The following is a 57027-nucleotide window of genomic DNA, read 5'->3' on the forward strand; positions in this document are numbered from 1 at the left end:
ACCCCCCCCCAACGCACGGCCCCCCCCGGGGGGGGATGTGGTTCCGCCAAACCCCCCCCTGGGGCCCCCCCGGGACGGGGGGTGTTACGGGGTTTTGGGGGGGGGCGTTGTGGTTTTTTTTGCCCCGGGCCGTAGGGGGGGGTGCACGACGGGCAAACCCCCGCCACCGTACGGCCTTCGCGGTCCTGAAGGCTCGGACCTCGGGCGACGGGATCCCGCGCGGCGGTGAGTCGTCGGTGATCCTGCGATGATCCTGCGGGCCGGCGGAATCCGCGTGGCCGCGGGATCGGTGGGATCCGTACGGTCGCGGATCGATGACCGGCGGGATCCGCCGGGCCGGCGCGGGTCAGGAGCGGCGGTGGCCCGGCCGACGGGAGCGCAGGCCCGGTGAAACCCCGGCTCCGGCACGGATACCGGTGACAGCCTGGTTGAACGGCCCGGTCGAGTGGAAGTCCGGTCAGACATCCCATCAGTGATCAAGGCCCTGACCTCGGGACTCGAACATCGGTCCAGCGGATGAAGGTGCTCACTCACCGGCGGCTACCAGGCACCGATTCTGCCCAATCAGCTGACCCGGTGACTTCCATCAGCGGAAGAGAATGTCCCAGTGGTCCGCCTCGCGGGCGAAGAGGGGCCCCGAGGTCGCCGACTGGCCGTACAGGCGGGCTCCGTCACCTCGCACGCCCTGTAGTGGGTAGTTCTTCGTGATGTAGCGGTTGATGCATGCGTTGGGCTTTATGTCGAGCTTGTAGCCCTCGTAGTGGCTGTAGGGGCCGGGGGCGTGGCCCACCTCGGTGCCACCGGTGACGACGAGGGGGCAACCGCTGCGGCGCTTCAGTTCGATGGCGCTGGAGACGGTCGCGGATCGTACGGCCTCCAGCGAGGTGCAGTGCGGTCCGTTGCGGTTCGCGCACTTACCCGAGGAGAACCAGGTCAGGCCCGCTTCTCGCAGGAGCCGCTTGGCGTCCGTCTGCTGGAGCCGTATGGGATGCTGGGCCTTTTGCGCCTGTTGCCGCTGGGCGGGCCTCGCCTCGGACGGCTTTTCGAGGACGGCGGAGACCTGCTCCTCAGCAGCGGCCGCGACCGGTGCCCGCGCGTTTTCTTCGGCCTCCACCGCGGTCTTTCCTCCGCTCCGGAGGGTGGCTTCCTCGGTGCGGGGGGGCGTCTGTCTCTCGGCCGCGCCTGTCAGGGCGGCGGTGCGTGTTCGTGCGGTGGTTCCGGAGGGCCGGGGCGGTGCGTCCGCGGGAGCGGCCTCCTCGGGCCAGAGGGGGGCCGTGGGCTCCCGGCCGTGCTGAACGGCGATCGAATGACACAGTTCCCGGAGGTAGCGCCGGGAGGTTTCCAGGGTGGCGATGTCGTACACTCCGATGATCGTGGACCGGCGTACCTCCGCCGGGCCGGCCGCGACGGGCCGGCTCACGATCGCCGCGTCGGCCGACGCGTTCCCGCTCTCCGCGGTCGCGCTGTGGTGCGGGGCCGATGCGATGAAAGACAGCTGCAGAGCGAGCAGTGCTCCGGTGGTGAACCGGGCAGCCCGCTGCCTACAGGGACATGTCCCCATTTATGTATCCCTTGTCGCGGGAGCCCTTCCGCCAAAAGGATCAATCCCACCCCCGAACCCGGATGATCCCTCACGAAGAGTGATTTTTGCCCGGTAGTGGGAATGATCGGGCAGCTCGATGACCTGCTGAGACGGCGTTTTCGGCGATAAGTGACATATCCGTATTTGTCGTGCATGGCGCCACTATCACGTCCTTGGCGGGGAGCGCGCCGGACGGGGGCGGGGTGGCGCGACGGCGAGAGTGACGGAGCAATCACGGATATGAGTGGCGGGGGCAATGTGGCGCGCCTAAGGTCGTTCCCTGGGCTCATCCCCGGCGGTGCGGGACGGATGATCTAGGGTTCGTCCAGTGGAGAAAGACCGGATGAGCACGTTCTCCCAGCTCCAATCGATAGGTGACGAGCGCCCTATGACCGAGCCGACCCCGAGAACCCGTGGATCGGACAGGACCCGTGAGGTCATCGTGGAGACGGCCCTGCGGCTTTTTCGCGAACGTGGATACGAGGCGACCACCATGCGGGCCATCGCCGCCGAGGCCGGGGTCTCGGTGGGCAACGCCTACTACTACTTCGCCTCGAAGGAGATCCTGGTCCAGGCGTACTACGACCGGGCCCAGGCCGAGCACGAGGCCGCGTGCGAGAAACTGCTGGCCGCCGAGCACCGGTTCGCCGCGCGGCTGGCGGGGGTGTTGCGGGAGTGGGTACGGGTGTCCGAGCCGTACCACGAGTTCGCGGTGAAGTTCTTCAAGCACGCGGCCGAGCCGAACAACCCGCTCAACCCGTTCAGCGCCGAGTCCTCACCCTCCCGGGACGCGTCGATCGCGATCTATCGGCGGGTCGTGGAAGGGTCCTCCGACCGGATGGACAGCGAGCTGCGGGCCGAGCTTCCCGAGCTGCTCTGGCTGATGTCGATGGGCGTCGTCCTGTTCTGGGTGCACGACGAGTCGGAGGGGTGCCGACGGACACACCGGCTCATCGAGCTCACCGTCCCGCTGGTGGACCGCCTGGTGGGGCTCTCGCACCTGCCCGGACTGCGCGGGGTCGCCCGTGACTTCATCGCGGGGGTTCACGAACTTCGCGAATGAATCCCACGAAACTCCCTGAGGCTCCCTGGGACTTCACGAAACCGCGTTGAACTCCATAGAAACTCCACGGAACTCCACGGAACTCCATGGAACTCCATGAACAACGGTATCGATCTGATTACTCTGAGTAGCTTATTCGATGACTGCTTCAAGGGAGTCTCATGGGCTGGGTAGCCGTGCTGGTGGTGGTGTCCGTCGCGATCGCGCTGATCGCGTTCCGGGTCCTCAGGAGAAAGGGGTACGACGACGGCGAGCACGGCGCGTCGTCCGTCGACTTCTCCGCCAACCTCGCCCTCGCCGTCTACCTGCTGGTGCTGGCCTACGCCGCGGTCCTGTGCCGGGACGCGCTCTCGGTGTCGGAGGCCGACGTCCAGGCCGAGGCCGAGAGCCTCACCGAGATGTACTGGTCGGTGGCGCCCATCCCCGAGGCGGCCCCCGTCCGCTCCCAGATCCGGCAGTACACCGCGCAGAGCATCGCCCTCGACTGGCCGCTCATGGCCGACAGCGAGATGTCCCCGATCCCCGGGCAGACCCTCGCGGACATGCGGGCCACGGTGCTCAGGCTCCGCCCGATCGGCGACGAGAGCAAGAACCTCCAGCAGGACACGCTCGACCGGATCTCCGAGGTCTCCCACGCCCGCGTGATACGAGGTGACGACGCGAGTGCCAGTCTGGAGAGCATCTTCGTGATCTCGATGATCCTCTCCGGCCTCCTGGTGATCGCGCTGCCCTGGACCCTCGGGGTGCGGCCCACGGCCTCGTCGATCATCGCCGACCTGGTCCGGGTGGCCGTGGTCGTCATCGGCGTGTGCTTCATCATCCTGATCAGCCACCCGTTCAGCGGGCTCGGTGCCGTCGACCCCGACGCGTTCAAAAGCGCGCAGCGACAGTACGACCAGATCGACGGCCACTTCCCCGCGCAGCCGTAGCCCTTCTTTCCCGTCACCGGTCCGGCCGTGGGCCGTTGCCCGGTGCGAACGTGTCCGGTCCGGTCGCTGCTCGGCGCGGATCCGGCCTGGCGCGGATGCGGCGCTGACGACGGCGTGGAAGCCCGCCGGTGGATCTCTCGCCGGCGGGCTTCACGTACGTGCGGGCCCGCCTCGGGCGGGCGCCGGGGACACCGCGTGGATCTCCCACGCGGGCTTCACCGTGAGGGCGGTCCCTGCCTCGGGTAGGCGTCGGGGGTACCGTGTGGATCTCCCACGGTGGGCTGCATCGCCTGCGGGTCCGGCCACCGGCCGGGCTATCCGCGCCCCCTGCGGTTGAGCGCGGTGACCGCGCTGACCGAGATCACCCCGGTGGACATCACCAGGAGGACCAGCTTCCTGTCGGTCCCCTTGCGCCGCTCGGTGTAGCGATCGAGCACCAGTCGTTGCCGCAGGAGGGGAGGCGCACCGGAGGGCGTCGCCCTGAGCCGAGGGATGCGACTCGGCGTCGGTGTGACGACCGTCTCGGGGGCGGAAACGGGGAGAGGCCGGGGCCTTGGGGGTGGGGAGGGCTCGGAGATGGGTGAAGAGGACGCGGTGGGGGTCGGCCGCTCCGGCGTGGGCTCCGGTGTGGGCACTGGCGTCGGCTCGGGTTTCGGTTCGGGCTCCGGCTCGGGCGCTGGTTTCGGCTCCGGCTCGGGTTTCGGCTTGGCCGGTATGTCCGCCGGGTGATCCGGCTTCGGCTCCCACCAGTGCCACCAGTGCCACCAGGGGGGTTCCCTGACGTCGAGCCTCGGCGGTGGCGCGGTCGGATAGTCCGGTTCGGGCTTCGGCGCGGGGTGCGGAGCGGTCGAGCGCCCGGTTTCCGGCTGCGGTCGACGGCCAGGGCCGGGTGGAAGGCCGGACGGAGGGAGAGGCGAGGAGGACGGGCCTGGCTCGGGGAGCGGAGATCGGCCGGAGGTCGGGCTCAGGGCCGCGTGCGACATCCGGAGATGCGGGGCGTCTCGCGGGACGGGCGATCCCGTCCCGTCTTTCGCCCAACTGGGGTGCGTTCCGATCAGAACGGGAATCGTCATGCAGCTCATGAGGGCCGCCACACTGAGCAGGCCCCGTCGCCGGCTCATCCGCCGATGTTTCGTCACCCAAGGTTTCTAACATCATACGGAAAGTGATGGGGGGTTAAATGGCCGGTCGGTGTGGATCATTCTTTTGGTCACATACCGTCTGGTTGGTACGGTCGAGGCCATTGACGGCACCCGGATCGGGCCGGATTCTCCCTCGGAATATCGTTTCGAGGAAGGGTTCCCGGCTGCGATCGCAGAACACGGAGGCGGCACGATGACCACAGGCCCACGCTGGGGTATGACGATTCCCTTCTACGACCGTTCGCTCGCCGCCTCCAAGGACCTGATCGCCGAGCTTCCCGGACTCGGCTACACCGACGCCTGGTCCGCCGAGGTCAACGGTGTCGACGGCTTCGTACCCCTCGCGATGGCCTCGGAGTGGGCCCCGGGGATGCGGCTCGGCAGCGCGATCGTCCCGGTCTCCACCCGGGGGCCCGGCCTGCTCGCCATGTCCGCCGCCACGCTCGCCGACCTCGCCCCCGAACGCTTCGTCCTGGGCATCGGGGCCTCCTCGCCGGCCATCGTGGAACGCTGGAACGCCGGGGAGTTCGTCAAGCCGTTCGCCAGGACCAGAGACACCCTGCGCTTCCTGCGTGGAGCCCTCGCGGGCGAGAAGATCAGCGAGCGGTACGAGACGTTCGAGGTCAAGGGCTTCAAGCTGGAGCGCGCCCCCAAGATTCCGCCGAAGATCGTGCTCGCCGCGCTCCGCCCCCGCATGCTGCGTCTGGCCGCCGAGGAGGCCGACGGCGCGATCACCAACTGGCTCTCGCCCGAGGACGTGCGGAAGGTGCGGGCCGAGGTCGGCCCGGAGACCGAGCTGATCGCCCGGCTGTTCGTGTGCGTCGGTGAGGACGCGGAGAAGGCGCGCGAGCTCGGGCGCTGGATGCTCGCGAGCTATTTGACCGTCCCGGTCTACGCCGCCTTCCACGACTGGCTGGGGCGCGGCGAGGTGTTGCGGCCGATGCACGAGGCATGGGCGGCCGGAGACCGGCAGGCGGCGCTCAAGGCCATCCCCGACGAGGTCGTGGACGATCTCATCGTGCACGGCGACGCGGCCACGTGCCGGAGCCGGATCCGGGAGTATGTGCGCAACGGCCTGGACACCCCGATCCTCGCCCCCATTCCCGGGGGCGGGGTCCCGATCGCCCAGGCCGTACGAGATCTGGCCCCCGTCGAGGAGTGACCCTTTGTACGACCTGTTGAAGCTCGACGCCCTCGGGCAGGCGCAAGCCGTGCGGAAAGGGGAGATCTCCCCGAGGGAGCTCGCCGAGGCGGCGATCGCGCGGATCGAGGCGTGCGACGGCGCGATCAACGCCGTCGTCCACCGCAGGTTCGAACGGGCACTGGCCGAGGTGGGCGAGGTCGATCCCGAGGCCCCCTTCGCGGGCGTGCCGACGCTGCTGAAGGACCTGGGCTGGAGCATGGCCGGGGAGCCGTACCGCGCGGGATCGCGCACCCTCGACGGGATCTTCGCCGAGCGCGAGGGGTACGCGGTGACCAGGCTGCGCCAGGCGGGGTTCACGATCCTGGGACGGACCAACACCTCAGAGTTCGGCACCGCGATCACCACCGAGCCGGTGGCGTTCGGCCCCACCCGCAATCCGTACGACCTTCGTTACAGCAGCGGAGGATCGAGCGGCGGGTCCGCCGCGGCGGTGGCGTCGGGCATGGTCGCGGTCGCCACGGCGAGCGACGGCGGCGGGTCGATCCGGATCCCGGCGAGCATGTGCGGGCTGGTCGGGTTGAAACCCGGCAGGGGCAGGGTGAGCTCCGGCCCGTCCGCGGGTGAGCCCTGGGCCGGTTTCTCGTCCGCGGGCCTGCTCTGCCGTACGGTGCGGGACAGCGCGGCGACCCTCGACGTGATCGCCGGGACGATGCCGGGCGACCCGTACGGCGCGCCCGCCTGGAGACGTCCGCTCGCCGAGGAGGTCGGGGCGGATCCCGGGCGGCTGCGGATCGGTTTCCTCACCGAGCACCCGGACGGGGACGTCCCTTCGGAGCCGGACCTGGTGGCCGCGGTCACCGAGGCCGCCGGGTTGCTGGAGGCGCTGGGTCACGACGTCGAGCCGGGAGGACCCTCCGCGCTCGCCGAGGAAGGCTTCGCCACGCACTTCGGCACGATCGTCGCCGCCCACGTGGCCGCCGATCTGGAGGACATCGGGCGCTGGCGCGGCAGGCCCGTCGAGTTCGACGAACTGGAGGAGCGCAACCGGATCCTGGGGGCGGCGGGCAGGAAGCTCGACGCGGTCGGCTACGTGACCTCGCGCGACTGGATCGACGGGTTCAGGCGGCGGATGGCCGCCTGGTGGGAGTCGCACGACCTGCTGCTCATGCCCTCCCTGGGAGTGGCGCCCTTCCGCCTCGGCCGGCTGCCCGCCGACGACGTCAGCACCTCGCGGGGCCGCACCAACCGCGCGGTGTCGTTCACCTCGCCCGTCAACGCCACCGGGCAGCCCGCGATCTCCCTGCCGCTGCACCGCACGGCGGACGGCCTGCCGGTGGGGGTACAACTGGTCGCCGCCGCGGGGCGGGAGGACCTGCTCGTCCGGGTGGCCGCCCAGATCGAGGAGGAACGGCCCTTCCTGCACACGGCGATGCGCTGACCGTCCTGCCCGCCGTCCGGGAACCCAAAGGTGTCCGGGAAGCCAAGAGTGTCCGGGAACCCAAGGGGAAAATCACACGTTATATCGTGAGGCGGCGGGGTAGTACGCAGCCAGACGAACGTGGTTCCGAGGAGGATTCCATGGCGAAGGTGGCACGCGCGGCGCAGACGTGGCGGGCGTACAGAGAGGTGACGAAGCCGGGTTCGCCCGGTCTCGGCACCCGTCTCCGCGCCCTCCCCAGGATGATCGGCGCGGTCATGAACGGGCGGTATCCCGGCATGACCAAGGGCAAGCTGGCCATGATGGGTCTCGGCGTTCTCTACATCATCTCGCCGGTCGACCTCGTCCCCGACTTCCTGGTCCTCGTCGGGGTGGCCGACGACTTCGGCGTCTTCCTGTGGCTGATGGGCTCCCTGCTCGGTGAGGGCGGGCGCTACGTCGACTGGGAGCGCGAGGGGATCGCACGCGAGGGGATCAGATCTGTTCCATCCTGAGCCAGGCACGTGAGGGCAGCGGGTGGCCGAACAGGCGGGCGGCGTTGCCGTAGGCCACCCGGGCGATGTCGGCGGGCGGCAGGCTGCCCAGGTTCGTCGCGATGGCCTGCTGGGTGTCGGGCCAGGTGGAGTCGGAGTGCGGGTAGCCGCTCTCCAGCAGCACGTGCTCCAGCCCGACGGCGAGCCGAACCCCCGACAGGGCGTGGTCGTTGAGCGTGCCGAAGAAGAAGTTTCTCCGCAGCACCTCGCTGGGCTTCAGGCCGCCCTCCCAGGAGGCCTCCCCCGCCACGGGGTGGTCGAGCGCGTAGTCGGCCCGTTCGGCCAGCATCGGCAGCCAGCCCACGCCGCCCTCCACGATCAGGATCCGCAACGCGGGGAAGCGCAGCGGGACGCCCGACCAGAGCCAGTCGGCGCAGGCGAACATGGCGCTCGCGGGCATCAGGGTGGTGATCGCCTCGATCGGCGTGTCCGGAGAGGGGACCGGAGCCCAGGAACCGGCACCGGCGTGCAGGCAGACGACGGTGCCCGTCTCCTCGCACGCCTGGAAGAACGGGTCCCAGTGGTCGCTGTGGATGGACGGCAGGCGCAGCCGGGTGGGGAACTCGGGGAAGAGCACCGCCTTGAAACCGCGCGCGGCGTTGTCGCGGATCTCCTTGGCGGCCACCTCGGGGTCGGTCAGCCAGGGCAGCTGCAGGGCGATGATCCGTTCCGGGTAGGTGCCGGCCCAGACCTCCACGTGCCAGTCGTTCCACGCGCGCAGGACCGACAGGCCCAGCTCCTGGTCGCGGGTCTTGGCGAAGACCATGCCGGACTGCCCTGCCAGCATGCCGGGGAAGCACAGCGCGGCCCAGACACCGGCACGGTCCATGTCCTCGATCCGGGCCTCGACGTCGTGGCAGCCGGGACGCATGTGCTCGAACCGCACAGGATCGAGCGTCCACTGCTCGCGGGGCAGGCCGGCGCCCACGTCGAGCCCGGCGCAGGGGTAGGTGGCCCCGCCGTAACGCCAGACCTGGTGACCGGAGTCGGTCTCGACCACCTTGGGCGCCAGGTCGGCGTATTTCTCCGGCAGCCGGTCGTCGAACATGTCGGGCGGCTCGATCAGGTGGTCGTCGGCTGAAATGATCACATAGTCCCGCCGCCTTGGCTCGGGATCGGGGAGCAGCGGCGTAGTCACACGGTCAACCGTATTCCGCTGGAATAACACTCATCAAGCCGCAAGGTCTCCGCTTGGTATCTCTGTCTCTCGTGACGTCTTCTGCGATGTCCCCATCACGCCTTTTATGACGCTCCGTAACTGCCTTCCGCGACACTCGCCGAGACCGTTTTCACGGTGCCTCCCGACCGTCCCGCGCGGGGCCTCCCCAGTCGGCCCGCGCGGCCACCTCCCGCGGTGTCCTGTGTCGCGGCCCGGGACCACCCGAGGGGGGTGGAGGGCGGCCCCGGGACGGGCCCGCCGGAAGGGTGCCGCCCGTGGCGGGCCCGGGGGTGCGCCTACCCAGGGATCGCCCCAGTATCAGGATTTTTTATAAGTTGATACTTGAGGGAAAAGATGCTCTTTTTGTCCATATCCAAGGTTCGTGGGCGAGAACCCCGCACGTCCCCGGCGCATGGCGGGAGTCGTACACCCGCGCGAGCCCGACCCGCCGTTTAGTCTATGCAGCGGCGGGCCTCGCCTGATGGGGGCCGATGGGGGCGGGGATGCGAGTGGTGATTCCGGCACGGGACGACATCCCGTACGTCGCGCGGGTGGCGCTGCTGTTCGTGCTCGCGCTCTCCACGGTGATCGTCCACATCAACCAGGCCCCTCCCCTGCGACCCGCGGTCGAACTCCTGGCGGACCTGCGGGCGGGCGAGGTGACGAAGATCGTCTACGACGGCAACTGGCCCGCCTACGGCACGCTGACCTGGTCGCACGGGCCGCTCTCCTGGAGTCAGGCCCGTTTCGACCAGCCGGACGACGTCTGGGATCCCCAGACCACCCGCCTCGTCCCCGAGGCCCTGGAACGCCGCCAGGAGGCTTTCATGGCCCAGGTGCGCGCCGTCGCCGATCCCTCGGTGGAGATCGTGCGCACCGACGGCTTCAGGGCACTGGCGGGCTCGCCCGCCTACGGACGGTGGTGGGAGCCGTTCGCCCCGGTGGCGGTGGCGGCGGAGATCCTGGCCTGGCTGCTCATGCTGGCCCGGCCGAACCCCCGCTACGCCAGCCGCTGGGCGTGGTTCTGGATGTTTCTCACCGGCGGCTCGCTGCTCTACGTCCTGCTGGAGCCGAGACCCCTGTGGCGGGCTCCGTACGAGGCGCTGCCCGCGCCGGCCAGGATCGACGGGACACGCGGGTTCGTGATCGCGGTGGCGCTCCTTTTCGGCCTGTCGATGGTGAACGCGTGATCGTAAAGTAGAAACAAAGGTATGACCCGTGAAACGCCGCAGGTCCGTCGCGGCTGGCGGATCGCCGGGTTGGCCGTCCGTTCGGTCCTCCTGATCGTTCTGGCCCTCGGCGTCCTGATCACCGTGCTGAGCGTCACTCCCCTGCCGGGGACGCGGGCCGAACTCCGCGCCGCGGCCGCGGCCGACCGCGTCTCCCTCGTCGAGTACGACGGATACGCCATGGGAGACGGGCGGAGCGGCGTGATCTCCTACGTCCTGTGGGCCCAGGGCCCGCTGCTCTGGCGCGAGATCAGACTGGAGCCGCCCGCGGAGGGCTCGTCCGCCTACACGTGGGCGGAACTGAGGAAGGACCTGGGGTCGAGCCAGGCCATGGTGATCGAGCGGGTCCACTTCGGCGGGGCGGCATGGGTGCCCGGCTGGGTCATCGACATGCCGGGGCCCGTCGGCGGCCCGTGGCTGATGGGGAGCTGGATACTCGCGTTTCTGATCATGCTCGGCTCGACGCCCCGGCTGGGCAACCGATGGGCCTGGCTCTGGCTCTTCACCGTCGGGCAGGTGGGCGCGCTCCTGTTCCTGCTGCTCGAACCCCGCCCGCTCTGGTTCGCGGCCGGGCGACGTCCCGCGCCGCGCGAGCGGCTGGGCGGCGGCCGGGGCTTCCTGCTGGCGATCGGAGTCGGTCTGCTCTCCCTCGGCCTGGTGTCGGCCTTCGGCTATCTGCTGAACCTCGTCGGAAACTAGGCGCGGAGGTCGGCGGACTCGCCGGACGGGGAGGACACGGCGGACTCGGTGGATTCGCCGGAGGGGGAGGACGCAGCGGGCTCGGCGGACTCTGCGGAGTCGTCGGGCGAGGAGGGCTCGTCGGAGGAGTCGTCGGGCGCGGAGGACCTTCCTGAGGACCTTCCTGAGGACCCCGGAGACACCGAGGACACCGAGGGCGCTGCGGACCTGGAGGGTGCGTCCGGCCCGGGTTCTCCGTCTCCGGGCTCTCCGTCTCCAGGCTCGCCCGGCCCGGGTTCGCCGGATGCCGTCGCGGCCGTCTTGAGGTCGGCGGCCTCCCTGCGGATCAGCAGGACCCAGCCGCCGATCGCGACCCCGATGAACAACCACCACTGCACGCCGTAGGCCAGGTTGAGGCCGCCCCCCTCGCCGACGTCCGGCGCGGGGACGGGCGCGGGAGCGACGGCGGCCGCGGGCGACTGCTCGATCAGGTCGACGTAGCCGCCGAGGAGCCGGTACGGCAGGCCGCGTCCGATCGCCTCGGTGTTGATCAGCAGGACCTGCCCCACGGGCAGGCCCGCCCGGTCGCGGATGCCGGAGGTCTCCTCGGTCTCGGTGGGACGTAGCCTGCCGGTGACAGTCACCTCACCCGAGGAGGGTGCGGGGACCTCGGGGAGGGCGTCGGCGGTGCTGCCCGCCCTGACCCAGCCACGGTTCACCAGCACGCCGGTGCCGTCCGCCGTGACCAGCGGGGTCAGCACGTAGAAGCCGACCGCCTTGTCCTGGACGCGGCGCCGGACCAGGAGCTGGGCGCCGGCGTCGTACGTCCCCTTGGCCAGGACGGTGCGGTATTTGTCCTGCGTGGAGACGGTGCCGCCGGGTGAGGTGAGCTCTTCCACGGCGACGGGGGCGGCGGCGAGGTTGCCGGTGATCTGGTGGCTGCTGGTGGATCTCTCCTCGAAACGCCCGAACTGCCACTGGCCGAGCAGCACGAAAGCGGGGATGACCAGCAGCACCACCACGTGGAGAGCGAGCCATCGGGGAGTCAGCAGGAACCGGTACACGTCATCAAGAGTAGGCACCGGGGGCATCGCCCCGTCCTCCGAGTGGGCCTCCGGGGATGGCCGGATACGCCTTGGGGCGTAGTAAAGTTCCCGGGACCCCTGATCCTCGGATGTCAGGAAAGCTCACCGGACACTTCGGGCATCGCATACGGTCGTCTGAGTTTTCCCCTCGGGATGTTCCATCACCTCCGGAGCCCGCCCCTGATGACCGTGCTCATGCCCGCCCCTCCGGCTCCGCTCGTACTCCCCCGCATCGGGGTCCTGCTGCGGCACGCCGTCCCCAGGGTGTTCGAGAGCATGATCCTTCCCGTTCTTATCTTCTACGTCGCGTTGGTCTTCACCAACGCGAACGGTGCGCTGGCGGTGGCGGCGGCGTGGGTCTACGGCGGCGTCGCCTGGCGGCTGGTGAAGGGCGGTGAGGCCCCCGGCACGCTGCTGCTGGCGGCGGGCACGATCACCGTGAGGGTGGCGCTGACGCTGGCGACGGGCAATCCCATCGTGTTCTTCCTGCAGCCCTGCCTCGGAGTGTTCTGCGTGAGCATGGGTTTTCTGCTCACCGCGCCGCTGCGGAGGCCGCTGATCCGGCGGGTGGTGGCCGACCTCGTGCCGCTGCCCGACCAGGTGATGGAGCATCCTCGGATGCGCCGCTTCTTCGTGTCGCAGTCGGTGCTGTGGGGCTGCGCGCAACTGCTGAACGGTGCGCTGAGCCTGTGGCTGCTGCTCAGCCAGACCCTGGAGACCTATCTCCTGGTGCGCACCTCCGCGGTCGCGGTGCTGCTCGGCGGTGTGGCGCTGGTCTCGGTGCTCAGCTTCAGGCACTGCCTGCGGAGGCTGGAGACGACGCGGGGGACGTGGCCTGCGGAGGCTTCGGCACCGGGTCCGGAGACGCGGGGGCTGTAGCGCGAAGGCGCGCTCCGGGACCGGGCACCGGAGTGACCTCTCTCGGGCCGGACACCTCGTGCCCTTCCGCGCACCGGAAGTGCTGTTCGACCAGGGCGCCGCAGTCGCGGTGGGTGATGCGCAGCGGCGGTCCCGCGGCGTCGCTGAGATACCGGTCGCCCCACCACATCAGGGCCATCAAAGTCGGATAGAGGTCGAGCCCCATCTGGGTCAGCCGGTATTCGTCGCGCTGCCGCTGGCCGGGCTCGCGGTAGGGGACCTTGCGCAGCAGCCCTTCCTCCACCAGCCGGGTCAGCCGGGCGCTGAGCACCTGCCTGGGCGCTCCCGTGGCGGCCTGCATGTCGGCGAAGCGCCGAACGCCGCCGAACGCCTCACGCAGCACCAGGAACGTCCACTTCTCGCCGACGACGCCCAGGGCACGTTCGATGGAGCAGTTGTCCATCCGCAGGGGCAGGTCGCCGGGAGTCGCCGCATTCATGTGCGAATCGTAAGTCGCCATCGCACCACCTCCAACGTGGGTCTAAGTCTAGTTGACATACTCAGGTGTGCTGCGAGAGTCTGAGTTCATGATGCGAACTCAGCTGGTGTCGGCGGGTGGCGTACCGGGGGCCGCCGGCATCCCGGTCGTGTGCGGGAACGTCACCCAGGGGGCCGAGGGCATCCTCGCCGCATCCGGGCACGTCACACGGGAGGCCGGAGCGGGCACGGCCGTATCCGGGGACGTGTCCGGAAGTGTCGGGGAGACCTTGGGGGACGTCGCGGCGCTGTCGGAGGCCGCCGTGGAGATCCGGCCCGCGCGGCCGGGCGACGAGGAGGGGATCCGCCGCTTCCTCGGAGGGCTGTCGCCGCGCACGCGGGCGCTGAGGTTCTTCGCCGGGATGAGCCGCCCGAGTGCGAGCTTCGTCAGGACGCTGCTCGCGGTGGACGAGCGGCGCGACGCCCTGCTCGCCGTGCGGGGGAACGTGCTCGTCGGGCACGCGATGAGTTGTCGGGGTGAGGAGGTCGACGTCGAGATCGCCGTGGTGGTGAGCGACGAGTGGCAGGGGATGGGGATCGGCTCCCGGCTCATCCGGACCCTGATGCGCCGCGCGGAGGCGAGGGGTGCCGTGACGGTGGGGATGGACGTGCTCGGGGACAACCGCGAGGTCCTGTCCATGGTCCGCGGGATGTGGCCGGAGGCGACCATGCGTGCCTCCTCCGGCATGGTCGAGGTGACCGCACAGGTTCTCCGTTGAACGCCACCCCTGGCCGGTCCTCGCGCGGGTCGTCCCGGGGTTCGCCGAACGGGGTCTGCACCGAACCCGTCCGGCCGATTCCCGTGCGGGCCGTACCGGGATTCACCGGACGGAGGCTCCTGGCCGGAGGCGTGGGAACACCGCTTCGCGGCCGGGTGGCCGGGCGCCGGGACGACGACGCGGCCCCGAGGGCGGGCGGTATGATCGACATGGTCCAAGCCGGTTTCCGGGCAGTTTGCGGAACAAGGTTCTGTTGCCTCACCATGGATCCGTGAAGACCGCCAAGAACGGACGCGACGGCCGCACCAGGATCGTCGAGGGGGCTCTCCGCCGATTCAGCCAGGACGGTGTCTCGGCCACCACCCTGGCGAGCCTCCGCGAGGAGAGCGGCGTCAGCGTCGGCAGTTTCTACCACCACTTCGCCAGCAAGGAACACGTCTTCGGCGTCCTGTACGCGGAGACCCTGCACATGTACCAGGAGGCGTTCCTCGCCGAACTCCAGCGTCACGAGAGCGCTCGGGGAGGCATCGAGGCCATCGTCGCCATGCACATGTCCTGGAGCGGCGAGCACCGCGAGCGGGCGCACCTGCTCATCAGCGAGCGGCCGCCCAGGCGCGACGAGCCGGGCGGCACCGAGGTGTCGGAGTCGCGCAGGGCGTTCTTCAGGAAGGTCTCCGACTGGTGGCGTCCGCACATGAAGGACGGCCTGCTCCAGCCCGTTCACCCGACGATGTGCTACGTGCTCTGGCTGGGACCGGCCACCGAGATGTGCCGTCTGTGGTTCGCCGGCGCGCACCAGCCCACCCCCGACGAGATCAGCGGCCTCTGTGACGCGGCCTGGCAGAGCCTGAGGCAGCGAAACCCCTGAGGTCGTGGCGCCGCTGATACTCCGGCCCGGATCACGGGGGCTTTTCCGGGCCGGAGCGGTATCAGCGCGCCCCCACCAGTTGACGCGTCCGCGTCGACACCCGCCAGACGTCCTCGTCCAGTGAGATGTCCAGCCGAAGGTCCTGACGTCGGCGCCGCAGGCCGGGCACCAGCACCCGGTCGGACACGTCGAACCCGCCACGCCGGGCGTAGCCGAACCCCAGTTCTCCGGGAAAGACCCGTAACTCATCCCGATTGCCGCACCGCGGGCAGGTCCATGCGACCAGGTCCTTGCCACGGTGGTAGTCGTGGCAGGCGCGGAAGTATTCATCGGGGTGGAAACGGGTCTCGCAGGCGAAGCAGGGGATCAACATCAAGGATCCTTTGAAGCGTGTGGTGCGGCTACCAAGAAGTACCGCTTACCGCTTGAAGTCCGCTTGCAGAACGCTTACCTCGGTGGGTAACAGTCTCATCACCGGGAGCGTTCGGACGTGCCCGGTGCGAGGATTGCCCCGTGAACGATCTGCTTGGCCGGCTCCGAGGGCTGCTGCTCGACACCGGCTACACCATCGACGGCGTCCGCGAGCGTCTCGGCGACGTCGCCGCCACCGCGCTCTCCCGCGAGGAGACGGTGCCCGCCCTGCGCGCCACCGCGGACGGTGACCCGCTCGCCACCCTGATCCGGCTGTGGTGGCTCGGCGTCCCCGTGGAGGCGCGACGGGTGCCGGCGGCCCTTCCCGTGGAGGAACTGGTCGCCGCGGGCCTGGTGACCGTCGAGGACGGCCGGGTCACCTCTGCGGTCCACCTGCAGCCCTGGGACACCGACGGCGCCGCCGACGCCCCCGGCGGCTACGTCGTCTCCGACCGCAAGGTGCGGCCGGGAGACCCGGCCCTGCGCCCGGACCACGTCGTCGGCGCGGGTGGCGCCTCGGCGAACCTCGCCCAGCTCGCCTCCCGCCGTCCCGTCGGGCGCGCCCTGGACCTGGGGACCGGGTGCGGGGTGCAGGTCCTCCACCTGGCCGGCAGGGCGGAGGAGATCACGGCCACCGACGTCAATCCACGCGCGCTGGAGTTGGCCCGTATCAGCTGGGCGCTGTCCGGGATCACCGGTGTCGACGCCCGGCTCGGCTCCCTGTTCGACCCCGTCGAGGACGACCGCTTCGACCTGGTCGTCTCCAACCCGCCGTTCGTGATCTCCCCGGCCGGCCGGTTCACCTACCGTGAGTCCGGCTTCCACGCCGACGACTTCTGCCGTGACCTCGTCCGGCGGGCACCCCGTCACCTCGCGTCCGGCGGCACCTGTCACCTGCTGGCGAACTGGTTGCACGTCGACGGCGAGGACTGGCGTGACCGGGTGGGCGGCTGGCTCACCGGGACGGGCTGCGACGGCTGGGTGGTGCAACGCGACGTCCAGGATCCCGCCGAGTACGTCGAGCTGTGGCTGAGGGACGCCGCGGAGCAGGGCACCTCGCGTCATCGCGAACTCTACGACGACTGGCTCGGCTGGTTCGAGGCCGCGAACGTCACCGGGATCGGCTTCGGCTGGATCACCCTGAACGACTCGGGGAGCCTCGATCCGGTCGTGCGGGTGGAGGAGTACGGGGGGCCGGTGGAACTGCCGGTCGGTGGATATGTGGACGAGGTGCTCGGCGCGATCGCCACGGCGCACCGGCTGAGTGACGCCGAGTTGCTCGGCGCCAGGCTCGCGGTGGCCGAGGGGGTGCTGGAGGAGCGGATCGGCCCGCCGGGTGCGGAGGATCCGGCGCGGATCGTGCTCAGGCAGAGCGGGGGGCTGCGTCGCAGGGCCGTGGTCGGGACCGTGGAAGCCGCGCTCGCGGGGGTCTGCGACGGTGGTTATCCACTGGATCCGCTGCTCGCCGCGATCGCGGAACTGACCGGCGAGGACCACGATGACCTGCGGGCGAAGGCTCCCTCGGCGCTCCGCCCGCTGATCGCGGAAGGGTTTTTCCACATATCCACAGGGTGACTGTCCACAGCCTGTGGATATCGCCGCTATCGCTTGTCAATCGGATGGCAAACCCCGTGGGCGAAGCTCTGGCCGTGGGGCACGGACCCGGGGGGTGAGGGGTCCGTGCCATGTCCGGCCGGCCGTCACAGTGAGGCGGCCGACCCGCGGGCGACGCACCGGATGACCGGGCCCCCTACGCGTCGCCCGGGTCAGACGGCCGGCCGGACCTCCACACCCGCCCCGAAACACGGGGTCCGACTTCGAGGGGAACGCCGGTGATCAACCACGTCTGGATGACGCGTCTCGACGACGACCTGTACGACGGCCTGGGATCAGCTGTCGACCTGGTCGCGCTCCAGCAGAAGACGCAGATCCTCGGCCTCAGGTGCTCCGAGCCTGCCGAACAGGTCGTAGGCGCGTTCGAGGCAGCCCCGGCCACGCTCGACCTCGCCGAGCCCGTTGAGCGCGGTGCCTAACACCGACAGGGCCTGCGCCTCGCCGTACGGGTGACCGATCTCCCGGCTCACGGTGAGCGCCTGCTCCGCGTGACGGGCCGCGTCGGTGAAACGGCCCGCGTTGATGAACGTCTCGGCGAGCCGGGAGCAGACCCGCTGTTCCCAGACTCGTTGCCTGCTGGCCCTGAAGAAGGCGAGGCACTCGGCGTGGTGGTGGACCGCCTCGTTCAGCCGGCCGACCCGCGACAGGATCATCCCCAGGTGGTAGCGAGCCCTCGCGGTGCCCGCGCTGGAGCCCATCTCGATGAACAGGGCGAGCCCCTGCTCGGCGGCGGCGATCGCCTCCTTCGGCTGCTTCAGGAACAGGTGGTCGCGGGCGGAGTAGCTGAGCGTCAGCGCCTCCCCGCCCCGTGCCCCGACCTCTCTGAACGCCTCGCGCGCCGAGTCGAACCAGGCCAGGGCCTCCGCGTGGCGGCGCCGGCGCCCGGCCACGACGGCGAGCGCGTTGAGCGTCTCGCCGGTGACGATGCGATCGCCTCCGGCCGACAGCTCCAGCGCCGTACGGAATTCCTCCTCCGCCTCGGCGAGCCGGTTCGCGCCGAACAGCACCCGCCCGAGCACGTAGCGGCAGCGCAGCTCGCTGGAGACGGCGCCGAGCCGCCGCGCGACGGCCAGCATCTCCCTCGTCCGGCCCTCGAACTCGCGGGCGTGGCTCCCCGACTCCAGCAGCGGCTCCATCGCGAGCAGCAGGTCGGCCCCCGGCAGCAGCTCGTCGGCCTCGTCCGCGCAGGTCACCTGGGCGATCGACGCGAACAGCGACTCCGCCTCCACCGACAGCCAGGCCACCGCCTCGTCGGCGGAGGCGAAGACGTGACCGGTCCCCGTGACTCCCAGCAGGTCGGCCATCGTGCTGCCCTCGTAGGCGAGGCGGTGCGCCGAGCGCGCGGACGCCAGGTAGAAGTCGAGCAGCCGGCGCAGCGCCGCCTCGCTCTCCCCGCCGACGGTCACGCTCACACCGGTTCCGCGCCGCTCGCCCCGCCTCGTCTCGCCCGCGGCGCAGCTCTCCTCGGCCGCGTTCTCGGTCCGTTCCGCGACGCGGCGGGCGAAGAGTTTGAGCAGGTCGTGGAAGCGGTAGCGGCCGGGGGCCGGGGCTTCGAGCAGGCTGGCGTCCACCAGGGACTCAAGGAGGTCCTCGGTGTCCATCGGGTCCAGCGCGAGCAACCCGGCGGCGGCCCCGATCGAGATGTCCGGGCCTCCCGGCAGGGAGAGCAGCCGGAACGCGCGGGCCTGGGCGGGGGTGAGCTGGCCGTACCCGAGGGCGAAGGTCGACTCCACCGCGAGGTTGCCCACGCGCATCTCGTCCAGGCGGCGGCGCTCGTCGGCGAGCCGGGGCACCAGGGAGGCGACCGTCCAGGAGGGTCTGGCCGCGAGGCGCGCCGCCACGATCCGCACCGCGAGCGGCAGGAAGCCGCAGGCGGCGACCACGTCCATGGTGGCGGCGCGCTCGGCCTCCACCCTCTCCACGCCGGCGACGATGCCGAACAGCGCGAGGGCCTCCTCCGGCTCCATGACGTCCAGGTCGATCAGCCTGGCCGAGGCCAGATCGGCGAGCTTGCCCCGGCTGGTCACGATCGCCGCGCACCCGGCGGAGCCGGGAAGCAACTCGCTCACCTGGTCGGCGTCGCGGGCGTTGTCGAGCAGCACGAGCATCCGACGGTCGGCGAGGAGCGAGCGGAACAGCGCGGACCGCTCGGCCAAGCCGTCGGGGATGGCGTCGGCGGGCAGGCCGAGCCCGCGCAGGAAGGCCGCGAGCACCGACTCGGGCGCGGTCGGCTCCTCGCCGTATCCGCGCAGGTCGGCGTAGAGCTGACCGTCGGGAAACAGGTCGTGCATCGCGTGGGCGACGTGTACGGCGAGGGCCGTCTTGCCCACGCCGCCGATACCGGAGATGGCCGCCACCGGCACACCCTCGGAGCCGCCACCGGACGACAGCAGCGCGCGGAGCCGCGCGATGATCTGGCGGCGGCCGGTGAAGTCGTTCACGGCGGCAGGCAGCTGCGCCGGTCGCGGCAGCTCCGGGGGCGTCGCCGTCGCCCTCGCGGGCTCCGGATCCGGCTCGGGGGTTTCCTGCGCGGACGGTGCCGTGACCTCGTCGGCTCCGGCGGCTCCGGCGGGGACGGGCCGGGTCGGCGTGAGGGCCGGGTCACCGGTGAGGATGCGCTGGTGCATGCTCGTCAGGTCGGAGCCCGGCTCGATGCCCAGCTCCTCGATCAGCGTGGCGCGGGTGTCGGCGAAGGCCGCGAGCGCCTCCGCGCTGCGCCCGCACCGGTGGTAGGCGAGCATCAGCTGGGCTCGGAGCCGCTCGCGCAGCGGGTGGTCGGCGGTGAGCGCGATCAGCTCGGACAGCACGTCGGCGTGCCTGCCCAGTTCCAGGTCGAGGTCCATCAGGACCTCGAGCACGCTCATCCGGCGCTCGGCGAGCCGTCCGCGCTGGTGCTCGGCGTACGGGCCGACGGCTCCGGCGAGCGGATCGCCGGTGTACAGCGCCAGACTCGCACGCAGGCTCTCCGCGGCCCGGGCCAGGGCGCCCTCGCGGCGCGCCGCCTCGGCCTCCTGGACACCGCGTTCGAAGAGGAGCAGGTCGAAGGAGTTGTCGTTCAGCCGCAGCGCGTAGCCTCTGCCGACGGAGGTGAGCAGCTCGGGACGGGTGCGCGGGGACCTGCCGGGCTCCAGCACCGTGCGCAGCCGGGAGACGTAGGTGCGCAGGGCGCCGAGCGCGCGGGGCGGGGCGTCGTCTCCCCAGATCGCGTCGATCATCTCGGCCGGAGTGATCGCCCGACCCTCCCTGAGCAGGAGCATCGCCAGGATGGAACGTTGCAGTGGGGTGCCCAGATCGAGCTCGGAGCCGTCGCGCCATGCCTGGACAGGACCGAGCACGGCGAACCGCAGTCCGTCTCCGCTGCCCTGAACAGCCATTTCCCGAATCTCCGCCCAAAGGAAAGTTTTATGGCCAAATGATAGATCCTCCGTCGCTTCCCTCGTAGGCGGAGGGTTGGTTGTTCGCCGGGACGTTGATTGCACGTCAATCGGCCGTTGAGCCCCGCGGCGGATGCTTGGCGCTGTCGGGCATGGCCCCATACGGGGGCGGCCGTGCCCGACATGTCAGCGGATTGCAGGCATGGATAAAGGCTCTGTAAGTGCGATGCAGGCATGCGCGCCTATCAATGAGCCATGGCTCCTGAAGAAAGAAAGGAGCCGCACCCCTCAAGGAGAGAACCATCATGCGCCGCTCGATCAGCAAACTTCTCGGTCTCGCCGCCGCCACCGCCGTTGTCGCGATCGGCGTTCCCGCCCTCGCCTCCCCCGCCTCCGCCGCCGCCACTCTCACCGCCTCAAGCGGCTACGACGCGGAGCCCTGGGGCTACTACTACTCCAAGTACTACGACGACTCCCGCGCCAAGGCGAGGGGGAGCGTGTGGGTCGACGGGGCCGACCGCCTCCACGTCCAGGGCAGGCTCTACGACAAGTACTCGCCGAGCCGGCTCTGCGGCTACGCCCAGTTCAAGTTCGAGAACCACGACGGCGACGAGGATTACACCTGGGCGCGCAAGTGCGGCACCAGCGGCTACCAGAACTTCCACTACGTCGCGGACGAGGTCGACAACCTGCAGGTCAGGGTCTGCTACTGGGACAGGCACCAGGCCAAGAAGACGCTGTGCGGTAAGTGGAACTACATCTACGAGGTCGACTCCGACGACGAGGAGTGACCCAGAGGTCTTCGGCGAACCCATCCGGTAGCCCGTACCGGTGGTATCCATATACCAGTGTCCTCCCCCGCCCGCGATCTCCGCTCGACCCGGTGGTCATGTGAGCCGCGACTCGCTACGGCACCGGACGAACACCAGGCCCGCCCGAAAATTCGGGCGGGCCTTTTGTTCCTTTAAGTGATCAAAGTGCTATTTGAAATGTTTTGCTCTGGTTATATAACTATGGCCTTTTCGGTCAACCGTTCTCCTCGTATTCCCGCACCTGTCAGGCGTCCGTCTCACGCGGCCTGGGCGAGGCCCATCCGCGCGTGCATCCGTTCTCGGACGACCGGCCATTCCGCGCTCAAGATCGAGTAGTACGCGGTATCTCGGACCGTGTCGTCGGCGCCTCGGCTCTCCGCCCGCCGCACACCGTCGAGGTGTGCGCCGAGGGCTTCGATGGCGGCCCGGGAGCGTACGTTCCGTATGTCGGCCTTGAGGGTTATGCGGTGGACCTGCCAGGTCTCGAAGGCGAGGGAGAGCATCAGATACTTGCTCTCGCGGTTGATACCGGTTCCCTGCGCGGAGGCGGAGAGCCAGGTGTAACCGATGTCCGCCACGGACGGGACATCGCCCACCGCCCCACGAGCGCCCGGCGGCCAGGGCATGGGCCCCTGCCAGTACTCCAGGTGCATGAGACGGGTGGCACCGACCACGCGATCGGTGTGAAGCCACCGGATGGCGAAGGGCATCGTGCGGCCCTCCGCCTGCTCAGCCAGAGCGGCCTCCACATAGGAGACCATCTCGTCCCGGCCATTGGGGACACGAGTGAAGGCATAGGTGGAACGGTCTTCACTCGCCGCGGCGACGAGGTCGTCGACGACCGCGAGGCTGAGCGGTTCCAGGCGCACGAGGCGCCCGGACAGGGTGACGAAAGCGGGCATGAGCACATCATGGGGGCTCCTCACCACGCCTGATGTCAAACAGTGCGAGACATCTTGGTGAGCATCGGGGGACGTCCGTGACGGGTGGGCCTCTCCACGGAGAAATCGCAGGTGGGAGCCGCTGAAACCCCGTGGAGAACCTGTCGCGGGAACCCTCCCGCGACGGGGTGCGATCATCCCGTCGCGGGAGCCGTGACGAGCGGGAGACGCACGTGGGAGCGGGATGCCTGACGCGTCGCGCGCAGGGCGGTCAGCGCCTCGCTCAGATCATCCAGCGAAGCCGAGATCCAGGGCAACTCCAGGGGGTCCGCGGCGTCGAGCGCGGCGAGCCGCAGCGACGTCGTCTCGCCGTACAGGAGGCTCGTCGCCACCCGCACCCGCAGGGCTTCGGGGTCGTCACCGAAGGCGTGGCCGGGAAGCACGCCGACACCGTGCCGGTCGAGCAGGTACGCGGCCAGGTCGGCGGAGGAGGCGAAGTCGAGCCCGGTGAAGTCGGGGTAGAGGTAGAAACCGCCCTGAGGCGCGTCCACCCGCACCCCCGCGCGGACGAACCGCTCGTACACCGCCCGCGCCACCGCGCCGTGCAGCTCACGGCTCCGGTCCACCCGTTCGACGAGCTCCGGCGGCTCGGTGTAGGCGTACGCCGCCGCCTGCTGGACCGGCGCGGCGGGACTGGACCAGATCTCGCTCGCCACCGCGAGGAGCCGGTCGCGCAGCAGCGGCGACGGGAGGCGGGCCACGCCGATCCGCCAACCGCCCAGGGCGAGGCTCTTGCTGAGCCCACTGGTGATCACGGTCCGCTCGGGGGCGACGTCGGCCGGGCTGAGGAAAGCGGTGGCCGGGGAGTGGACCAGGTCGCGGTAGATCTCGTCGGAGACGATCGTCAGATCGAGCTCGCGGGCGACCTCGGCGATCCGCCGGATCGTGGACGCCCTGGCCAGCGTGCCGGCGGGGTTGTCGGGAAGTGTGACCAGCAGCGAGCGCACGTCGCGCCCCTGGGCGCGGGCGCGCCTCACCGCCGCGGCCACACGCTCGGGGTCCGGCACCCCACCCTCGCCGTGGGGCGTCGGAACGAGCAGGGAACGCGCTCCGACCAGCTCGGTCTGGGCGGCGTAGCTGACCCAGCTCGGCATCGGCAGCACGATGTCGCCGCCGATCGCCAGCAGCAGGCCGTACAGCAGGGGCTTGCTTCCCGGACCACAGACCACCAGGTCGGGATCGGTGGGCAGGTGACGCCGTGACCAGTAACCGGCGGCCGCCTCGCGCAGCGCGGGCGCGCCGGCGACCGGTCCGTACCCGTTGAGGCCGGACGCCGCGATCAGCCGCTCGCGCAGGGCCGGATGAACGGGCAGGCCCGCCTCACCGAAGGCCAGGTGCAGCACGCGCTCACCTGCGCGCCGTCTTCGTTCGATGTCCTCGTTGGCCGCCAGGGTGGCGGAAAGGGTGACGCTCATCGCGGGGTCCTTACCTCGTCGCGGAACACCACGAAAACGCTACGGAGCGCGACAGAGCGCGGCAGAACGCAGCGGTACGTCGTGGTCGTCTGTGGAACGTTGTGGAACGTCTTCAAGCCTGCTGGGATGGACGGCATCAGGACAAGCTTCGGTTGTCGTGGGTGGGCGTAAGGAAAACTGATGCTTGATTTACGCAGGCTCGCGCTGATCTGTGAGTTCGCCCGTCGTGGCAGCATCGCGGCCACCGCGGCCTCCCTGGGCTACAGTCCTTCGGCGGTCTCTCAGCAACTCGCGGCGCTGGAGCGCCAGGCGGGAGCCGTGCTCATCGACAGGACCGCGAGGAGCGCGGAGCTGACCGACGCGGGGCGCCGCCTGGTCGAGCACGCCGAGCGCATCCTGGCCATGGTGGAGAGCGCGGAGTCGGACCTGTCGGCACAGGCCGCGACCCCGTCGGGGCGGGTCACCGTGACCGCCTTCCCGACCGCCGCGGTGGCCTTCGCGCCCGCGCTCGCCAGGACGCTACGACGGCACGACGAGCTCACCCTGCGGATGGGACAGGCCCGCTCGGGACGCGGCATGCGCGAGGTGCAGTCGGGCGAGGTGGACATCGCCCTGGTCGACGACTGGTACGGCCGGATGCGCGAGCCCGACACGATGCGGGTCTTCCCGCTGCTGCGCGACCCGCTGGTGCTCGTGGTGCCGCGCAGGCACAGGCTCGCCTCCCCCGACGTCCCCGTCGACCTGTGGGATCTGCGCGACGAGCCCTGGATGGCCACTCCGGACGGTGAGCCCTCCCGGCTGGCGGTGGACAGGCTGATGGCCGGCGTCGGCGGGCACCGGCCGGTGACCTGGGAGTTCGAAGGGCTGGGAACGATCATCGGCCTCGTCGCCAAGGGCATCGGCATCGCGGCCGTCCCCGCCCTGGCGCTGGCCGCGGGGGTCCGCGGCATCGCCGTCCGCCGGTTTCCCGGTCCGTCGATCGGCCGGGTCGTGTACGCCGTGGCTCGATCGTCCAGCGTCCACCGCCCCGCGGTGTCCGTCACCCTCAGGGCCGTCCACGTCGCCGCGCGACTCCTCGCCGCCGACCTGGAGGGGGTCGAGCCGGCGTCCAGGGAGGGGCCGGACTCCGAAGGTCTGTCCGGTGTGAGGCTCGGAGGTGATGCCTGACCGGACTTCGAGGGCCCGGGCGGGTGTGAGGTTCGGAGGTGATGCTTGACCGGGCTCCGAGGGCCCGGGCGGTGTGACGCTCGAAGGTGAGTCCCGATCAGGACGGTGTCTGATCGGGATGGTGTTCGAGCGAGACGGCTCCCGGAGGCTCGCGTCCCGGTAACGTCGGCACGTGCCTCCCACCTACGCCCTTGAGCGGTTGCTGAACGACGGCGGTTCCAAACTGGTCGCCGGGGTGGACGAGGTCGGGCGCGGAGCCTGGGCCGGTCCGGTGGCGGTCTGCGCCGTGGTCACCGACCTGTCGGAACCGCCCGCCGGACTCACCGACTCGAAACTGCTCACCCCCGCCCGCCGCTCCGCCATGGTCTCCGAGATCACCGCCTGGGCGGCCGGTATCGGGTACGGCGAGGCGTCCCACGAGGAGATCGACGAACTCGGGATGACCGAGGCCCTGCGCAGGGCGGCGAGGAGGGCGCTGGCCGGGCTTCCCGTCCGTCCCGACGTGGTCGTTCTGGACGGGAAGCATGACTATCTGGGCGCGCCCTGGCCGGTCAGGTGCGAGGTCAAGGGCGACCTCTCCTGCGTCTCCGTGGCCGCGGCCTCCGTGATCGCCAAGGTCCGGCGGGACACCTACATGGCCTCACTCGGTTTCGAGGAGTACGGGTTCGCCGACAACGCGGGATACCCCTCACCGGTTCACCAGGCGGCGCTCGCCTCCCTCGGCCCGACGGAGCATCACCGCCTTTCCTGGTCCTATCTGGACGACCTTCCCCGGTGGCGCCACCTCAAGAGGCATCGCAACCCGCTGGCCGGAGAGGGCCAACTCGGGCTTTTCGGATAGACGCCCCTTTATCTGGGGGCCTCCGGCCCGCCCGGTGACGTCCGGCCAGGGCCGGCCGCGACGAGATCGGTCCGGAGGCCGGGGATGAGACCGGGGAAGGCGGTCCGCCTCGGAACGAGGCCGTCAGCAGTCGACGAGCTCGGGCGACTGGTTGAGGATCTGCGACCTGGCGGTGACGAACTCCGCGTGGGCGCCGGTGGCGGTCGGGTCGAAGACGGCGACCCGGTGGCAGTTCTGGAAGGCGAGTCTCACCCCGAAGTGGCGCTCCAGGGCGCCGCGCATGGCGTCGCTGGCGAGAGCGCGCAGGAGTTGGCCGCGAGCGGCCTCGTCCGGCGGGGGCACCGTGTTGTCGGCGAACTCGGCACCGGTGTCCTCGCGCTCCTTGACCAGGCCGCTGATGAGCGACCAGGCGTAAGGAAGGGAGTCTCTGACACAGGTGACGAATGCCGCGTCGTCCACCTCACCGGCCTTGGCCTGGTCGAGAAGATCGTTCGAAACGGTCAGCGACATGCTGCGTTCTCCTCACAGAAGGGGATTCATCAGACACTAGGTCGGGCCTACCGATCGCTCCACCTAGCGGGAGAGCGACACTCGTGTGGGCCCGAAGACGAAGCCGGGGTCGATCTGGGCCGCCAGATCCTCGCCTGTCGCCCTGTTCGCCCAGGCCGTCGCGTTGCGGAGGTGGAACTGCACCGCCTGGCGTCCGAAACGGAACCAGTCTTTCTCCTGGCTGTCGAGACGGTCGAGAAGCGTGCCCAGGGCTTGGGAGTTGGCCGGTTCGAGGTCTTGGAGAGTGAAGGGGCGGCCCTGCTCCATCGCGCGGATCGCCGGGGAGTGCTCCAGGCAGACCAGCAGGTCGTCGCCGACCTGATCGCGGAGGAACGCCACGTCCCCGGGGCCGTGGATCTTGTTGCCCACCACCGCGATCGGCACGCCGTAGTCGGCGGCGTAGTCGCGGTACTGCCGGTAGACGCTCACGCCCTGGCGGGTCGGCTCGGCCACCAGGAAGGTCATGTCGAAACGGGTGAAAAGCCCCGAGGCGAAGGAGTCGGCCCCGGCCGTCATGTCGACCACGACGTACTCGCCCGCACCGTCGAGCAGGTGGTTGAGGTAGAGCTCCACGGCGCCGACCTTGGAGTGGTAACACGCCACCCCCAGGTCGTCCTCGCTGAACGGCCCGGTGACCATCAGCCGGGGCCCCTCCGGCGTGACGACGGAGAATCCGGTGTGGATCGGGTCGTCCTCGTCGAGTCGGAGCAGCCGCGAGCCGGAGCCCGGCGGGGTGGTCTTGACCATCGCGGCGGCCGAGGAGATGCGGGGATTGTCGCCTCGCAGGTATTCCTTGATCTCGGTCAGGTGCGAGCCCATCGGCCTGGGCAGCGCACTCTCGGCCAGCCCCAGTGCCATGCCCAGGTGCTGGTTGATGTCGGCGTCGACGGCGACCACGGGACCGCCCCGGCTCGCCACGTATCTCGCGAACAGCGCCGACAGGGTCGTTTTGCCGCTGCCGCCCTTACCGACGAATGCCACCCTCACAACAACGATCCAATCTGATTATGAAAATCATTTCAAGACCTCGGAGGGCCCATCATGCCACGACGGGCGGGGGCGTGTGACGCGTATCGCGAGGGAGAGGGGGAGGCGTGCTCGCCCGGTAAATGCCAATAAAGGTGATATCTCATGACAAATATCGGCGAAAGGTGTGAGGGGAAACGTCTGCCATGTCATGACCGGTGCCAAAGATCCGCTGTTACCGCTTCGCGGTCTCCTGTATGGACTCGACAACCGGCTTGGGGATCGGCGGGGCGGATGTTTGCCATCGGCGCCGATGAGATCCGGCCAGTCCGGGTATCCCCTCCCGAGTTGGTTGATCTTGACCCCCCGGTGAGATCGTGGACAAGGATCAGCAAGGGGCTCTGGTGGCACGTACCGGTACCTGGTCGCGTCGCGTTTCCGAACGGCGGGTTCCTGAACGGCGGTTCTCCGAGCGGCGGTCTCCCCGCGGGAGGTCTTCCCCGCGGGGGATCGGTGGATTCGCCGCGTGGAGTGTCGCGCTCGCGGTGCTCGTGACGCCGTCGCTCACTCTCGCCGCATCCCGGACCGGGGCGGCGGAGGTGTCCTCGCCGTCCGTCCGGGCGGAGGCCCCGGTTCCCCGGACGACGATGGACGGGAAGTCCTCGGCCGTGCGGGTCGTGGAGAAGAACGTGCGGGTCGCGAGGAAGAAGAGGGAACCCTCGTCCGTATCCGCGGGGAAGGAGAACGGGGTGTCTTCGCCCGCGTCCGTGACGGGAAGGCGGGCTCCCGTGTTCACGACGGGGAGGCGGACTCCCGTGTTCGTGACCGGAAGGCGGGCTCCCGCGTCCGTGGCGGGGAGGCGAAGCGCGCGAGGGGCCTTTGGCGGCGAGAGTCGTACGGCGAGGGTGGGAAAGCCGGAGATTAAGATCACCAAGACGGCCTCGCCCGTCCTCGCGAAACCCGGCCAGAAGGTCACCTACACCGTCGAGGTGCGCAACACCGGTGACATCGCCTACCCGGGCCTCACCTTCACCGACGACCTGTCGGGGCTGCTCGACGACGCGAGCTTCGGCCACGACCAGTCGGCCACGTCGGGCACGGTCTCCTTCGCCGAGCCCAGGGTGGCCTGGACCGGTGACGTGGCCGCCGGGCAGACGGTGACGGTCACCTACGGCGTCACGGTGAACGACCCCCCGGCGGGGGACCTACGTCTCTCCGGCGAACTGGTCGGGCCCGAGGGCTCCAACTGCGAGGCCGGGTCGGCCGATCGCGCCTGCGGAAACCTCGGCGGGATCGGCCTGCCGCTGCTGTACGTCCTCATGACCGCAGACAGCGAGACCGCCGACCCCGGCCAGACGGTCGCCTATACGATCACCGTCGGCAACGTCGGCAACGCCACCTATCCCGGTGCCACACTCACCGGGGAACTCTCCAGGGTCCTCGACGACGCGGTCTACAACGGCGACGCGCGGGCCACGAGCGGCACCCTCTCGTACGGCGCGCCGAAGCTGAACTGGGCCGGGGACATCCGGGTGGGCGAGACGGTCACGGTCACCTACAGCGTGACCGTCGGTACTTCCGCCACCGGGGACGGGGTGCTGGACAGCGCCGTCCAGGCCCTCGGGGGTGGGACGAACTGCCCGGACCCGGTGCCGTGGTCCGCGAGGCGTGCCGCGCCCGTCCCCGGTACGGGGCTCGGCTGCGCGCAGCGGGTCGCCGTACAGAGGACGACGGGCACCGGAACGCTCGGGCCCGAGGATCGCGAGGCGGACTCGGTTCCGGCTCCCGGCTCGGCACCCGCGCCCGAGTCGGACTCCGGGCCGGTGCCGCTTTCCGGGGCGGATTCCGCGCCGACGCGGGTACCCGGGTCGGACTCCGCGTCGGTGCCGGTTCCCGAGTCGGACTCCGGGCCGGCGTCGGTTCCCGAGTCGGATTCCGTTCCGGGTTCCGTGTCCGCGCCGGTTCCGGTTCCCGGCCGGGATCGGAAACCGGCGCCCGCGCGGGTGCCGGAGCCGGTCTCCGACCCGTCGTGCGTGCCGGGCCGGGGGCGATCCTTCTCGGTCCCCTGTCTCGCCGGTGGGCCTCGCGAGGTGTCGGCCGGCCCCTCGTTGCCGTTCACGGGTCCGCCGCTCGGGCCGGCCCTGGTGGGACTCCTGCTCTCCGGCCTCGGGCTGGCCCTGCGGCTGCGTACCCGGCCGGGGAGAACCTAGCCGGGTACGGGCCGTGGTCGGCGTAGAGGCCGGCGCGGACCTTGGCCGGGCGCTCGTCGCGCCGGATCAGACCGGTCGGCCCCGGCGACCGCGGCGGAACAGGAGCGCGGCGGTCGCCAGCCCGGCGGCGACGGCGGCGGCCAGCGAGACGGGCAGGACCCAGGCGGCCGTCTCCTCCGGTGGGGCCACGGTGTTGATGTCCGTGGCACAGGCGAGTACGGGGCCGGTGGCGCTCCTGCGAGCGCAGGCCGTCGTCGCCAGGTTCTGCACCGTCGCGCCGACCACCGCGCCCACCCGGGCGCTCACGTGGACGATCGTGTCCTTCTCCGGCGGGACGTTCACCGTCCACGCCACCTTGCCCTGCTCCACATGCCCTCCGGCGTCGGCCTTCACGAAGGTCATCGACGGCGGCAGGGTCTGCACCAGGAGGACGCGCTTCAACCGGTCGCCTCCCTGGTTGCTGAGACGGAGTGTGTAGGTGTTCTCCGCGCCGGGCGTGGTCTCCCTCGCTCCGTCGTCGAGGGAGATGGAGACCGAGGGGACCGGATCGGCCCAGGCGAGTGGCCATCCGACAGCGGGTGCGGCGATCGCGGCGAGCAGGCTCACGCTCGCCAGGTGGTGTTTCATCCTCTAACCTCCGTTGTCACACTAAGTAATCGCTCCATAACAGCATTCCGGCCCTCGTGGGCGCTCTCAACGCGCCGGACACGGCGCCGGGCCGTCATCCGTGAGGCCGTCGGTGTATCAGTTCGTTGGCCCTCGGTTCGCGGCCCTCGGTTCGCGGCCCTCGGTCCGCGATCCGCGGGTCAGCCGGTTCTTTGGTTCGTCGCCCTGCCGGTCCTGTGCTCCACCGGAGCGTTCGGGCCCAACGAGTTCTCCGGTCTCGGCCGGTTCGTCAGTGGCAGGCGGAATCGAGGACGACGGCCTTTGTCTCGGCTGTCTCCGCGTATTCGCCCGCCTTCTCCTGGTCTCCGGCCTGTGCGGCGGATACGGAGCGGGGCGGAGCGGGCGGCGCCGCCAGGGTGGCGGTGACCTCGCGCCTGATCAGGTGGTAGTCGGGTGCACCCGAGTAGATGAGCGGGGGGACGAACTGGAGACTCCTGATCCTGGAGTTCTTCACCTTCTCCGCCAGTTCGACCAGATCGGGCAGCAACTGCCGAGGTATGTCGGTGGAGATGGTGTCGACGGCGGCGGCGGCCAGTTTCTCGAAGCTCCTGAAGACCGTCACCGGGTCGGCCTGTTTGGCGACGGCGTTCAGCAGGCACTTCTGGCGGCCCATCCGCACGTAGTCGTCACTGTAGGTGCGGGATCTGCCGTACCAGAGCGCCTCCTCGCCCGAGAGTTTCCGTTTTCCCGCCTCGATCAGGCCCTCGTTCTGTCTGCCGTACACGATGGGATCCTTGATGCGGACCCGTACACCGCCCATCGCGTTGACGATTTCCACGAAGCCCCTCATGTCGACCATCGCGTAGTAGGGAATGTCGAGGCCGAGGATGCCGCCGATCGTTCTTTTCAGAAGCGTCGGGCCGCGGTGCCGCCTGCTCTGCCGGGGAACCATCTCGGGATAGTCCTCGGCGTACTGGTAGATCTCGTTGAGCATGCCCGGTGTGTACGGTGGCTCGCCCTGGAAACCGTAGGGAAAGCGCTCGCGGGCCGGGCCCGGCGGCATCGGGACGTTCTCCAGGTTCCTGGGCAGGCCGAACAGCACCGTGTCTCCGGTCCTGGGGTCGATGCTGGCCACGGTCATGCTGTCGGTGCGCACGCCGATCCGGTTGGCCGCCGCGTCCGCGCCGACGAGCAGGATGTTGAGCCGGTCCACGTCCTTCCACGGGTCCACCGGGATCGGCACGACGCTTTCCGCGAACACCGAGGTCACGACGCCGTGCGAGATGTAGGCCAGTTTGGCCGCGTAGATCATCGGAGCGACCACCAGCGCGCATATCACCCCGACGGCCGCGGCGGAGAGGTAGCGGGCCGCAGGCGACACCGTCTTCGGTCGCACCAGCAGGTGGGAGCGGATGGTCACGGCGACCGTCACGCCGGCGACCAGCATCGCGGTGAGGGCGAAGACCCAGAGCCAGGAGGGTTGTACGGCGAGGGAGAGCAGGGAGGGGCCGGCGGTCAGCACGGCGGTCGCGGCGGCCGCGGCGAGGATCAACTCGATGCCCATCAGGATGGCACCGGTCAGGCGGCGGCCCGCCCAGACGTGGGCCAGACCCCACAGAACGGCTGAGCCCAGTGTCAGTGCCAGGCTCGATCCGACGCCTGTTCGCCCCGTATTGCCTGCCATAGCCGTGACATCTCCCGTCCGTCAGACCAATACGTCGCAGGTTAGTAACGGTTTTCGGGTGAATCGGCTATGTGGTTGTTCGACGCGCTGAGGGCGGCGGGTCAAGGTTTGTAAACCAGATTTCGCCGTCGGATGGCATTGATCTCCAAGTTCACGTCAAAAATAGGTCGTAACCGGTTTTGCCTGGCAAACGCGGGGATTTCCCGGTAATGCGGTTAGGGAAGTCCGTGCGTACGGTGATCGGCTCGATTTTGATCGTGCTCGGATGCCTCCTCGCCCCCTTCGCCCTCACCGCCTACTGGGCGGCGAACGAGATCGCCGACCCCGACCGCTACATCGAGAACGTGGCCCCGCTGGCCGCTCACCCGGACGTCAGGAACGCCGTCACGGATCGTGTCACCGACGAGGTCGTCGTGCGGCTGCGCGCGCTGGGCGTCTCGGTCGGTGGGGAGGTCGTCCGCGAGACGGTGAAGTCCGGCGTCGACAACGACTTCGCCGTCGCCTGGGTGGAGGTCAACCGGCAGACACACCGCAGGCTCCTCGCGATCCTGGGCCACGCCCCGAATCCCGGCATGGCGGACGACGGCGTCGGCTACGACCTCGCCCCGGTGTACGAACTGGTCAAGCGGAGGTTGAAGGTCGTCGGCGTGGGAGAGGCGTCCCGCCTGCCCAGCACGCACCCGGTCACCCTGCTGCTGCCCACCTCCGCCGTTTTCGTGATCGACAATTTCTACGACAGGCTGATCTCGCTGAGGTGGGTCCTGCTGGGGCTGTCACCGGCACTGATCGTCACGGGGGTGCTCCTGCCCCGCGACCGGTGCGCCGCTCTGATCGGCGCCGGACTCGGCCTGGCCACGAGCATGCTCGCGCTGGCCGTCGTCCTGTCCGTGATCCGCAACGTCTACCTGCCCGCCTCCGCCACCGGTGGCATGTCGTACTCCGCCGTGGCCGCGATATTCGACGCACTGACCGCCTTCCTGAGGGACGGCCTGCGCGTGCTCTTCACGCTGGGCCTGCTCGTGGCGGCGACCGCCTTCGTCGTCAAGGGAAAGCGCGTCCGTTCCAGGTTCGCGGCCGCGGTGCTCGAGGACCGTCGTCACCAGCCCGCGGACCCCTCGAAGGACGTCTCCGAGGGGTGATAGCCGAGCCGGGTGCGCGCGGCGGTGATGTCGAGGGTCCGCTCGACGGCCAGGTGGCCCGCGGCGTAGCGCGTGAGCCGGGGCGGGCGCGGGCGCCGGAGCAGCCGTGACACGGTCTCGGCGACGGCGGCGAGGGGATCCACCAGCGTGAGCGGCAGGTAGTGCGGTTCGGCGTCGATGCCGCGCTCCGCGAGGATCGCGCGCAGGGCGTCGTCGAGCACGACGGGCTCGGCGTCGGTCACGTTGAAGACGCCGTGGTCGACCGGGCCTTCCGCGGCGAGCAGGCAGGCCTGGACCAGGTTGTCCACCGAGGTCAGGCTGATCCGCTGGCGCCCGTCGCCCACCGCGAGCAGCCTGCGGCCGCTGACCGCGCGGAGGACCCGGGGAAGCAGCGTGGTGTCCCCCCTGCCGTAGATCGCGTGCGGTCGCAGGATGACCGCCCGTTCCAGGCATCTCTCCGCGGCGGCCTTCGAGGCGCCGTACGCGTTGGCGTACCGCCCGACCGGGGCGGTGTCCTCGACGGCCATCACGGTCGGCCGGAACGGGTCGTAGACGCTCGCCGTGCTGAGGTGCACGAACCTGGCGCCCGGGAAGGCCGCGGCGGCGTTGCGGGTGCCGTCCACGTTGGCGGCCCAGATGTCGCGTGGCGGCCCCCAGTCCGTGACGCTCCCGGCGCAGTGGATCACCACGTCCACCTCGTTCGGGGGTGTGGCGGGCCGGGGGGTGCGGAGGTCCCACGACGTGTACGGAGCGCCGCCGAGGTGCCCGGTGTCCACAGCGGGTCGCCTGCCGAAGGCCCGTACCGTCCAGCCCCGCGCCACGGCCGCCCGGCAGACCGCGCCGCCCACGAATCCGGAGGCGCCCGTCACCGCGATCCTCGGCCGCCCGCCCGGCCCGACGGGTCGCTCGGCCGCGGCGAGGTGCTCAGGTATGGCGGGTCGCTCAGGCAGGGTGGGGTGCTCAGGCACGGCGGGCGACCAGGTCTCGCAGGGCGGCCCGGTCGAGCTTGTCGGCCCGCCCCGAGCGGGGGAAGGCGTCGAGCGGCTCGATACGGTCGGGCAGGGCCGCGGCGTCCACGATCTCGGGAAGCGCCCTGCGCAGCAGGCCCTCGTCGTAGCCCTCCGAGGGAACAACGGCCAGCACGACCTCCTCGTCCCCGGTCTCGGGGTCGGAGAGTCCGACGATCGCGGCCTCGGCGACCCCGGGCAGCGCCGCGATGCCGGACTCGTACAGGCCCGGGTAGATGTTGACGCCGTCGCGGAGGATCATGTCCTTCTTCCGGCCGAGCAGCACCAGCCGGTCCCCTTCGAGCCTGACGAGGTCGCCGGTCGCGATCTCCCGCAGCGGCTCCTCGCCGAGATAGCGCCGCGCGAGGTGCGGGCCGGAGACGAACAACTCGCCGTCCTCGGCGACCCGGACCCCGACGCCGGGCAGGGGCTCCCCGAGCAGATCCCCCTCGGCCTGGGCCAGTTTCTCGTGGGCGGACGCGATCGCGATGGGGAGCGCCTCGGTCATCGCGTAGACCGAGAGGACCTCGGGCCCGGCCTCGATCGCGCGGCGGAGCACGCCCGGCGGGGCGGGAGCGGCGCCGAGCAGGAGGTAGCGGAGGGTCTCGGGGAGCCTGGGGGTCTCGCGCAGCAGCCGGTCCAGGTGCACCGGTACGGCGAAGGTGTGGGTGGCCCGCCGCGCGGCCAGTTCCGCGGCGAGGTCACCGCCCCCGGGCAGGGACCAGGTCGCCCCGGCCAGCAGCGCGGGGAGTCCGAGCATCAGCTGGTCGGTGTGCACGACGTCACCGGGACCCAGCGGGAACGCGCTCCTGAACATCTCCAGCCCGGCCGCGAGCGACCCCCGGGTGTGCACCACCCCTCGCGGACGCGCGGTGGTCCCCGAGGTGAAGATCACCGCCGCCGGTTGGTCCGGATCCGCCCCGTACACCTCCCGACCGGGGACGGCGGACGATCGTCGCAGGACGCGGGAGAGCCGCAGCGCTCCGCGGGGCACTCCCGGCAGCCACGGGCCCGTGTACAGGTGACGGACGGGGTGGCCGGGAAGCGGGTCCGCGAGGTCGGGCAGCAGCAGGCCCCGGCGGCGGGCGAGGCGCCTGAGCGGGCCGCTCAGGGTGTAGAGGAGGGACTCGCTGATCACCCAGGCGGGCCGGGTCGCGGCCATGCGGGCCGCGAGCACGTCGGGGGCCAGGCCGGGGTCGGCGAGGACGAGCGTCCCGCCCGCCGCCACCGCCCCCAGCGCCAGCGCCACCGCGTCCACCCCCGGCCGCACCGCGAACAGCACCCCGTCCCCCGGCCGGCCTCCGCCCATCGCGTCGCGGACCGCCGACACCCGACGGGCCAGCTCACCGTAGGTGATCTCGCGGCCCCGCCCGTCGACGATCGCGGTGCGCCCCGGCTCCCGCCCGGCGATTGTCATGATCCCGCTGACGATGTCGTTCACGTGGCTCCCGCCCGGCCGATCCACAGATGCTCGTACGTGGGAATGAGGACCCGTCTGGCCGCGCGTCGCCGCACGACGCGCACCCGGTGGGAGAGCAGGACGGAGGCCACCGCCCGGATCTCCGCGAGGGCGAGCGGGTAGCCGATGCAGAAGTGCGGGCCCGCGCCGAACCAGAGCCTGCGCAGCTCGGGCGGGTGGGCGCGGGAGGGGTCGAACGGGCCGTACGCCCTGGCGCAGTTGTGGGTGACGATCAGGATCCGGTCGCCGGGGCGTACCGCCGTGCCGCCGACGTGCGCGGCGGCGGCCACCGAGCGCAGCATCAGCGGGGTCGGCGTGGTGACCCGCATCGCCTCCTCGATCACCCTGTCCAGGTCGCCGACCTGGGTGCCGTGGTCGTGCAGGAGGGCGACGAGCCGGGGGACGAACGTGGCGACGGTCTCGGTACCGGTCAGGAAGAACGCCCCCGCCGCGCCCCGCGCCTCGGCCACGGACAGCCCCTGCGCCCGCATCCGGCCCATCACCGTGGACTCGTCCCCGGCCTCGTAGGCGGCCTGCGCGATGTCCCCGATCCGGTCCAGCACCCGCCTGGCGACGGCAACCTGCCGGTCGGACAGCCGCCGCGAACGCAGCGAGACCATCGAGACGACCCGCTCCCCGTCCGCGAAAAGTTCCCTCGCCCGCGCCTCGGAGACCTCGCCCAGCCCGATCACCCGGCAGATCACCGCCCCGGCCATCAGCCGCATGGCGTCCACCAGGTCGACCGTCTCGCCCTTTCCCAAGCGGGCGGAGAGATCGTCGAGCGGCCCGCGGAGCACGTCTTCCACCAGCGAGGACACGTACCCGGCGGTGAACAGCGGCATCAGTTTCCTGCGGAGCGCGAGATGGCCGGGGCCCTCCATGTTGAGCAGCACGGAAGGGCCGAGCACGGGCGTCCACAGGTCGCCGGGCGAACCCGGCCCGTCCTTGCGGAACCGCTCGTCCATCAGCACGGCCCGCGCGACGGCGGCGTCGTTGACCACCACTCCCAGCCCGGGGACGCGCACCACGGGCCCGAGCCGGGCCAGCAGCCGCATGAGCGGGTAGGCGAAGGGGTGGGCGGCCAGGTGGAGGCGGGTCTCGTGGTTCACCGGACGTCGATCACTTCCGGCCGGTAGTGGTGGTCGGCGTACCAGGCGAGGGTGCCCGCGAGGCCGTACGCCCGCAGCCTGCGTACGGAGCCGAAGACCACCACGTCACGGCGCGAGGCGTACGCGGGGGTGAGCGCGCGCACCCGGTTGACCAGGGCGCGGTCCTCGTGGACCTCCTCGATCGCGGTCCTGGGGAAGCCGCCCGCGCGCTCGTAGAGGTCCGCGGTGATGGCGAGGGTGGCGCCGGGCATCATCACGTACGGGCCCAGGTAGCGCGGGTCCCTGTTGCCGGGCCGGAAGCGTCCGAAGGTCGCCGCCACCTCCACCACGAACGGGATGAGGTGGCGCTCCCAGAACTTCAGCCGGAACTCGTCGGTCCTGGGCCTCAGCTGCCCGCCGACCATCTCCAGCCCGTCGCCGAAGGCCCGCCGGATGTTGCGCACCCAGTCGGGGCGGGGCAGGCAGTCCGCGTCGGTCCTGGCCAGGTGGGTCGCCCCGTGCGCGATGGCGTGGCGCATGCCGGTGTCGGAGGCGGCACCGGTGCCCTTCCGAGTCTCGACGACCACCTGGACACCGTGCCGCCGTACGACCTCGGCGGTGCCGTCGGTGCTCGCGTTGTCCACCACGAGCAGCGTGAAGTCCCGGTCGTCCTGCTCGGCCAGGGCCCGCAGTGTCGCCTCGATGCCGGGGGCCTCGTTGTAGGCGGGAACGATCACCCAGAGGTCCATCACATCTCCGCCAGCATCACACCGGTACTGATCCCGCCGCCCAGCCCGAGCAGCGCCACCCGGTCGCCGGGTCGCCAGTCGCCCAGGGCGAGCTGGAGCGGAAGCGTCGTCGAGGCGCAGTTGCCGTGCTCGGGCAGGCTGACCACGAGCCTGTCCTCGGGGATGTCGAGCACCTCGGCCAGGAAGCGCAGGTAGGGCAGCGCCACCTGGTGTACCGCGACGACGGCGAAGTCGTCCCAGGTCAGGCCGGTGCGCTTGAGGGCGTTGAGGAAGATGTCCGGGCCGATCGCCTCGAAGGCGTCCTTCAGCCTGCGCCCGTCGCCACGGAAGTAGGAGTACTCGAGGTCGCGGGGGTGCGCGGAACCGCCTCCGGGCAGGGTGCCGATCGCCCAGGCCGTGGAGTCGGCCGCGAAGTCGCGGTAGAAAATGCCACGTTCCAAATCGGCGGCGACCGTGACCGCGGCCCCGGTGTCCGACAGCGTGTAGCCCGCGAAGGAGTCGACGAACTGCGCGCGGTCCCTGACCCGCCATCGGATCGCCCGCGACGGGATCTCGCCCGAGCAGACCAGCACCTTGCGGTGCGCCCCGGTCAGGATGAGCGCCTCGGCGATCTGGATCCCGTTGAGCATGCTGTTGCAGGCGTTCTTGACGTCGAACACCGGGCACGAGAGTCCCAGTTTGGCCGCCACGATGTGCGCGGTGGCGGGCTCGATCATGTCCTGCGAGGCCGACGCGAAGACGAGCAGGTCGACGTCGGAGTGGTCGAGTTCGCGGGCCGCCTCCACGGCCAGGTCCGACGCCTGCTGGTCGTCCCTGGCCACGTGGCGGCGCCGGATTCCCGTCAGCCGTTCGACGACGCCCCTGTGGGGCGTGTAACCCTCGATCCGCCGTTCGACGTCCGCGCTGGACACGGTCCGCTCCGGCAGATACGTCGCGACGCCCGTGATCCGGGCTTTCATTGATCTCCCTTTATCCCTGAACAGTGTCGAGCCGAACAGCGTCGAGCCGAACAGCGTGAATCTCGACACGCTCGCGCAATGTATCTAAAACGCGGTGTTTTGTCCTGGTCATCCGAAAAAGACGGGCAAACATGGACGAGGAATCACATACCTATACAAGTCTGTCGTGAAGCGGACACCGTGCCGTCCTTCCGTACCGCCTTCTCGCGTCGCCCGTTCGCGCCGACATGAGTTTCATGATCGTCAAAGGGGTGGTGGATCTTTTCCCCGAGGTCAAGGACGAGGGCGGGGACAGGCGAAGACCGCCGGGCCGCCGAGCATCACCTCGAACCGGGAGCCGCGGCTCCGCCGGGTAGTTTGACGAACCCCTGTGGCGGCAGAGGACCCCATAAGATCTTTTTTCGTGATCGACCGGAATGACCGTGATCGACCTCGCCGGGCTGAACACCGTCACCCGCACCGTGATTCTGCTGGAGGTATGCCATGCGTGGTACAGCTCGTGCGTTCGCCGTGACCACCGCCGCCCTCGCCCTCGGACTGACCGGCTGCAGCGCGGGCGGGCCGGCCGACGGCAGGCCGGTGCAGCAGGCCGTCCCCAAGGCCGGTGAGGAGACCAAGAAGCCCGAGAAGCCGGCGGGACCCGTCACGCTGAAGTACTGGACCTTCACCCCGCCCGAGGCCGCGCTGAAGAAGGCGGTCGCCGCGTTCGAGCGGGCGAACCCCGGCATCAAGGTCGAGCTGCGCACCTTCGCCGAGGCCGACTACCGCAAGCGGCTCCCCAAGGCGCTCGCCGACGACGAGAAAATCGACGTCGTCGGCCTCCCGATCCCGACGATGACCCGCTCGGTCGCGAACCGGCTCCGCCCGGTCGACGACTGGAAGGACAAGGTCTCCGGCGGCTGGGTCGACGAGCTTGAGAAGAACGCGGTGAAGCAGACGGAGAAGGCCGCCAAGGGCGGCACGCTCTACTCCGTCCCGATGGGGTCCAACGGCGGCGCGGTCATGTACTACAACGCCGGCCTCCTGTCCGAGCTCGGACTCTCCTTCCCGAAGACGGCCGCCGATCTGGAGAGCGTCGTGAGACGGGTCAAGAAGGAGATCCCCGACCTCCGGCCGGTCGTCTTCTCCGGCGAGCCGCGCCGGCAGGAGGAGCTGCTGTTCACCATCGCGAGCCAGAGCCACCCCACCCTCTCCGACGAACTGCTGGCCGGCGGCAGGCCGTGGAACGGCCCCGAGGTGGTCTCGGCCCTGACCGCCTACAGGTCGCTGTTCGACAGGGGCGTACTGGCGAAGTCGGGACTCGCGCTCAAGGGCGACCGCCCGGCCGAGCTTTTCCGCTCGGGCAAGGCCCTGTTCCTGGTGGACGGCTCGGGCCGGAGCCCGATGCTGTCCGCGTCCTACCGCAAGACCGCGAAGATCTCCGTCAAGGAGATCGGCGCCGGACCTTTCCCGACCGTCCTGCAGGGCTCCAAGCCCGCCGTCCGCAGTACGGCCGAGGTGGGGCTCGCCATCCCCAAGAGCTCCAAGCACGTGGCCGAGGCGGCCACGCTGATCGAGTTCCTGACGGTGGGCGAGGGAGTCTCCGACTGGGCCGGAGACCTGGCGCTCGTCCCCGCGCGCGAGGACTTCCGGATCGACTCCTCCGTCTTCGCGGACTCGGAGGGCAAGGAGGGCTACGCCGCGATCCAGGAGCTCGTCAAGGACGGCGGCTCCCTGAACGTCCCCGACGAGTCCTTCCTGGAGCGGGTGGAGGGTGACGTCATCCTCGACGTCGCCCATGGCCGGATCACCCCGAAGAAGGCGGCCGACCGCCTGCAGGAGGAGTGGTCGCGCGGCGAGTGAGGGTCTTCCCCGGTTTCTCCGCCGTCCTGCGGATGAGCGCCCCCCTTCGGCTTCTCGTCGGCAGGACGGCGAGGTCATCTCGATGGCTTCCCGCCCGGGCCTCGACGGGGGTGTCCCGTTATCCGGCCGGTGAGCGCTCCCGGGGGCCCGGCGAGGTCAGGCGTTCACGTTCACCGGCCGGAAGGTGCGGCGGTAGGCCATCGGCGAGACGCCGATGGCCGCCTGCAGGTGCTGGCGGAGCGAGGCGGCGGTGCCGAACCCCGACCGCAGGGCGACGCCGTCCACCGGCAGGTCGCTGGTCTCCAGGAGCCGCCGGGCCAGTTCGACCCGCTGCAGGATGAGCCACTGGCCGGGGCTGAGCCCCATCTCGTCGCGGAAGCGCCGGGTGAAGGTACGGCGGCTCATCCGGGCGTGGGCGGCCAGTTCGCCGAGGGAGAGCGGCTCGTGCAGCCGCTCCAGCGCCCAGGCCCTGGTCGGGGCGGTCGTCGCCGCGGTCGGGGCGGGAATCGGGCGCTCGATGAACTGTGCCTGACCGCCGTCGCGCCACGGCGGGACGACGCACCGCCTGGCCACGCGGTTCGCCACCTCGGTGCCGTGGTCGCGCCGGACGATGTGCAGGCAGAGGTCGATCCCCGCGGCGACCCCTGCCGAGGTGAGCACGTCCCCGTCGTCCACGAACAGCACGTCCGGGTTGACCTTGACCTTGGGAAACAGCTTCTGGAAGTGGTCGGTGTGGTTCCAGTGGGTGGTCGCGGGACGGCCGTCGAGCAGTCCGGCCGCCGCGAGCACGTAGGCGGCGGTGCAGATCGAGACCAGGCGGGTGCCCGGCCGGATGCGCGCGATCGCGTCGGCCACGGGGGCGGGGAGTCGTCCCTCGGCGGAGATCGCTCCGAGGGCGTGGGTGGCCGGGATCACCACGGTGTCCGCGTCCGCCAGGACCTCGGCTCCGTGGTCCACCGCGATCGCGAAGTCGGCGTCGGTGCGTACGGGGGCGCCGTCGACGGTGCAGGTGAGCACCTCGTAGAGCGGTTCGCCGGCCGCGCCCCCGGCGATGCCGAAGATCCGCGGCGGGATGCCCAGCTCGAAGGGGATCACACCGTCCATGGCGAGCATGACGATCCTGTGCATGACCCGATTCTTGCATGGGTGAGGTACGGGCCATCCCCGCCGAGGGCCGCCGCTTCCCCTGCCAAAGGCCGCCTCTCGCGAAGCCCGTTTCCTTCGCCGAGGGTGGCACCGTCTGCCAAGCCCGTTCCCTTCATCGAGGGACGCCGTTTCCGCCGCGAGGCGTTAGGTGAAGCCCCGTCCCCGCCGCGAGGTGGGCTCAGGAGTCGGCCGCGGTCGACAACGGCAGGCGGAGGACGAGGCGGGCGCCGCGGCCGGCGGTGTCGGCGGCGTAGAGCCTGCCGTGGTGCGCCACGGCGATGTCCCTGGCGATGGGTAGGCCCAGGCCGGTTCCCCCGGCGTCGCGGCTGCGCGCCGAGTCCAGGCGGGTGAACCGCTGGAAGACCCGCTCCCGCTCCTCCTCGGGGATGCCGAGCCCGTCGTCGATGACCTCCAGCACGGCCTCGCCCGACCGGCTCCCGACCCGGACCCGCACCTCCTTCGTCGCGTGCCGGTCGGCGTTGGCCAGCAGGTTGGTGAGCAGTCGTCCCAGCTGGACCCTGTTGCCTCGCACCGTGACGCCGGGGTCGAGCCTCAGCAGTACCTCGTGCCGGGTCGGCCGGCGCCTCACCTCCGAGGTGACCAGGTCGGCGAGGTCGATCACCTCCGGTGCGACCCGCACGCCGGAGTCCAGGCAGGCGAGCAGCAGCAGGTCCTCGATGACGGCCTGGAGGCGGTCCGCGTCGGCCAGCGCCGAGCGCATCGTCGCGAGCGGGTCCTCCGCCTCGGGGTCGGAGATCGCCAGTTCGAGCTTGGTACGCAGCCCGGTCAGGGGGGTGCGCAGCTCATGGGAGGCGTCGGAGGCGAAGCGGCGCTGGTTCTCCACGGCCCGCTCCAGTCTTTCGAGGGTCGCGTTGATGGTCTGGGTGAGCTGCGCCATCTCGTTCCCCGAGGTGGGAACGGGCATCCGGCGGCTGAGGTCGGAGGCGGTGATCTCGGTCATCTCGGCGCGGATCCGTTCCACCGGGGCGAGCGTACGGCCGGCGAGCTGCCAGGCGCCCCAGCCGAGCAGCGTGAGAAGCCCCGAGGAGAAGAGCGCCAGCGTGATCACCAGGAAGCTGGAGCGGAGCAACGGGGGTTCCAGCGCCATCGCGTAGACCATCACGTCGCCGTAGGCGGAGCGTTCGACCCGCAGGCCCACGACGCCGTAACACGCCCGTTCTCCCGTCGGTGGCGAGGCCGTGCACACCGTCTCGTCCACCCGCATCTCGCCGGGCGGCGGGCGCGTCCGGGTCAGAGGCGGTTTTCCCTCCATGGCCGGGCTGGCGGCGACCACCCGGCCGTCGTTCGCGACGACCTGGATGCGGTTGACGCGGTTGAGCGGGAAGATGACGTTGTCCGCGGGGCCTTTCTCGACGGCCAGGGCCGCGTTGGCGGCCGCGCCGGCCGCCAGGTCGGAGAGGTCCGCCGAGAGCTTGGCCCTCACGGCCTGCCAGGTGGCGAACATGCCCATGCCCAGCACCAGGGCGAACGCGATGATCGCTATGAGGGTCACCTGCCCTCGGATTGACCGCGGACGTCGTACTATGGCTACCCCCCCAAAAAGCAGCTCTTCCTATTTAATGGCATCCTTTTATTCATTTATATGTGATTGGCATTAATTGCCCAGTAAAGCCCGAGCAAGCTCTCGTTGTTGTTCGGCGGGAAGGGTAATGGTTCCCACCTGCGGCGCGACCCGGAGGAGTGTCGGTCAAGCGGTGCCGGATGCGGGGTAAAGATGCCGGGTATAGGGGATCTGGCTGGCATGTCGTCGTGTGTGGGTGTGTGTCCTGTTAAGATCCGCCGATGATTATCCGTGACGGTCACCTTGGCGACGTACCGGCCGTTCTGGCGATGTTCGACGGCGCGGTGGCGTGGTTGACCTCCCTGGGCCGCACCGGCCAGTGGGGCAGCGAGCCGTTCTCCGTCGACGCGGCCCGTGTCGAGCGGATCACCTCGTGGGCGACATCCGGCGGGATGCGCGTCGCCGAACTCGACGGCCGGCCCGCGGGCTGCCTGGTCGTGGGGTCCGCCATGCCCTACGTCGCCCCCGCTCCCGAGCCGGAGCTCTACATCCAGGGGCTGGTCGTCGACCCGAGGTTCCACGGCCGGGGAGTCGGGGCCGCCCTGCTGGAGCGCGCCCGCGCGGAGGCCGCGGGGCTGGGGGTCGCGCTGGTGCGGGTCGACTGCTACGCCGGTGACGACGGCCGGCTGGTGGCGTACTACGAGAGCCAGGGCTTCACCAGGACGGAGAGCTTCAAGGTCGGCGACTGGCCCGGCCAGGTCCTGGAGTCGAGGCTCCCCGTGGCCGCGGGCTGAACCTGTGGGACGAGGGCGTTCCCAACCGGGCGGCACGAGGCTTCCCGTGGCCACGGGCTGACCGGCGGGCGGACAGGCCACCGCCTCGAAGAGGTTCGACGCTCCCTGAACGTCCGGCACCGAGAGGGCCGTGCCGAGAGGGCCAGCTGACGTCCCGCGCTGAGAGGGCCGTGCCGGATGAGCGGGAAGGCCGCGGACGCGAGAAGGGTGCGGGACCCGTCACGGGTCCCGCACCCTCCTGCGGTGCGGAGCGGGGTCAGCCCGCGGTTCCCGCCGAGGCCGGGTAGATGCGGAGCCAGTCCACTTCCATCCACGCCTCACCGGAGCTGCCCTGGCCGGGGAACCAGTCCAGCTGCAGGCAGACCGACATCGAACTACGGGTGGCGTTGCCGGAGCGGAACCACTCCTGCCCGTCGATGTAGCCGACGACGCTGCTGGGGGTGACCTCCACGGCGTAGGTGTGCCAGGCGGTCATGTCGATGTTGGCGTGGGCCTGCTCCTGCCCCTGAGGGGTGTGCAGGAAGAAGTTCGGCCGCTGCCGCTCGGGATCGTTGATGACCTCCAGGAAGTCGATCTCCTCACCGGTGGAACTCCGCACGTTGCCGCCGCCGTCCTTCGGCCACAGCAGGGCGACGGGGTGGTACGACCCGGCTCCCGGGTACAGGCGGACACGGGTCTCCCAGCGCCCGTACGCCTGGGCGTGACGGGCGGCCAGGCCGGCGGTGGTCCCGTCCTCGCGGCCGTACAGGTAGAGCGCCCCGTTTCCGAGGTAGAGCTGCTGGGGGGATCGGCGGCCGTTGCCGGCGTGCCCGGCCGAGTCGTAGAACACCCAGTCGGACTCGTCGAGGTAGTCGTCGAACTCCGCGCACCAGGCCGGTGCGCCCCAGTTGAGGGCTTGCGCGGCGCTGGCCTCGCCGGTGGCGGCGGGGGCGCAGGGGGCCGCGGAGACCACCTCTCCCTGGGCCGCGCTGAGGGTGCTCACCGTCAGCGCGGCCACCATGCTGAGTACGGCCACCCGCACGTGGGATCTGGTGATCATGATTACTCCTCCCAGGATCTTGCGCAGAGTGTGGAGGGACTGAAGCTCCAGCAGCCGGTGCTCGTCGGGCTCGGGCTGGGGATCGCCCACACGGCCGGGCCCGACGGCTGGGTGGGTGAGGCGGGCGGCGCGAACACCCAGCGCGGCGCGCCCGCCGGCTCGTGGTTCGCGATCAGCCGGACGCCGGGGGACACCGCGGTACGGCCACGCCAGGGTGCGAGGCTCCAGCACGAGGCGAGGTCCTCCGGCTTACAGAAGTCGGAGGTGGAGCGCTTGAGCGGGGGCAGAGGCAGGACGGTACGGATCGAGGGCGCCGGGGACGGGGCCGTCATCGGGGATCGGGTGCTCTGAACCGGCTCGAGCAGGAGGGAGGGGTCGCGGGCGTCGGTCCGCGCGGGCACGGGCCGGGGCGCGTGGGTCGCCCAGCGCGGCGCGCCGGGGCGCGACGAGGTGGCGGTGGGAGCCGGGGTGACGGGCGGGGTCGGGCTCGCCGAGGGCTTCGGAGTCTCCTTGGGCGAAGTGGTGGGCTTCCGAGTGGGCTTGGGGGTGCCGCTCGGCGCGGATTTGGTCGCCGTCGCCGTCGCGGTGGGTTTCGCCGTTGACGTCGCGGTCGCCGTCGCGGTGGGTGTGGGGGACGGCGCGGGCTGGGTGGTCGTACCGGAGGGGGACGGTGTCGTCGCCGGCGGCGGTGTCCCGGTCGACGTGGGTGAGGAGGTGGTGCTGGGCGACGGCGCCGGGGTGGCGGGGGCGGAGGTCGCCGTGGACGTCGCCGACGGTGCCGGGGTGGCGGTCGGCTTCGGCGGCGCCGAGGTAGGCTTCTTGGCCTCGGGGGACGGGTCGGTGGTGGGCCTGGTGTTCTCGGGCGGCGCCGAGGGGACCTTCCTGGCCCTCACGGGGGCGTCGGTGGGATTGGTGTTCCTCCTGGTCGTCGGCTTGGTCGTCGGCTCGGACCTCTTCGGCGAGCTCTCGGTGGACCTGGTGCTCACGGGCGGGTCCTCGGCGGGACGCGACCTGCTGGACGGCGAGCTCGTCGGCGCCGCGTTCCTGGACCGGGTGGCCTCCCGCGTCGTCGTCCCGTCGGGGGACGTGGAACGCCGCTCGACGGGAGCGTCCTCCTCCACGCGCGGTGCGGTGTTCCTCTCGCCGGAACGGTTACGGGACGTGGGAGGAGGGCTGTCGGTCTCGGTGAACGTCTCGGGGGACGAGGTCTCCTCCGAGGGGGCGCGACGCGTCCGCGTCTCGGCGGGCGGGCTCTCGTCCCTGGAGCGGGAGCCGCTGTCCGAGGGCGGGTTCCTGTCGGATGTCGAACGGGAGTCGTCCGAGGGGGCCGAGCGGGAGTCGCCCGACGGAGGAGTCCTGTCCTGCCGGGAGGAGTCCTCGACCTCGGAGGGGGGTTCCTGGCGTGCGGGGGGAGAACCGGCGAACTCCTGCGACGGTGAGCCGGAGCTCAGGCCGGGATCGGCCATGGCGGCCCACGGCTGGGCGATGACCGCGCTCGTCGTCGCGGATACCGCGGCCAGCAGAAGGCCGGAGAGTAAGGTGACACGCCGGGATGAGCTGCGTGGGGGCATTGATCGCTCTTCCTCGATCTATGGGGTGGGCTCTGGGCCGGAGATGGGTTTCCAGCCCGCGGCGGTGAATTCCGGGGTGCCCGGGAGGGCGACCGGCGGCACGGAGGTGGCGAGGGGGTCGGGGACGTTGACCCAGTCCCCCTGGTTCGCACCGCGCATGCCGGGCTGCCAGACCATGAGCAGGCTCATGGCGTATGGGCTCGAATAGGTCGGATCGGTGTCGCCGACGCCCTTGGTCGCGGTCACCTGGACCAGGACCGAGACCTGCACCTGATCCTGGGCGCGGGGTTTCCACTGGACGCCGATCGTCCGTGTCCTCATGGCGGCGCCCTCGGGGAGTGCCCCGTCCTTGGGCAGGCCGAGGATCTCCCTCCAGCCCGCGACGGCCTCGCGGGCACCGGCCCGCGCCGCGTCGTGCTCCTCGGGCCGCGCGTAGAGCACCGCGGCCTGCTCGGCCTGTTCGACGTCCAGGGTCCACGCCGCCTCCAACGCCGCGGCGGCGGCGGAGGCCGCGCCCAGCTCGGTGCGGGGGAACCCGACGGGGTAACCGGCCGCACCCTCGTAGGCGGAGGGTGGGGAGAGGAGAACGGTATCCCCGAGGGCCTTCGGCGCGGAGGCGTTCACGGGGGTGGCGGAGTCGGGTCGGAGGAGCTGCCATGCGCCGGCCGCCAGCAGGATCGTCCCCACGATCGAGACGACCACGATGAGCATCCGCCGCCGGGCGCTTGGCGGCGGGCCCAGATCCCAGTCCAGCGTGGGATCGTCGGCGACCGGTCGCACTAGTGGCTCCGGTCGGGGCGCTGCCCGAAGCTCTGCCCGGCCGCGGCGGCCAGGCGGAGGTACGCGCCCCGGGTCGTGGGTCGGAGGCGGACCAGGTCGACCTCCGCGCCCTCCTTGAGGTGCGGGTCGTAGGGGATGCGGATCACCGAGCGGCAGCGCGAGGAGAAGTGGCGCTCCAGCAGGTCCAGGTCCACGTCGGACTTGGGCTCCACGGCGTTCAGTACGACGATGGCGTTCCTGACGAGGTCGGCGTGGCCGTGGGCGGTCAGCCAGTCCAGCGTCGCGGCGGCCGAACTCGCCCCGTCCACCGCGACCAGGCTGACCAGCACGATCTGGTCGGCCAGTTCCAGCGTCGCGCCCATCGCCCCGTGCAGCAGGCCGGTCCCGCAGTCGGTGATGCAGATGGAGTAGTAGCGCTCGATGAGCCCGGCGACCGTGCGGTAGTCCTCGGCGTTGAACGCCTCGCTCACCGCCGGGTCGGTGTCGGAGGCGAGGACCTCGAGCCGGGCGGGTGACTGGGAGGTGAAGGCGCGCGCGTCGGCGTAGCGCAGGATGTGCGGGGCCTCGGCCAGCATCGTGCGGATGGTCGCGGCCGTCTCGGACTTGACCTTGAGACCGAGGGTCCCGCGGTCGGGGTTGGCGTCGATCGCGATCACCCGGTCACCGCGCAGCGAGGCCAGCGTGTTGCCGAGGGCGACGGTCGTCGTGGTCTTGCCGACCCCGCCCTTGAGGCTCATGACCGCGATCCGGTGGTGCCCGCTCGCGACGGGGGTCTGGGCATGCGCGATCAGCGTGCGCCGTTCCACCTCCGCCGCCGACTCCGCGGGGATGATGCGCTTGCCGGAGAGCTGCCAGACGAGGCGGCGCCACCCCCCGGCGGGTTCCGGGCGGCGGTTGGTGAGCAGGTGCTCCGCGGTGAGCGGGACCGTTTCGTGGAACTGGTCGGGCGGGAGCGGCGGATTGGGGGGTGATGCATGGATATGTGGAGAGGTATCCGTCATTTCCCTGGTCCTTTCTTGAAAAGTGATCGTGGGGGGATGGGGTCGGTCAGCAGGTCCGCCAGCGCACCGTCGTACTGATCGAGTCGTCGAGGGCGTGCACGGTCACCGGAGCGGTGGCCGACGCGGGGGCGCCACACCAGTTGCGGACCCGGTGGGCACGCAGGTTGATCACCTGGGTGACCCCCTCGCGCAGCGTGCCGCCGGAAGGGCTCACGGCCAGGCCGGGAGCCGAGATCCGCCATTTCAACGGCTCTCCGGAGGAGGTGATGACCATGCTTCCCAGGCCGAACTCGTCCAGCGTCACCACGGGCGGGACCCGCAGGCGGGAGGCGAGCCCGTCCTGCCGCGCCGGCGCGTCGGCGGCGGGAGGCGGAGATCGGGTGGCCTGGCTGGTGGACGCCTGCAGCGACCTCGCGGGCTCCTCGGGCCCGATCGCGGGGCCGAGGAAGTTCATTCCGGTCAGGGTGCCCGCCGCGCCCGCCACGACGATGATGACGATCTTGATCGTCGTGTTCCTGATCCGGGCACCCGCCCAGCTGAGCGCCTCCAGTACGCGGATCCCCATCTCGATCCGCTCCTCGTCGGGGCGGTCGTCGGGTTCGGTGTGGAAGCGCAGCGCGGGAACCTGGGTGTCGTCGAGTGTCCCGGTCTCGCGGGTTTTGGCCTCGCGGGTTTTGTTCTCGCGGGTTTTGTTGTCGCGCGCTCGGGTTTCGCGTGTCCCGGCATCCCGCATCTCGACGGACGCCTGCCCGGCGATGACGACGGGTTCGGCCTTGGCGACCGGTTGGGGAGCCGGCGGCTCCTGCCGGGGGATGGTGCCGGTGAGCTCCTCGCTCTGGGCGAGGACCTCGCGAGCCCACGCCTGGGTGAGCAGGGCGTCGTAGAGGGGGGTGTCGTGTCCGGGTACGGGAGGCGCGGACGGCGGGCGGGCCGGCCGGGTCCTGCGGGGCGGCAGGGCGGGCAGCGGGGGCAGGCCCGAGGAGGCGGCGGGAGCGCGGGAACCCGCCGCGGGCCCCTCTCCCGATGCCGTGACCGGTGACACCGCGCCCGACGTCGTACTCGGCGGCGTCGTGGCAGGTGGTGTCGCGGCGGGTGGCTTCGGCTTCGTGGGAGGTTTCGACGCCACCGGTGGGTAGGGGGGCGTGCCGACCCTGGGCGAGGGCGGTGCCGGGGTGGTGCCGCCCGCGGCCGGGGAGGCGGGTGGCGTGGAGGACCGTCGTCCGGGTGGGGAGGCGGGCGATGCGGAGGACCGTCGTCCGGGCGGGGCGGAGTGCCGGCTGCCGGGCGGGGCGGGAGTCCGGCCCCCGGGCGGGGGCGCGGGAAGGACCGGGGAGTGTCCACCCGCAGGAGGGGCGGACAGGACGGGAGACCCGCCACGGGCCGGTCGTGTGGGCGGGGCCGCCTCCGAGGCCGCCTCGCGGGCGGCCTCGGGAGGCAGTGAGTCCACGAGCCGCTGCCGCTCCTCGGCGGAGAGCGGCGCGACCGGGGGATAGGCGATCATCTGCGGCGCCGTGTAGCGGATGTTGATCGGCCGCGTGCACACGGAACACCTGATCATGTGGGAGAGCAGGCTCGCCTGGGCCTCCACCGGGTCCGCGGCGGAGTGCGCCGTCCGTCCGCCGGGCGGGCCGTCGGGAAAGACGTCGGGAAAGACGTTCTCCACCAGCGGGGCGAGCTCCGGGCAGGTACGCCGCCCGTGGGTGAGCGCGTCCAGCCCGCTCACCAGGGTCTCGATCAGATCCTGGGTACGGGTGGTGAGCCTGCTGACCTCGTTGACGGGCATCGCCAGCACGTGGGAGAGGTCCTCCATGCTGAGCGCGTGCCGGTACGTCAACCTGAGCGCCTCGGTGCCCAGGGGGTCGACGATCGTCCACACCCGCTCGATCAGCGAGGCGTCGGGCATGCCGGGCCCCGAACCCGGCACGTACCGCTCCCGGTAGGCGGCAGAGGTGCGGCAGTCACGTCGCAGTGCGGCCAGCAGCCGCCCCCGGGCCGTGACGCCCTCGGGAGCGGCCTCGGCCCGGCCGGCCGCCAGCGCGGAGACGACCGCCGCGTGCGCCCGGCCGGGTTCGAGATGGGAGGCGGCGTAGTCCATCAGGTGCGCGCCGTGCTCACGCACCCAGGCCGCCCCCTGGCCGGGGCCGGGCGTGGGACGCCCGGTTCCGGTAGGTGTGCTCATCGGCCCTCGTACTCGAACGGGTTCTGCTCGGTCTGGTCTCGGGGAGGCCGGCCCCGGTCGGACTGGGAAGGAGCGGTGTTCTCGCCCGGCCACTGTTCGGAGACGTCGCCTCCGGGGTCTCTGGGGGCCACCGCGTCATCGGGACCCGGCTGGGCGGGGTTCAGCCCGCCCGTGTCAGGCTGCCAGGGCTCCTCCTGGCCGGGGACGCCCTGTCGCCGGTCGCCCTGCCGTTGCTCGCCCTGTCGCCGGTCGGTCTGTCCCTGGTCAGGCTGCGGGAGGGTGCTCTCGCTGGGGATCGGGCTGGGAAGCGGGACGGGAGGAGGATCGGTCACCACGAGCTCCAGATTGCGCTGGGGCAGTCCGGTGAACTTGGTCCAGTTGCTGATCTGGCCGGGTGCGGGCTCCGCGTAGAGCCAGCGGATGAAGGCGGGCCACAGGCACGAGTCGCGGGGGATCGTGGCCTGGCCGCCCTGGGCCTGGTCCGGCCCCTGGGTCGCGCTGAGCGCCCGGAGTTCCTCGGCGGTGTAGTCACGGCACGGCGGGGTGCCCGGCGGGGCGATGTTGAGGTCCCACACGCCGTTCTCGTCCGTGTAGCGCATCCCCCTGTCCAGCCCGAGGGCCTCGTGGGCGCGCCGCATGAGCTCGGGGTTCTCGAAGATCGGCAGTGAGACACCGCCGTCCGGGCCACCGCCGGGAAGCTGCGGGGGGGCCGGCATGAGCACGGTCCCGTCGGGACCCTGCGACGCGTTCTCGGCGGGACCGAGGGAGGGCTGCGGCTGGGACGGCCCGGCCGAGGGGAGCTTCCGCGACGGGTCGGGCGCCTGGGAGCGAGTGCGGTCGCCGTCGCGCGGTGCCACCGAGGGCGTGCCGGCGTCACCGGTCGGCCTGGTCTCGGGAGACGCCGTGGACACGGGACCTTCACCCGAGGGCACGATCGGCCGGCCGGTGCCCGACCGGATCGCCGGCCTCAGGGTGCCCGTCGGCCGGGGGTTCCTCGCGTTGTCCCCGGGCTGCGGGTTCCTGGCGTCGCCGATGGGCCGAGGTTGCTGCTGCCCGTTTCCTCCGGTGGGCTGGGCCTGCGGGGGCTTGAGGCCACCGGTCGGCTGGGGCTGCTGCTGCCGGTTCCCCTCGCCGGGACGCTGTCCGTTCCTGTCCGGGGACTGCTGCCACTTCCCGTCGGGGGGCTGCTGTCCGTTCCTGCCGGTGGGCTGGGGCTGTGGCTGCCTGTTTCCGTTGTCGGCGGGGGGCTGCTGTCCGTTTCCGCCGGTGGGCCGGGGTTGCGGCTGCCTGTTTCCGTTGTCGGCGGGGGGCTGCTGCCCGTTCCCTCCGCTGGGCCGGGGCTGTGCCGACAGGGTGGGCGCCGAGGACCTCGTCGCGCCGGACTCGGGAGCCGGCTTGGGCGGCGAGACGACCTCGACCTGCTCCACGGGCCGCGGCTCGATGACGCTGCCGCTCTCGTTCTGGCTCTCCGAGATGTTGCCGCTGATCTTCTTCGTCGGGGTCGGAGCCGGTGGGGCGGGAGGGTTGACGGGCTGGTTGTTCACCTGGGCGGGAGGAGGCTGGGCGGGGGGTTGCGCCGGCCCGGGGTTGGGTGCGGGCTGGACCGGCGCCGGGTCGGGCTTGGCGGGCGGATCGGCCTTCTTGGGCGTCGTGGGTTTCGTCGACGTGGTCGCCTTGGGGGCTGCCGGCGGGGCCGGAGTGCTCTTGGGGTTTCCCGGCCGCTGGAGGGGGGCGGCCGCGGCGGCGGCCACGCCCAGGACGGGAAGGGCGACACAGCCTTCCGCGGTGCCGCCGACCGCGCGCCCGTCGGTGGTGGTGGTCAGGCAGACCCGCTGATCCCCGGCGGCGGAGGCCCGTTTGGTGCCCTTCGCGATCGTGCTGCCCGCGTCGGCGCCGGAGAGCGGGAGCGGTTGGTCACCGCCGGGTGCCGCGCCCGCCGACCAGGCTCCCGCCTGGTCGTCGAGGAGGTACGTTCCCGCGGCGAGTCGCATCACCTGCCCCTCGCCGGGGTCGGGGCGGATGGCGATGACGGTTCCCAACCCGGCGCCGGCGCCGAAGACACCGATCGCGACACTCGCAGTGATCACCGTCGCGCGCGATGGCTTACGTGAGGGTGTCATTAGAATGTTCCTTTTCTTCCGGTAAAAAACGTCAGTCGCCGTGGCTCTCCAGGACATCGCTCCACTCGCCCAGCACGCGAGCGGGTTCGTTCGAGCCGACGGGGGGGACATGGGTCACATACATGCGTCCGTATGTGGCGCTCACCGAGCGTGCGAAGGACTTGCCGCGGGTGCGGACGGCGGCCGAGCCCTTCAGCTTGACCTTCGCCCCTTCCCGCACCGCCTCGCGGAGCTCGGTGGATCGGGCTCCATACCAGACCAGGGCGCCCCCGTCACTGGTCCTGAGTGCGCGTACCGGTCCCTCAAGCCGGTACGACAGCGTGAGCTTCCAGTCGGCCTGCTCCAGCCGGACCCGCTCCTGATGCCAGAACAGCGAGGCCTCACTGGTCCACGGGCCTTCCTCGAACCGCGAGTCGATTTCCGCGTTCTCCAGACTCGCGAGGTGCGCACGGGCGATCTGCCGAGGGGTCGCGCTCAGGCCGGTGGCGTTCTCCGGCAGGCTCGTCGCGTACCCCTCGCCGTCGGTGGCTATCTTGGGGAACCGCGCCGGGGTGTCGCGCGTGTCGGCCGCCGAGGCGACGAGCCGCCAGCCTCCGGGGGCCGAGCTCATCACGTCGACGATCCTCGCGACACCCGGCTCGTGCGAGACCGCCACGAACCAGTCGGCGGTGCCCTCCACGTGGCGCGGGATCCACACCTGGGGGTTGGGCCATATCCCCGTCGCGAGTGAGGTCCCCTGCATCTCGGCGGTCTTGAAACTCGCCCGTGTCATCTCCAGCGCGAGCCCGTGCTCCAGCTTCGCCATGGCCGCCTGGTCCTTCCTGGCCTGGGCCGCCGACAACCCCCGCTGGTAACGGCCGTGGATGCCGTACGCCTCCTTGGCGGTGAGCTCGGGTGAGCGGGACCCGGCGGGCGGGTCGGCGGGTGGCGGGGTGGTCCTGGTCTCGGTCCGTGGCTTCCGGGTGGGAGTGGCCTCGGGGCGAGGGGACTTCTCCTTGCCGCTTTTGGTGGGCGTGGGCCTCGGTGTCGGTTCGGGGGTGGAGCCGGAGGACTCCGGCGTCGGTGAAGGCGAGGAGTCGGCCTTCTCCCAGCCGGTGTCGGAAGGGTCGGGCGTGGGGTTCGCCGCGAGGGACGAACCGGAGGTCGATCTGGTCACGAGCCAGATCACGGCGAAGGCGATGATCGCCAAAACCGCCGTGAACAGAATAACCTTCCGCCAATCGAATGACAGGAGGCGTTCGGGATGCCAGTCGGATGCGTGTTCGGAATCGTGCCGAGAGGAAGCACCGCCACGGCGAGAGGGCCCAGCCTGTCCATCTGGGAAATCTGATGCACGCCATGACATAGGTCCAAATATTAGACTGACCGTGATCTATTTGGAAGGTAAAGGGCTCAGTAATTGACACTTATGGTTATTGGGTTATAAATAACACCTAACTCGATATACGGACAGTCCGAAACGGCGAGTGCCCCCGCCTGCAGCCCTCCTGTGGTTGGATCGTGCCACTGGTTCTCTAGAGATGTGGGGACATCCGGAGGTTTCGGATGATCCCTCACGTTTCTTGGTGAACTGCCATTTCCCTGGGGAAGGCCGGTCGTTCACCTCCCGGTGGGCTTTCCGGCAGGGAGGCGGAGCTCTCGTCGCGTACGGGCGATCGCGCAAGCGTTTCCCACTCCGGATTGGTGCAAGCCGTCATAGCAACTTGATATGAATACGTTTCCTCTGTTTAGCTGTTCGGTTCCTGGCCGGCGTTCGGGTAATTGGAACCCTGCTTTTCCGAGACCGCTCGGAGGGCGGTGCCCCACCCCTCGGACGCCCGCAGAGCGAGGCGCGCGACGGCCGTACGGGGGCGCGTGCGTGCCACGCCCGGGGGCGCCGGGGCGAGCGAGGGTTCGCCGCTGTCCGAGGTTGCGCGCGGGGCCTTCTCGACCGGGAGATGGACCTCCCAAGGACAACCCCGGGGTATGGACCTCCCGAGGACGACCACGGCCCGGAGGCTGCCATGACCACCTACACCCTGTCGATCGTCGAAGGCGACACCGGCGACGACATCTTCTCGCCCGCCTCCCCGATCCACTTCAGTCAACTCGACGTGTACACCCTCCTGTGGCTGACCGAGCACGGATACGAGGAGGGAGGAAGGCGGGTCGTGGTCACCCCGGTGGGCCACGAACCCGAGGGGGTCCGCGTGGTCGCCTCCCGCGACGTGGATCTCTGAACCCCGCCCGCGACGTGGGTCCACCCGAGTCGGATACCGCTCGGGGGATCACTTTGGCCCTCGCCCGCCTGCGACGTGGTTCTCTCACCCCTGCCCGCCTGCGGCGAGTCGCCCACATCACGGCAAACGACGGCAATGTGGCGCGGTGTCCACGGCAAGGATGATTTCCGGCCGACAATCTAGGCGTGGACCGACATTCCCGGAGATCTTTCCTTTGGCTCGGTGGGGTCGTCGCGACCGGGGCGATGATCCCGGCGTACGCCGCGCACACCGGTAGGCGGCACGAGGAGACCGCGTCCCCGAAGAGCGCGTCGCACCCGCCGGCCGATCCCCTCACCGCGCTGCGTCACCGCTGGCGGGACGTGACGGCGGGGTCGGGGTTCGACGCGACGGCCGAGCCGTACCGGACCCGGCTGGCGAGGCTGGGGACGAGGGCGGCCGGATACCGGGACGCCATGGCACCGGCCGACGCGTCGCTCTGGCCCGGCCTGCCGTTCCCCTCGCTCGGCGCCACCACCGCCCGGCTGCGGACCATGGCCCGCGCGTACGCCCTGCCGGGGACCGGCCTGACCGGCGACGCGAACCTGGCCGCGGCCGTCGCGACCGGCGTCGACCACTACCGGCGGCGGGTGTACGCGGCGGGCGCCGACCAGGTCGGCAACTGGTGGCACTGGCAGATCGGCGCCCCCAGGAACCTCCTCGACGCGGCCCTGCTGATCGGCCCGCACCTGACCGGCCCGCAGGCCGCGGCGCTGCGGGAGGCGGTGGACCACTTCGTCCCCGAGTGCCGTCTGGACGACTACGAAGGGACCAGCACCGGGGCGAACCGGGTGGACCTGTGCGTGGTGACGCTGCTGCGGGCCGTCCTCGGCTCCGACCCGGCGAAGGTCGCGCTCGCCGTCTCCGCGCTCTCCCCGGTCTTCCCCTACGTCTCCGAGGGCGACGGGTTCTACCGGGACGGCTCCTTCGTCCAGCACACGACCGTCCCCTACCAGGGCACGTACGGAGCGTCGTTGCTGTCCGGCCTCGCGACGCTGTTCGCGGTGTTGCGCGGCTCGCCGTGGGAGGTCGTCGACCGGGAAAGGCAGGTCGTCTTCGACAGCGTCGAGAGGACGTTCGCGCCGGTCGTCCACGACGGCTCCTGCATGGACCTGGTCAGCGGCCGGGCGGTCGGCAGGCGGCCGTACGGCGACCACGACAGGGGGCGGGCGATCGCCTCCGCGATCCTGCTGCTGGGAGAGACGGCCTCCGCCGCCGAGCGGTCCCGCTGGCAGGGCATGGTGAAGGGGTGGGCGCTGCGGAACACCCACCGGCCCATGCTCGACGCGGCCGAGGAGGACGACCTGGGCTTCCACGCCCGCCTCGCCGCGATCCTGGACGACGACGCCGTTCCCGCGGCCGAGGAACCCGCCGGGCACCGGCTGCTCGCGATGAGCGCCCGCGCCGTCCACCGCGGGCCCGGCTGGTGCGCGGGCCTCAGCATGGCCTCCCACCGCATCGGCCACTACGAGCACGGCAACGGCGAGAACCTCCGCGGCTGGCACACCGGCTCGGGGATGCTCTACTGGTGGGCCGACGGCCACGGCGACCAGTACTCCGACTCCTTCTGGACCACCGTCGACCCCTACCGCCTGCCGGGCACGACCGTCTCCACCCGGCGGCTGGCCGACGGCGCCGGCGAGGCGTGGGGCGACACCTGCCCGCCGGGCCGCTGGGTGGGCGGCGCCACCGACGGTGCGTACGCGACGGTCGGCCAGCACCTGAACGGTTTCGAGAGCACCCTGGAGGCCTTCAAGTCGTGGTTCTTCCTCGACGACGCGGTGGTCTGCCTCGGCGCCGCGATCACCGCCACCGACGGCGTGCCGGTCGAGACCGTCGTGGACAACCGCAGGACCGGCGCGCCTCTCGTCGTGGACGACGGGAAGGGGTGGGCGCACCTGGAGGGGCACGGCGGTTACGTGCTGCCCTGCGGCACCCGCCTGCGCACGCTGCGCGAGGAGCGCACCGGCGGCCGGGAGCGGGCGACCCGGAGTTACGTGACGCTCTGGCTCGACCACGGTGTCGATCCCGTCTCGGCGGGTTACGTCTACCTCCTCCTGCCGGGCGCGAGCCTGGCGGAGACCCGCTCCCGCGCCGCCGACCCCGGCTGGGCGCGGGTGCTCGCCAACAGCGCCTGCTGCCAGGGTGTCCGGGTCCCGTCGCTCGGGATCACCGCCGTCAACTTCTGGAACGACGGGGCCGCCGGGGACCTCGCCGTCTCCGCCCCGTGCGCGGTGCTGGTCAGGGAGACCGGCGACGGTACGGCCACGCTGACCGTGTCGGACCCCCGGCGCGACCTGGACGAGCTCACCGTGACCTGGAACCGGCCGGTGACCGGGGTGTCGCGCGGACATCCCCTGCTGGCGGGCGCGACGACCGGCGCGCGGCTCACGCTCACCTTCGGGCGCCTTGCGGGCCGGGGCGGCGGCTCGAACACGGTCGTCGTACGCCTCGGTTGATGGGGGCCGAATCCGACGAACCCCCTCACTCCGCCGGAGGTGCCGGGTGGCCCGGGTCGGAGATCCAGGCGGGAGGTGCAGGCGGGCCAGGTCGGAGATCCAGGCCGGAGGTGCAGGCGGGCCGGGTCAGAGGTCCAGGCCGGAGCCGCCGAACCGGTCCCGCAGGAACCTGCCCTGGTCGCGCAGCGCCTGCTCGTCACCCCGGTAGACCGACTCGGCCACCTCGCGCAGCCGGGTGTCCAGCAGGTCGAGCTGGGCGAGCAGTTCCTCGTGCGCGCTGCGCTCCCGCTCGCCGCGCCGGGTGAGCGCGTAGGAGCGGGGCAGGTTCGCGTACGTCTCCAGGCTGGACGGCAGGTAGTCC

Annotated in this window: 48 protein-coding genes (1 of these 48 only partly in view); 22 read left to right on the plus strand and 26 right to left on the minus strand. The window is 70.9% G+C overall.

The features are described from left to right. Positions 1–586: 586 nt before the first annotated feature. Complete coding sequence (locus tag ACFY3D_RS37150) at positions 587–1561, minus strand: hypothetical protein (protein ID WP_389988912.1); 975 nt, start codon at positions 1559–1561, stop codon at positions 587–589. A gap of 409 nt (positions 1562–1970) precedes the next feature. Between ACFY3D_RS37150 and ACFY3D_RS37155 the strand changes: the two genes are divergently transcribed. Together ACFY3D_RS37155 and ACFY3D_RS37160 are read left to right on the plus strand one after the other, a co-directional pair. Beyond that, complete coding sequence (locus ACFY3D_RS37155) at positions 1971–2645, plus strand: TetR/AcrR family transcriptional regulator (RefSeq protein WP_389988914.1); 675 nt, start codon at positions 1971–1973, stop codon at positions 2643–2645. 161 nt (positions 2646–2806) lie between these two features. Beyond that, positions 2807–3574, plus strand: a complete 768-nt coding sequence (locus ACFY3D_RS37160) for a hypothetical protein (protein WP_362898282.1) — start codon at positions 2807–2809, stop codon at positions 3572–3574. Positions 3575–3888: 314 nt separating this feature from the next. Here ACFY3D_RS37160 and ACFY3D_RS37165 read toward each other — a convergent pair whose 3' ends face one another. Next, positions 3889–4011, minus strand: coding sequence for a hypothetical protein (locus ACFY3D_RS37165; protein WP_389988916.1), 123 nt, complete (start codon positions 4009–4011; stop codon positions 3889–3891). 898 nt (positions 4012–4909) lie between these two features. Between ACFY3D_RS37165 and ACFY3D_RS37170 the strand changes: the two genes are divergently transcribed. The 3 genes from ACFY3D_RS37170 (at position 4910) to ACFY3D_RS37180 (ending at position 7792) form a co-directional block, all read left to right on the plus strand. After that, positions 4910–5878: an LLM class F420-dependent oxidoreductase gene (locus ACFY3D_RS37170; RefSeq protein WP_350941777.1), complete on the plus strand. Its 969-nt coding sequence runs from the start codon at positions 4910–4912 to the stop codon at positions 5876–5878. 4 nt (positions 5879–5882) lie between these two features. Then, complete coding sequence (locus ACFY3D_RS37175; protein WP_389988918.1) at positions 5883–7298, plus strand: amidase; 1416 nt, start codon at positions 5883–5885, stop codon at positions 7296–7298. 140 nt (positions 7299–7438) lie between these two features. Then, positions 7439–7792, plus strand: a complete 354-nt coding sequence (locus tag ACFY3D_RS37180) for a YkvA family protein (RefSeq protein WP_389988920.1) — start codon at positions 7439–7441, stop codon at positions 7790–7792. Here the strand turns inward: ACFY3D_RS37180 and ACFY3D_RS37185 are convergent. Continuing rightward, complete coding sequence (locus ACFY3D_RS37185; protein WP_350941772.1) at positions 7773–8969, minus strand: amidohydrolase family protein; 1197 nt, start codon at positions 8967–8969, stop codon at positions 7773–7775. The two genes, ACFY3D_RS37180 and ACFY3D_RS37185, sit on opposite strands and share 20 nt — an antisense overlap. A gap of 524 nt (positions 8970–9493) precedes the next feature. Between ACFY3D_RS37185 and ACFY3D_RS37190 the strand changes: the two genes are divergently transcribed. Both ACFY3D_RS37190 and ACFY3D_RS37195 read left to right on the plus strand, forming a co-directional pair. After that, positions 9494–10180 carry a hypothetical protein gene (locus tag ACFY3D_RS37190; RefSeq protein WP_350941770.1) on the plus strand — a complete coding sequence of 229 codons (687 nt, stop codon included), beginning with the start codon at positions 9494–9496 and terminating at the stop codon, positions 10178–10180. A gap of 21 nt (positions 10181–10201) precedes the next feature. Continuing rightward, entirely contained in the window at positions 10202–10918 is a 717-nt protein-coding gene (locus ACFY3D_RS37195; RefSeq protein ID WP_389988923.1) for a hypothetical protein, read from the plus strand. Here the strand turns inward: ACFY3D_RS37195 and ACFY3D_RS37200 are convergent. Then, positions 10915–11979 (minus strand): SURF1 family cytochrome oxidase biogenesis protein, encoded by a 1065-nt coding sequence (locus tag ACFY3D_RS37200; protein ID WP_389988925.1) that lies wholly within the window; start codon positions 11977–11979, stop codon positions 10915–10917. The genes ACFY3D_RS37195 and ACFY3D_RS37200 overlap by 4 nt on opposite strands. Before the next feature lie 186 nt (positions 11980–12165). On the opposite strand from ACFY3D_RS37200, the gene ACFY3D_RS37205 reads away from it, so the two are divergent. Next, positions 12166–12861 carry a VC0807 family protein gene (locus ACFY3D_RS37205; protein WP_389988927.1) on the plus strand — a complete coding sequence of 232 codons (696 nt, stop codon included), beginning with the start codon at positions 12166–12168 and terminating at the stop codon, positions 12859–12861. On the opposite strand, the gene ACFY3D_RS37210 is transcribed toward ACFY3D_RS37205, so the two are convergent. Then, positions 12773–13339, minus strand: coding sequence for a winged helix-turn-helix transcriptional regulator (locus tag ACFY3D_RS37210; protein ID WP_389988929.1), 567 nt, complete (start codon positions 13337–13339; stop codon positions 12773–12775). The genes ACFY3D_RS37205 and ACFY3D_RS37210 overlap by 89 nt on opposite strands. An 88-nt stretch (positions 13340–13427) precedes the next feature. On the opposite strand from ACFY3D_RS37210, the gene ACFY3D_RS37215 reads away from it, so the two are divergent. Both ACFY3D_RS37215 and ACFY3D_RS37220 read left to right on the plus strand, forming a co-directional pair. Then, positions 13428–14096 (plus strand): GNAT family N-acetyltransferase, encoded by a 669-nt coding sequence (locus tag ACFY3D_RS37215; RefSeq protein WP_389988931.1) that lies wholly within the window; start codon positions 13428–13430, stop codon positions 14094–14096. A gap of 271 nt (positions 14097–14367) precedes the next feature. Continuing rightward, positions 14368–14964 carry a TetR/AcrR family transcriptional regulator gene (locus ACFY3D_RS37220; RefSeq protein WP_389988933.1) on the plus strand — a complete coding sequence of 199 codons (597 nt, stop codon included), beginning with the start codon at positions 14368–14370 and terminating at the stop codon, positions 14962–14964. A gap of 61 nt (positions 14965–15025) precedes the next feature. Here ACFY3D_RS37220 and ACFY3D_RS37225 read toward each other — a convergent pair whose 3' ends face one another. Continuing rightward, positions 15026–15337, minus strand: coding sequence for a hypothetical protein (locus tag ACFY3D_RS37225; protein WP_350941761.1), 312 nt, complete (start codon positions 15335–15337; stop codon positions 15026–15028). A gap of 140 nt (positions 15338–15477) precedes the next feature. Here ACFY3D_RS37225 and ACFY3D_RS37230 point away from each other — a divergent pair, with 140 nt between their 5' ends. Next, positions 15478–16950: a methyltransferase gene (locus ACFY3D_RS37230; protein ID WP_389988935.1), complete on the plus strand. Its 1473-nt coding sequence runs from the start codon at positions 15478–15480 to the stop codon at positions 16948–16950. Positions 16951–17264: 314 nt separating this feature from the next. Here the strand turns inward: ACFY3D_RS37230 and ACFY3D_RS37235 are convergent, their stop codons facing one another. Continuing rightward, positions 17265–20363 carry a BTAD domain-containing putative transcriptional regulator gene (locus ACFY3D_RS37235; protein WP_389988937.1) on the minus strand — a complete coding sequence of 1033 codons (3099 nt, stop codon included), beginning with the start codon at positions 20361–20363 and terminating at the stop codon, positions 17265–17267. Positions 20364–20668: 305 nt separating this feature from the next. Here ACFY3D_RS37235 and ACFY3D_RS37240 point away from each other — a divergent pair, with 305 nt between their 5' ends. Then, positions 20669–21154 carry a hypothetical protein gene (locus ACFY3D_RS37240; protein WP_389988939.1) on the plus strand — a complete coding sequence of 162 codons (486 nt, stop codon included), beginning with the start codon at positions 20669–20671 and terminating at the stop codon, positions 21152–21154. A 278-nt stretch (positions 21155–21432) separates the two neighbouring features. On the opposite strand, the gene ACFY3D_RS37245 is transcribed toward ACFY3D_RS37240, so the two are convergent. Both ACFY3D_RS37245 and ACFY3D_RS37250 read right to left on the minus strand, forming a co-directional pair. Further along, positions 21433–22077 (minus strand): GNAT family N-acetyltransferase, encoded by a 645-nt coding sequence (locus ACFY3D_RS37245; protein WP_389988941.1) that lies wholly within the window; start codon positions 22075–22077, stop codon positions 21433–21435. A gap of 173 nt (positions 22078–22250) precedes the next feature. Then, positions 22251–23531, minus strand: a complete 1281-nt coding sequence (locus ACFY3D_RS37250) for a pyridoxal phosphate-dependent aminotransferase (RefSeq protein WP_389988943.1) — start codon at positions 23529–23531, stop codon at positions 22251–22253. 180 nt (positions 23532–23711) lie between these two features. Here ACFY3D_RS37250 and ACFY3D_RS37255 point away from each other — a divergent pair, with 180 nt between their 5' ends. Next, on the plus strand, positions 23712–24698 hold the full coding sequence (locus ACFY3D_RS37255; protein ID WP_389988945.1) for a LysR family transcriptional regulator: 987 nt from the start codon (positions 23712–23714) through the stop codon (positions 24696–24698). A 172-nt stretch (positions 24699–24870) separates the two neighbouring features. Further along, positions 24871–25539: a ribonuclease HII gene (locus tag ACFY3D_RS37260; RefSeq protein ID WP_350941754.1), complete on the plus strand. Its 669-nt coding sequence runs from the start codon at positions 24871–24873 to the stop codon at positions 25537–25539. A 123-nt stretch (positions 25540–25662) separates the two neighbouring features. Here the strand turns inward: ACFY3D_RS37260 and ACFY3D_RS37265 are convergent, their stop codons facing one another. Together ACFY3D_RS37265 and ACFY3D_RS37270 are read right to left on the minus strand one after the other, a co-directional pair. Continuing rightward, on the minus strand, positions 25663–26049 hold the full coding sequence (locus ACFY3D_RS37265) for an SCO5389 family protein (RefSeq protein ID WP_350941753.1): 387 nt from the start codon (positions 26047–26049) through the stop codon (positions 25663–25665). 63 nt (positions 26050–26112) lie between these two features. Next, complete coding sequence (locus tag ACFY3D_RS37270) at positions 26113–27075, minus strand: ATP-binding protein (protein ID WP_389988947.1); 963 nt, start codon at positions 27073–27075, stop codon at positions 26113–26115. Positions 27076–27959: 884 nt separating this feature from the next. Here ACFY3D_RS37270 and ACFY3D_RS37275 point away from each other — a divergent pair. Further along, positions 27960–29264, plus strand: a complete 1305-nt coding sequence (locus ACFY3D_RS37275) for a hypothetical protein (protein WP_389988949.1) — start codon at positions 27960–27962, stop codon at positions 29262–29264. Between the two features lie 66 nt (positions 29265–29330). Here the strand turns inward: ACFY3D_RS37275 and ACFY3D_RS37280 are convergent, their stop codons facing one another. After that, positions 29331–29891: a hypothetical protein gene (locus ACFY3D_RS37280; RefSeq protein WP_389988951.1), complete on the minus strand. Its 561-nt coding sequence runs from the start codon at positions 29889–29891 to the stop codon at positions 29331–29333. 268 nt (positions 29892–30159) lie between these two features. After that, positions 30160–31554, minus strand: a complete 1395-nt coding sequence (locus tag ACFY3D_RS37285) for an LCP family protein (protein ID WP_389988953.1) — start codon at positions 31552–31554, stop codon at positions 30160–30162. A gap of 227 nt (positions 31555–31781) precedes the next feature. Between ACFY3D_RS37285 and ACFY3D_RS37290 the strand changes: the two genes are divergently transcribed. Continuing rightward, positions 31782–32693, plus strand: coding sequence for a hypothetical protein (locus ACFY3D_RS37290; RefSeq protein WP_389988955.1), 912 nt, complete (start codon positions 31782–31784; stop codon positions 32691–32693). On the opposite strand, the gene ACFY3D_RS37295 is transcribed toward ACFY3D_RS37290, so the two are convergent. From ACFY3D_RS37295 to ACFY3D_RS37315, 5 genes are read right to left on the minus strand one after another with little or no spacing between them, the layout of a single operon-like run. Then, positions 32651–33661, minus strand: coding sequence for an NAD-dependent epimerase/dehydratase family protein (locus tag ACFY3D_RS37295; protein WP_389988957.1), 1011 nt, complete (start codon positions 33659–33661; stop codon positions 32651–32653). The genes ACFY3D_RS37290 and ACFY3D_RS37295 overlap by 43 nt on opposite strands. Then, the gene (locus tag ACFY3D_RS37300; protein ID WP_389988959.1) at positions 33654–35141 is read right to left on the minus strand and encodes an AMP-binding protein; all 1488 of its coding nucleotides are present in this window, start codon (positions 35139–35141) and stop codon (positions 33654–33656) included. Before ACFY3D_RS37300 ends, ACFY3D_RS37295 begins: the two co-directional genes overlap by 8 nt. Next, positions 35138–36268 carry a cytochrome P450 gene (locus ACFY3D_RS37305; RefSeq protein ID WP_389988961.1) on the minus strand — a complete coding sequence of 377 codons (1131 nt, stop codon included), beginning with the start codon at positions 36266–36268 and terminating at the stop codon, positions 35138–35140. Before ACFY3D_RS37305 ends, ACFY3D_RS37300 begins: the two co-directional genes overlap by 4 nt. Next, entirely contained in the window at positions 36265–36996 is a 732-nt protein-coding gene (locus tag ACFY3D_RS37310; protein WP_362898235.1) for a glycosyltransferase, read from the minus strand. The genes ACFY3D_RS37305 and ACFY3D_RS37310 overlap by 4 nt, the downstream gene beginning before the upstream one ends. Beyond that, on the minus strand, positions 36996–37955 hold the full coding sequence (locus ACFY3D_RS37315; RefSeq protein WP_389988963.1) for a 3-oxoacyl-ACP synthase III family protein: 960 nt from the start codon (positions 37953–37955) through the stop codon (positions 36996–36998). Before ACFY3D_RS37315 ends, ACFY3D_RS37310 begins: the two co-directional genes overlap by 1 nt. Before the next feature lie 483 nt (positions 37956–38438). On the opposite strand from ACFY3D_RS37315, the gene ACFY3D_RS37320 reads away from it, so the two are divergent. Continuing rightward, complete coding sequence (locus tag ACFY3D_RS37320) at positions 38439–39797, plus strand: ABC transporter substrate-binding protein (protein WP_389988965.1); 1359 nt, start codon at positions 38439–38441, stop codon at positions 39795–39797. A 156-nt stretch (positions 39798–39953) separates the two neighbouring features. Here the strand turns inward: ACFY3D_RS37320 and ACFY3D_RS37325 are convergent, their stop codons facing one another. After that, positions 39954–40925 (minus strand): GlxA family transcriptional regulator, encoded by a 972-nt coding sequence (locus ACFY3D_RS37325; RefSeq protein ID WP_389988967.1) that lies wholly within the window; start codon positions 40923–40925, stop codon positions 39954–39956. Positions 40926–41121: 196 nt separating this feature from the next. After that, a complete protein-coding gene (locus tag ACFY3D_RS37330) occupies positions 41122–42456 on the minus strand; it encodes a sensor histidine kinase (protein ID WP_389988969.1) in 1335 nt (444 codons plus the stop codon). A gap of 290 nt (positions 42457–42746) precedes the next feature. Here ACFY3D_RS37330 and ACFY3D_RS37335 point away from each other — a divergent pair, with 290 nt between their 5' ends. Beyond that, positions 42747–43259 carry a GNAT family N-acetyltransferase gene (locus tag ACFY3D_RS37335; RefSeq protein ID WP_389988971.1) on the plus strand — a complete coding sequence of 171 codons (513 nt, stop codon included), beginning with the start codon at positions 42747–42749 and terminating at the stop codon, positions 43257–43259. A 256-nt stretch (positions 43260–43515) separates the two neighbouring features. On the opposite strand, the gene ACFY3D_RS37340 is transcribed toward ACFY3D_RS37335, so the two are convergent. Then, the gene (locus ACFY3D_RS37340) at positions 43516–44298 is read right to left on the minus strand and encodes a glycoside hydrolase family 16 protein (RefSeq protein WP_389775858.1); all 783 of its coding nucleotides are present in this window, start codon (positions 44296–44298) and stop codon (positions 43516–43518) included. Between the two features lie 30 nt (positions 44299–44328). On the opposite strand from ACFY3D_RS37340, the gene ACFY3D_RS37345 reads away from it, so the two are divergent. Both ACFY3D_RS37345 and ACFY3D_RS37350 read left to right on the plus strand, forming a co-directional pair. Further along, positions 44329–44649 (plus strand): hypothetical protein, encoded by a 321-nt coding sequence (locus tag ACFY3D_RS37345; protein ID WP_389988973.1) that lies wholly within the window; start codon positions 44329–44331, stop codon positions 44647–44649. Positions 44650–44766: 117 nt separating this feature from the next. Then, positions 44767–46077, plus strand: a complete 1311-nt coding sequence (locus ACFY3D_RS37350) for a hypothetical protein (RefSeq protein WP_389988975.1) — start codon at positions 44767–44769, stop codon at positions 46075–46077. Between the two features lie 571 nt (positions 46078–46648). Here the strand turns inward: ACFY3D_RS37350 and ACFY3D_RS37355 are convergent. The 4 genes from ACFY3D_RS37355 to ACFY3D_RS37370 are packed head-to-tail and all read right to left on the minus strand — an operon-like array spanning position 46649 to position 53138. After that, on the minus strand, positions 46649–47650 hold the full coding sequence (locus ACFY3D_RS37355) for a MinD/ParA family protein (RefSeq protein WP_350941723.1): 1002 nt from the start codon (positions 47648–47650) through the stop codon (positions 46649–46651). Between the two features lie 46 nt (positions 47651–47696). Further along, a complete protein-coding gene (locus ACFY3D_RS37360) occupies positions 47697–49829 on the minus strand; it encodes a hypothetical protein (RefSeq protein ID WP_389988977.1) in 2133 nt (710 codons plus the stop codon). Then, on the minus strand, positions 49826–51949 hold the full coding sequence (locus tag ACFY3D_RS37365) for a hypothetical protein (RefSeq protein ID WP_389988979.1): 2124 nt from the start codon (positions 51947–51949) through the stop codon (positions 49826–49828). Before ACFY3D_RS37365 ends, ACFY3D_RS37360 begins: the two co-directional genes overlap by 4 nt. Positions 51950–51980: 31 nt before the next feature. After that, the gene (locus ACFY3D_RS37370) at positions 51981–53138 is read right to left on the minus strand and encodes a hypothetical protein (RefSeq protein ID WP_389988981.1); all 1158 of its coding nucleotides are present in this window, start codon (positions 53136–53138) and stop codon (positions 51981–51983) included. An 814-nt stretch (positions 53139–53952) separates the two neighbouring features. Here ACFY3D_RS37370 and ACFY3D_RS37375 point away from each other — a divergent pair. Further along, positions 53953–54168, plus strand: coding sequence for a hypothetical protein (locus tag ACFY3D_RS37375; RefSeq protein WP_389988982.1), 216 nt, complete (start codon positions 53953–53955; stop codon positions 54166–54168). Between the two features lie 185 nt (positions 54169–54353). Next, complete coding sequence (locus tag ACFY3D_RS37380) at positions 54354–56666, plus strand: polysaccharide lyase 8 family protein (protein ID WP_389988984.1); 2313 nt, start codon at positions 54354–54356, stop codon at positions 56664–56666. A gap of 126 nt (positions 56667–56792) precedes the next feature. Here the strand turns inward: ACFY3D_RS37380 and ACFY3D_RS37385 are convergent, their stop codons facing one another. Further along, positions 56793–57027 carry the 3' portion of a hypothetical protein gene (locus tag ACFY3D_RS37385; protein WP_362898210.1) on the minus strand. 395 nt of this gene lie beyond the right edge of the window, so only the last 235 of its 630 coding nucleotides appear in the window; its start codon lies beyond the right edge, outside the window — the gene reads right to left on this strand; the stop codon is at positions 56793–56795.

Origin of the sequence: Streptosporangium sp. NPDC000509 (assembly GCF_042898365.1) — a bacterium.
Lineage (GTDB): Bacteria > Actinomycetota > Actinomycetes > Streptosporangiales > Streptosporangiaceae > Streptosporangium.

Excerpts from the sequence above, each read along its gene's own strand:
- ACFY3D_RS37325 (WP_389988967.1), bottom strand. The coding sequence starts at position 40,925 with ATGCACAGGATCGTCATGCTCGCCATGGACGGTGTGATCCCCTTCGAG.
- ACFY3D_RS37320 (WP_389988965.1), top strand. The coding sequence starts at position 38,439 with ATGCGTGGTACAGCTCGTGCGTTCGCCGTGACCACCGCCGCCCTCGCC.
- ACFY3D_RS37255 (WP_389988945.1), top strand. The coding sequence starts at position 23,712 with ATGCTTGATTTACGCAGGCTCGCGCTGATCTGTGAGTTCGCCCGTCGT.
- ACFY3D_RS37235 (WP_389988937.1), bottom strand. The coding sequence starts at position 20,363 with ATGGCTGTTCAGGGCAGCGGAGACGGACTGCGGTTCGCCGTGCTCGGT.
- ACFY3D_RS37360 (WP_389988977.1), bottom strand. The coding sequence starts at position 49,829 with ATGAGCACACCTACCGGAACCGGGCGTCCCACGCCCGGCCCCGGCCAG.
- ACFY3D_RS37205 (WP_389988927.1), top strand. The coding sequence starts at position 12,166 with ATGACCGTGCTCATGCCCGCCCCTCCGGCTCCGCTCGTACTCCCCCGC.
- ACFY3D_RS37310 (WP_362898235.1), bottom strand. The coding sequence starts at position 36,996 with ATGGACCTCTGGGTGATCGTTCCCGCCTACAACGAGGCCCCCGGCATC.
- ACFY3D_RS37340 (WP_389775858.1), bottom strand. The coding sequence starts at position 44,298 with ATGATCACCAGATCCCACGTGCGGGTGGCCGTACTCAGCATGGTGGCC.
- ACFY3D_RS37245 (WP_389988941.1), bottom strand. The coding sequence starts at position 22,077 with ATGCCCGCTTTCGTCACCCTGTCCGGGCGCCTCGTGCGCCTGGAACCG.
- ACFY3D_RS37190 (WP_350941770.1), top strand. The coding sequence starts at position 9,494 with ATGCGAGTGGTGATTCCGGCACGGGACGACATCCCGTACGTCGCGCGG.
- ACFY3D_RS37365 (WP_389988979.1), bottom strand. The coding sequence starts at position 51,949 with ATGACACCCTCACGTAAGCCATCGCGCGCGACGGTGATCACTGCGAGT.
- ACFY3D_RS37240 (WP_389988939.1), top strand. The coding sequence starts at position 20,669 with ATGCGCCGCTCGATCAGCAAACTTCTCGGTCTCGCCGCCGCCACCGCC.
- ACFY3D_RS37160 (WP_362898282.1), top strand. The coding sequence starts at position 2,807 with ATGGGCTGGGTAGCCGTGCTGGTGGTGGTGTCCGTCGCGATCGCGCTG.
- ACFY3D_RS37285 (WP_389988953.1), bottom strand. The coding sequence starts at position 31,554 with ATGGCAGGCAATACGGGGCGAACAGGCGTCGGATCGAGCCTGGCACTG.
- ACFY3D_RS37355 (WP_350941723.1), bottom strand. The coding sequence starts at position 47,650 with ATGACGGATACCTCTCCACATATCCATGCATCACCCCCCAATCCGCCG.
- ACFY3D_RS37155 (WP_389988914.1), top strand. The coding sequence starts at position 1,971 with ATGACCGAGCCGACCCCGAGAACCCGTGGATCGGACAGGACCCGTGAG.
- ACFY3D_RS37150 (WP_389988912.1), bottom strand. The coding sequence starts at position 1,561 with ATGGGGACATGTCCCTGTAGGCAGCGGGCTGCCCGGTTCACCACCGGA.
- ACFY3D_RS37315 (WP_389988963.1), bottom strand. The coding sequence starts at position 37,955 with ATGAAAGCCCGGATCACGGGCGTCGCGACGTATCTGCCGGAGCGGACC.
- ACFY3D_RS37335 (WP_389988971.1), top strand. The coding sequence starts at position 42,747 with ATGATTATCCGTGACGGTCACCTTGGCGACGTACCGGCCGTTCTGGCG.
- ACFY3D_RS37170 (WP_350941777.1), top strand. The coding sequence starts at position 4,910 with ATGACCACAGGCCCACGCTGGGGTATGACGATTCCCTTCTACGACCGT.
- ACFY3D_RS37375 (WP_389988982.1), top strand. The coding sequence starts at position 53,953 with ATGACCACCTACACCCTGTCGATCGTCGAAGGCGACACCGGCGACGAC.
- ACFY3D_RS37265 (WP_350941753.1), bottom strand. The coding sequence starts at position 26,049 with ATGTCGCTGACCGTTTCGAACGATCTTCTCGACCAGGCCAAGGCCGGT.
- ACFY3D_RS37280 (WP_389988951.1), bottom strand. The coding sequence starts at position 29,891 with ATGAAACACCACCTGGCGAGCGTGAGCCTGCTCGCCGCGATCGCCGCA.
- ACFY3D_RS37180 (WP_389988920.1), top strand. The coding sequence starts at position 7,439 with ATGGCGAAGGTGGCACGCGCGGCGCAGACGTGGCGGGCGTACAGAGAG.
- ACFY3D_RS37225 (WP_350941761.1), bottom strand. The coding sequence starts at position 15,337 with ATGTTGATCCCCTGCTTCGCCTGCGAGACCCGTTTCCACCCCGATGAA.
- ACFY3D_RS37250 (WP_389988943.1), bottom strand. The coding sequence starts at position 23,531 with ATGAGCGTCACCCTTTCCGCCACCCTGGCGGCCAACGAGGACATCGAA.
- ACFY3D_RS37210 (WP_389988929.1), bottom strand. The coding sequence starts at position 13,339 with ATGAATGCGGCGACTCCCGGCGACCTGCCCCTGCGGATGGACAACTGC.
- ACFY3D_RS37195 (WP_389988923.1), top strand. The coding sequence starts at position 10,202 with ATGACCCGTGAAACGCCGCAGGTCCGTCGCGGCTGGCGGATCGCCGGG.
- ACFY3D_RS37215 (WP_389988931.1), top strand. The coding sequence starts at position 13,428 with ATGATGCGAACTCAGCTGGTGTCGGCGGGTGGCGTACCGGGGGCCGCC.